Consider the following 55,535-nt stretch of genomic DNA (forward strand, 5'->3'; position numbering starts at 1 on the left):
GCCAGCCGCGTCGACCACAGTTCTGACCGTTGTTCCGTCAACCGCGCCGCGGTGCTGCGGCTCACCCTGCCGATTCCCATCGCGCAGGTGCTGGCCGTGAGCCTCTACGACTTCCTGAAGCAGCGCGGGCTCGCCCCGGCACCGAGCAACGGGCACTGACGCAAGAACCGCGACGGCCGTGGGGCCGGCGTCCCAGATTTCTCCGAGATCGATCGTGAAGATGAGAGCCATTCTTATCTACACAGTGAGTCACCGTTGAACCCGAGACGCCAGAACGCCGCCGACGCCAACCCTTCCGCCATTTCCTTCCGGCGCGCCGCCTTCGGCCCGCATGCCCGCGCCACCCTGCTGGTGCTGTGGGCCGCCACCCAGGGTGGCCGGGCCCTTGCACAGGACGCACAACAGGCCAACCCTGCCCGTGACAGCGCGGCGCTGCCCACGGTGACCGTCACCGCCGACGCGCAGCAGGACGACACGCCCCAGCACCTGAACGCCAAGGCCGGCGCCGGCGCTCTGGGCACCCGCTCGCAGCTGGAGACGCCCTTCTCGACCACCGTGGTGCGCAGCGAGGACATTGCCGAGCGCCAGGTGTCCAAGCTCGGCGACGTTTTCGCGCTCGACGCTTCGGTCTCCGACAACAGCGGCGCGTACAGCAGCTGGGCCACCTACATCTCGGTGCGCGGCCTGCCGCTGGACTGGCAGAACGGCTACCGCATCAACGGCCAGCCTTTCCTGAGCTACGCCATCACCCTGCCCTACGAGCAGTTCGAGCAGATCGATCTGCTCAAGGGCTCGTCGGGCTTCATGTACGGCTTCGGCTCGCCGGGCGGCATCGTCAACTACGTGACCAAGAAGCCCACGGACCAGCCGGTGCGCAGCATCGACGTCGGCTACAAGACCGCGGGCGTGTGGAGCGAGCATGTCGACCTGGGCGGGCGCTTCGGCGCCGACGACCGCTTCGGCTACCGGCTCAACGCCACGCACGAAGAAGGCAAGACTTACAACGACGGCAACGTGCGCCGCAATTCGGTGTCGCTGGGCCTCGATGCGAAGCTCACCGACAAGCTCACCTGGACCTTCGACTCGCTCTACCAGAAACGCCAGACCACGGGCCAGACGCCGTCGATCTACCTGGGCAGCTACACCGGCACGCAACTGCCCTCCACCATCGGCGCGAACAACCAGAACCTGGTGGGCGCGGGCCAGCACCTGTCCACCGACTTCAACCTCTATTCGACCGGCCTGCAGTACCAGCTCTCGCCCGACTGGACCCTGAGCACCAGCTACAGCCACAGCAGCGCCACGCGCAGCCGCAACGAGGGCATCGCCTACCTGCTGGACAGCACCGGCAACTACGACGACTACCGCTCCGACAGCGCCGAAGGCCATCGCTTCAACCAATGGCAGGCCATGGCCACCGGCAAGCTGCGCACCGGCGACTACGAGCACCAGCTGACGCTGGGCGCCTCCTGGCAGAAGCAGGTCAACGACTACAGCAGCAACGCGGTCTACCAGCTGATCGGCACCGGCAGCATCTTCAGCCAGAACACCAACGGCTACACCAGCGTGACCGGCTTCACGCCTTACCGCAACAGCGACATCACGCAACGCGCGCTGTTCGCGAGCGACACGCTGAAGCTGTCGGACAGGTGGTCGGTGCTGGCCGGCCTGCGCAGCACCACCTACGAGCAGAACGGCTACGACACCACGGGCACGCAAACTTCTACATACCGCAAGAGCGGCGTCGTCACGCCCACGCTGGCGCTGATGTTCAAGCCCGCGCCGGACACCACGCTCTACGGCAGTTATGTCGAGTCGCTGGAGCCGGGCAGCACGGTGAGCAACCTCTACGCCAACGACGGCCAGCTGCTGAACCCCCTGAAGAGCCGCCAGTACGAGCTGGGCCTGAAGACCGAGCGTGAACGCTGGAGCGCCACGGCCGCGCTGTTTCGCATAGAGCGCGGCGCGGAGTACGCCAACAGCGCCAACGTTCTGGTGCAGGACGGCCTGTCGATCTACCAGGGCGTGGAGTTCGGCGCCTCCACGCGGCTGGGTTCGCAGTGGCAGGTCGGCGGCAACCTGATGCTGCTCGACGCCTCCTACCAGCGCGGCAGCAGCTACAACGGCAACCGCGTGGCAGGCGCGCCGAAGATGATCGCCACCGCGCAGGTGGGCTACGACGTGGCGCAGGTGCCGGGCCTGAAGCTGTCGGCCGACATGAAGTACACGGGCGGCACCATGCTCGATGCGTCGAACCAGATCAGCCTGCCGGGCTACACCATCGCCAACATCGGCGCCAGCTACACCACGCGCATCGGCGGGCGCAACACCACCTTCCGCGCGGCGATCAACAACGTCACGAACCGGCGCTACTGGGAGTTCCAGTACGACAACTACATCAAGCCCGGCGACCCGCGCACCTTCAGCCTGAGCGCCAAGCTCGATTTCTAGGACCATCGCATGACCACCCTCCTCCAAAGAATGGCTCTGGTAGCCGCTGCGCTGTGGATCGCCGCGGCATGCGGCGGCGCGCACGCGGCAGCGCAGGCGCGCGTGGTGTCGAGCACCTGGCTTCCCGGCGGCAAGTACGCGCTGGTCTACGAGTTCGAGGGGGCCGAGTACATGACGGTCACGGCCGACCCGCCGGGTGCGTGGATCACGGTGGCGCAGTCGGAGCCCGCGCCAACGCCAGAGCCCGTCGCACTTGCACCCGCGCCTTCGTTGCCCGCGCCGCAGGTCGCGCATGCCGAGGTGTTTCCGGAGTCGTCGAGCTACGTCGGCGGCTTCTTCATCGACCCGCTCTCCGCGGCGTTGCGCGCCACCGGCCTGGGCCTGCTGCTCAGCGGCGACTGGCCGCACGCGCCGCGCCGCTTCAACCGCTGAAGCGAGATGCGAACGATGCGCCCGTCGTCCAATTTTTCTCCCGTTTTGAAGTTCAACATGCCAGTCATGAACAGCCCATGGCATCGCGATACACACGGCGCTTCGCAAGCGCTCCGGTTCAGCGGCGCGCTGCCCACGGCGGCCGCCAGCGGCCAGCCGCCAGGGCGTCCGATGCAGGCGCGATGGAGCCAGGCCCAGCCCGCGCACACCGTTCGCCGCGGCTGGCGCAAGAGCGCATGGATGCCGCGCGTGGCGGGCCTGCTGGCGTTCGGCGCGCTCGTGGTCGGCATGCTGGTGGCCGGCAGCGAAACCTGCACCGCGCAAGAGACCGACGACGCGGGAAGCTATGCCCAGTCGACCCTCGCGCCCATCATGGACCGAAGCACCGGCGCGGCGTCTTCGCACAGGCATGGCGGTGCCTGCAGGCATGCGCGCAAGGCGGCTCGTCTCGCGCATCCGAAGCCGGCGCTCTGAACAACTCACTCATGCTCCGGCCGGTGCCTTTCTTCAGCGCCTTGGTCGTGGAAGCCGACCCCGCGGTCGCGCGCCGCATGCTGCGCATCCTCGGTGCGCTCGCGCCCGGCCGGCACGCGCCGTGTGTGTCCACGCCAGAGGAAGCCCATCATCTGCTGGCGGCCTTCTCGTTCGACCTGGTGTTCGTCGACATGCAGCTTCAACCGACCGGCGAAGGCGCACGGCTGATCACGCGCATACGCGTGGCGCAGCCTCGCAGCCAGGTCGTCGCGATCTCGCACATGGACAACCGGGACCTGGTGCGCTCCGCCTTCGCTGCTGGCGCGACGGGCTATCTGCTCAGCGATGCGGAAGACGCAGAGATTGCCTATGCGCTGCGCGCGCTGGAGAGCGGTGGCGTGGCGCTCGATCCGCGCGTGGGGCGCCGTGTGCTGGACATGCTGGCGGTGTCGATGCGGCGCGGCACTGTTACTGCCCCTCTCGATGCGGCGGAAGCGCCGCGCCAGCTAAGGCCGCGCGAGCTGCAGTTCCTGCGCCTGATCGCCGACGGGCTGAGCAACCGGCAGATCGCCGACGCGCTGGAGGTGTCGATCCACACCGTGGAGTTCCACGCGCGCAACGCCTACCGCAAGCTCGAGGTCAAGTCCCGGACCCAGGCCATCCTCGAGGCGACGCGCCACGGTCTTCTGGGCTGAGGCGCTGCCGCTGCAGCGCCAGGAAGGTCAGAGACGCCAGATGCCTGGCATCCCACACGAGGAACATCGCCATCAGCACGGCGTCGCCCACGGCCAGCGCGATCAGGGTGCGCCAGTCCCACAGCCAGTCGAGGAAGGTCATGAGTCGATAGGGATGATGAATGCGAGGCCTCGAGCTTGCGGCCCGCGCATTGCCCACGGATTTCAGCGTGTTGCGGCTTCGTTGCCGCGCCGGCGTGAAGGCGAAGGCTCAGGCCTCGGGCGTGCGCGTGACGGCGGGCACGAACATGTAGCCCTCGTTGCGCACCGTGCGGATCAGGTCGGCGCGCGCCTCGCCGGAGGCGAGCTTGCGGCGCAGGCGGCTTATCTGCACGTCGATCGCCCGGTCGTACGAATCGCTTTCCGCGCCCAGCGCGTACTGCACCAGCTGGTCGCGCGTGAGCACGCGGCGTGGATGTTCCACCAGCGCGCGCAGCAGGCGGAACTCGCCGTCGGACAGGTCCACGGGCTGGCCGACCGGGTCGTGCAGCAGGCGGGTTTCGAGGTCGATGCGCCAGCCCGCGAAGTAGAGCAGCGTGGCGGGTGCGTCGCCCGACGCGGGCTGCGCGGCGGCCGCCTGCCCGGCGGAAGGCTTGGCCGCGCGCCGCAGCACGGTGCGGATGCGCGCCAGCAGCTCGCGCGGGTTGCAGGGCTTGGCCAGGTAGTCCTCCGCGCCGATCTCCAGGCCCACGATGCGGTCGATGTCGGTGCCCACGGCCGACAGCATGATGACCGGAGGCCCGCCGATGCGCTGCAGTTCGCGCAGCGCGCTCAGGCCGTCTTCGCCGGGCATCATCACGTCGAGCACGATGAGCGCGTAGTCGGCCTGCGCAAGGCGTTCGCGCATTTCCGCCGGATGGCCGGCCCCGTCGACCTGGAAGCCGTGCTTTTCCAGGAAGGACGCGACCAGGCTGCGGATGCCGGCGTCGTCGTCGACGATGAGGATGCGGGTGGACAGGTTCACGTTACGGCGGATCGGGTAGCGGATCATAGGCCGGGCGCCACCCGGCCCCGAAGCCCTCGTGCGTTGAAATGAATTGAAATACGCTGAAATCCGGCCGCAACAAGCGCTCTCCAGACTCGCCCACTGAAAGCCGGGAGCAGAAGATGAACACGCAAATACCGAGCCTTGCCGGCGTGACATCGATTGCCGTCCGTGCCAGCATCGCCCCATGAACTCCCAAGGTACCGCGCGCCGCTGGCCCGGCCCGCCGCTGGCGCTTCAGATCACCGGCCTGCTGCTCGCGTGCCTGGTGGTGGCACAGGTCGTGACGCTGGCGCTGACCGTGCTGCTGCCGCCGGAGCCGCAGCGCCAGTGGGAGCTTGGCGACATCGCCCGCGTGCTCTCGGGCCGCGCCGCCGAAGGTCGCAACGCGAGCCTGCTGCAGCGCTCGCTGCAGGCACGCGCGCCCGAGCCCAAGGGCCAGGGCTGGCTGACATCCGAACGCTCGCGCCACGACCTGGCCCAGCTGATGGAGCGCGACGAGACCGAGGTGCGGCTCTACTTCTTCACGCCGCTGCCCTTTGCCGGCACCACCGGACAGGTGGCCGACGCGGGAACGGCGCCGCGAGCGGGCATCCGCCAGGCATCGTTCGTGCCCACCGGCGGTGGCTTCATCCGGGTACAGATGGGCGGCCCCGGGGGCGGCATGTCCAGGATGCCTTCAGGCCCGGCGGGAGGAACGGCCTTCCCCGGAGGCCTGAGCAGCCCGGGCGGCCTTGGAGGCATGGGCGGCTGGAACGGAAGCCTCGGCACCAGCCGCGACCCGGGCACCAACCAGGGCGGATTCCCGCAACAACAACAGCAGCAGCAATCGCAGCCGCAGCAGGCACAGGTGCCGGGCAACACGAGCGGCACCACCAACGCAGTTGTCCCCGACAACGGGACGACGAGCCAGCGCCTGCTGGCTCCCACGCCCAGTACATCGTCGGGCGACCTCACCGTGGTGCCATCTCCCGGCGCCCTGGCTCCCTCCGTTTCGGCCGCGCCCAGTGCACAGGCCTCGCCGCGCATCACCACCGCCGCGCCCGACGCGGCGCCGCCCTCATCGGCAGCCTCACCGCCTGCCACGGCCAACGCCCCCGGCTTGACTGCCGCGCCCCGGCTATCGCCCTTCACGGCACCGCTTCAGGCCGCCCCGCCCGTCATTCATTCGGCGCCTTTGGTACCTACCTTTCCGCTCGCCATCGAAAGCGCACCGACTCGCAAGGCTGCGTCGACGACCACGACCGAAGCCCCCTCCACGCCTGCCGCCCGCACACCCGCCAAGCCGGCGCAGCCCGCCGCGCGCGCGCCGGCATCCGAGCCGCCCGCCACCGCCGTGGCAACACCATCGCGTGCCACCCCGGAAGCGCCGCGCCCGTCGCCCAGTGCGCCGCAAGCGCAGCCTTCCACCGAGCCCACCGCCGACGTCGAACGGCCCGCCACGCGCGGCCTCTTCGGCCTCGCGCCCGCGCCTTTCGTCGAAGGCGACTTCATCGCCGCCGTCTACACGCGCGAAGGCAGCTGGGTGGTGGTGCAGCCGGTGCCTGAATCGTTTCCGAACGCATGGCAGCGCCGCGTGCTGCTGTGGTTCCTGATTGCCGCGGCCATCGTCGCGCCCGCGGGCTGGTGGTTCTCGCGCCGCCTGGTGCGGCCGATCACCGGCTTCGCACGCGCCGCCGACCAGCTGGGCCGCGACCCGGCCGCGCCCGTGCTGGCACTCGAAGGCCCGGCAGAAATCGGCCGCGCCGCGCAGGCATTCAACCGCATGCAGGCGCGGCTGCGCAGCTTCGTCGACGACCGCACGGTGATGATCGGCGCCATCAGCCACGACCTGCGCACGCCGCTCACGCGGCTGCGCTTTCGCATCGAGGACGTGCCCGACGATGTGCGCGCCGGCATGCTGGAAGACGTGGAAGAGATGGAGTCGATGATCGGCTCGGTGCTCGGCTTCATCCGCGATGCGTCGGTGGTCAGCGCGCGCGAGCGCATGGACTTCGCAAGCCTGGTCGAGGACGTGGTCGAGCAGGCGGTGTTCGTCGGCAAGGACGTGCTGCTTTTGCAGCGCACGGAGCATGCGCAAGTGGAGGTCGACGTGATCGGCATGCGCCGCGTGCTCGACAACCTCATCGAGAACGCCGTGAAGTACGGCAACCAGGCGCGCGTGCGCCTGTTCACCGACGGACCCGACGTGGTGGTCGAGATCAGCGATCGCGGCCCGGGCCTGCCGCCCGATGAACTGGAGCGCGTGTTCAAGCCCTTCTATCGCACGCCGCAGGCCCGCTCCTCGCGCGCGGCAGGCAGCGGCCTGGGCCTGGCCGTGTGCCGCTCGATCGCGCGTGCGCATGGCGGCGACGTGGTGCTGAAGTCGGGCTCGCACGGGCTGCTGGCGCAGGTGCGTGTGCCGTTGGCGCTGGATGCACCGCGCCGCGAAGGGCCGCTACTGGAACACAGCGCCTCATCCTGATACAGCACGAAAAAAAGGGAGCAGCGCTCCCTTCTTTTTCTTCGCGTGGATCGGTCCTCAGAATGCGTGGCGAATGCCGAAGTCGTAGCCGGTCGACGAGCGCGGCAGGCCCGTGTAAGTCACGCCGGTGCTGCCGTAGCCCGTGGTGCTGGCCGAGACCAGGCTGCCGGTGTAGTTCACGTCGTTGCGGTTGTTCACGCGCGCGATCGTCGCGTACAGCGCGGTGCGCTTGGACAGGTTGTGCACGTAGCCCACTGCCAGCTTGCGTGCCAGCGGGTCCTCGCCCGTGACACCGGCCGCGCCTTCGTTGTAGCGCACCTGCGAGTACGACGCGCGGATCAGGCCCGCGCCCACCGGCACCGTCGCGCCGATCAGGTAGCCGTTGTAGCTGTCGTGCGTGTTCGTGAGCGCCGTGTCGAACTTGTTCTTCACGCTCGACAGTTCGCCGAACAGCTTGACCGGGCCGAAGTCGTACGAAGCGCCCAGGTTGATGGTCTGCACTTTGCGCTCCAGCGTGGTGGTGTCCACAGCGATGCTCTGGCCCACGCCCAGCGCCACGTCCAGCGGGCCGTTGGCATAGCCGAAGCGCCCGCCCACGTAGCGGCCCGCGTTGCTGCTGGTCGCGGCCGTGGTGCTGGTGGCGCTGGTGCTGGTGTTCTCGTCGAAGGCGTACTGCAGCTGGCCGTAGAAGCCGCCCAGGTTTGGCGGCAGGAAGTAGCCCACCGAGTTGCTGGCGCGCACGTAGTTGGCGTTGTTGATGGTGGTGTTGCCGCTGACGGTGCTGATCACGTTGGTGCCGGAGCCGTTGGTGCCGAACGGGTCGAACACGGTGTCGTTCCAGAAGGTGGGCGTGTAGTCGCGGCCCAGGCGCAGTTCGCCGAAGCCACCCGACAGGCTCACGGTGGAGCGGCGGCTGAAGGTGGAGATGCCGGTGGCGCCGTCGTCGTTGGTGATGGGCGCTTCGAGCCAGAAGCTCGCGGCCAGGCCGCCGCCGAGGTCTTCGGTGCCGCGGAAGCCGATGCGGCTGGAGTTGTAGCCGGAGTTACCCAGGCTGGTCTTGCTCGACTTGATCGTGGCGCCGGTGACCGGGTCGCGCGAAGTCGCCGACTGGTAGGTGACGGCGGCGTCGACCACGCCGAACAGCGTGACGGACGATTGGGCAGAGGCCAGGCCACAGACGGCCAGGGCAGCGAATGCCGTGAGGGATTTCTTCATTCAGTTTCTCCAGTTTCAGGTCTGATGCGGCCGCTCGGTATCGACCGGCTGTACGCATGGTTTCGTTCAATTCCGGAGGAAATTGGTAGATCGGTTCTCCTTCGCTTCGAGTGTTGTGCGCGCACGTCAAACATGCGCGAACGCAATGAGCAAAGGCTTTTGCGCGGCCCTTCAAATTTCTCCCAATTCGTTTGAAAAGATGTGCGCATGACGAAGACGGAACTCGCAGGAGTTGCGCAATCCTTGAAGTTCGAAGGAGCCTTACATGACCACTGCCTTGCATAAAGCCCCCGCCCGTCCCCTGCTCACGCTGGCCGGCCACGGGCACACCCAGACGGAAGCCGATGCGCATGCGCGCCGCTCGTTCTCCATCGACGACGCGCAGGCGAACAACACGGCGACCATGCTCGCCATGCAGCAGCTCACCAGCGCGTTCGGCCCCGCGTTCAGCCGCATGCACGTGCGGCAGGACTTCGTCATTCCCATGTACGAAGGCAGCGCCGTGCCCACGGCCCGCTTCGACGTGACCCTGGTGTGCGAGGCCGGCGTGTACCTGTTCGAGGTGAAGGGCTGGCGCAATGCGGTGGTCTACCGCAAGACCTCGGCGCGCGCGCTGCCGCGCTGGTTCCTGCGCCAGCACGACCACTCGCTGGCCCGCGAGGTGAAAGACCCCGCCTGGCAGTGCGGCCGCAAGACCACGCACCTGCGCAACCTGCTGCCGCCCGACCTGCGCGTGCAGTACTTCGTGCTGCTGCCCTGCGAGGGCGTCGAGCTCGAAGGCGTAATGCCCACCGCGGTGATCACGCCTCAAGACTTGCCGTACATCGCCCGCGTGGCGCGCAACAACGGGCGCAACGACCAGGGCTATCCGCTGCTGGACGACGCCGCGATCGACCGCACGCTGCGGCTGCTGGACGATCTGCAGGGCGACCTGACGCTGGCCGACCACATGCGCAACAGCCGCGAAAACGGCCGCGAAAAAAGCGCGCGCGTGCACGTGCGCCCCGCGCACCCCGGCGTGCTGAATCTTCAATGACGCGATGAGTCGCATCCTGTTGGTGGAGGAAGGCCGCGAGGCCGCGTCGGTGCTGCGCGAAGAACTGCACCATGCGGGCCATGAGATCGAGCATGTCGAGGACGGCGCGATTGCGCTGCACCGCATCCTGACCGAGCCGCCCGCGCTCACGCTTCTGGACGTGGCGCTGCCGCACGTGAGCGGGCTGCAGATCCTGGAGAAGGTCCGCGCGCGCAGCGACCATCCCATCATCATGCTGACGGCGCGCAGCGACGAGGCCGACCGGCTGCGCGGCTTCGAGCTGGGCGCGGACGACTACGTGTGCAAACCCTTCTCGCCGCGCGAGGTGGCGGTGCGCGTGCACGTGGTGCTGCGCCGCTATGCGCAGCGCCAGCGCGTGACGCGGCCGCAGGTGCCGATCACCTTCGGCGCGGTGCGCGGCTGCGCGATCCTCGACGGGCACTACCTGCCGCTCACGCGCCGAGAGTCGCTGCTGCTGCGCGCGCTGTCGCAAGAGCCCGGGCGCGTGCTCACCCGCTCGAAGCTGCTGGAGGCCGCCTTTCCCGAGGCGCTGGACGTGAACGAGCGTGTGGTCGACACGCACATCAAGAACCTGCGCAAGAAGCTCGCTACCGTCTCGGCGGCGCACGACTGGATCCGCTCGGTGTACGGCGTCGGCTTCTCATGGGAATCGCGGGCCCGGCAGGACGCCTGAAGCACGCCGGCTTCCTGGAACGCTCCTTTGCTCATGAAATCACGCTGGCGCGGCTGGCCGCTGCCGTCGATGGCGCTTTCGCTCATGCTCCTGCTGCACGCCCGCAGCGCCATCGCGCAGGAAACGCAGGAAAGCTGGATCGAAGCCCCCATGACGCTGCGGCGCACGCCGCAGCTGACCGAAACCATTCCGCAGGCCGAGCGCGGCATGCGCCCCAGCTTGGTGGACGGCGACCGCATTTCCGGCCGGCCCGATCTCGAGGTGGTGGTGGAAGGCGATGCGTCGCTGCGGCGCGGCGACACCCACGTCACCGCCGACCGCCTCACCTACCAGCCGCCCGGCGACCTCGCCACGGCCACCGGCAACGTGCACCTGAACCAGGGCGGCAACGTGTACGAAGGGCCCGAGCTGCACCTGAAGGTCGAGAGCTTCGAGGGCTTCTTCAACCACGTGCGCTACACGCTGCTGGAGACCGGCGCGCACGGCGAGGCCGAGCGCATCGACTTCGTCGACCCGAACGTTTCGGTGGCGCGGCATGCCACCTACACCACCTGCCTGCGCGAGAACTACGCCGGCTGGGTGCCCGCGTGGATGCTGAGCGCGGTGACGCTGACCACCGACAACGAGACCAACCTGGCCACCGCCACCGACGCGCGGATCAGCTTCCTGGGCCTGACCACGCCTTCGCTGCCGTCGGTGAGCTTTCCGCTGAACAACGCGCGCCAGAGCGGCCTGCTGCCGCCGGTGATCGGCTTCGACACCACCAACGGCTTCGAGTACCTGCAGCCCTACTACTGGAACATCGCGCCCAACCGCGACCTCACGCTGTACCCCGAGATCATGAGCAACCGCGGCGTGAACCTGGGCACCGAGTTCCGCTACCTCGAGAAGGACTACAGCGGCCAGATCCGCGTCGACGAGATGCCCAGCGATAGCCTGCGCGATCGCAACCGCTGGGGCCTGTGGGCCAAGCACGACCAGAAGCTGGACCCCAAGCCCTTCGGGCTCGATTCGCTGACCACCTCGTTCAACATCAACCGCGTGAGCGACGACGACTACTGGCGCGACTTCTCGCACACGCCCACGCTGACCTCGCGCCAGCTCACCAACGAGGCCGACCTGAACTGGACCAAGGGCGACTGGAGCGGGCAGGCGCGCACGCTCTCTTACCAGACGCTGCAATACGCGGCCTCGCCGATCACGCCCTCGTACAACCGCGTGCCGCAGGTCACTGCCAACTACAACAAGTACGACTGGCATGGCCTGGACGTGTCGGGCACGCTGGACTACACGCGCTTCCAGGTCGACTCGGCCTATGCGCCCACGCTCAACGGCATCAAGCAGCCCGATGGCGAGCGCGTGGTGGGCAACCTTCAGATCAGCCGGCCGTGGGTCGCGCCGGGTGGCTTCTTCATTCCGAAGCTGCTGCTGCATACCGCCTCCTACCAGCTCGCGTCGCCACTGGCGGACGGCCGCACCAGCATCACCAGCGTGGTGCCGACGGTGAGCCTGGACAGCGGGCTGGTGTTCGAGCGCGACACCAGCCTCTTCGGCAGCGCCTGGCGCCAGACGCTGGAGCCGCGCGCCTTCTACGTGCACACGCCCTACCGCGACCAGAGCCAGTTGCCGGTGTACGACACCGCCGCCAACGACGTGAGCTTTGCCACGCTCTATACCGAGAACGCGTTCTCGGGCAACGACCGTGTATCGGACACCAACACGCTCACCACCGGCGTGACGACGCGGCTGATCGACCCTGTGACCGGCGCGGAGTCGGCGCGCTTCGGCATCGCGCAGCGTTTTCGCTTCAGCGACCAGAACGTGACGCTGCCCGGCGGCACGGCCGTGACGGACCGTTCGGGCGACTTCATCCTGGGCGGGCAGGTGCACTGGAATCCGAAGTGGAGCATCGACGGCCTGGCGCAGTACAACATGGACACGGGCAAGTCGACACGCGACGCGCTCACGCTGCGCTACACGCCGGCGCAGTACCACACGCTCACCGCGGCCTTCCGCTACCAGGCGGACAGCACGACGACGGCGAACGACGGCACGAAGACGGTCGACTTCAACTGGCAGTGGCCGTTGAGCGACCTGACGGGCGGGCTGATGGGTGGCAAGTCGGCGGCGGACCCGGGGCGCTGGTATGCGGTGGGCCGGCTGAGCTACAGCCTGCACGATCGCGCGCTGTCGGACAGCCTGGTGGGCGCGGAGTACAACGCCTGCTGCTGGGTGGGCCGCATCGTGCTCGAGCGGCTGGTGACAGGCCGCGCCACGCCCGACACGCGGTTGATGTTCCAGATCCAGTTCAATGGCTTCGGCAACATCGGCTCGAATCCGACGAGCACGCTGCTGCAGAACATCCAGGGGTATCAGCCGCTGAACCAGTCTACGCAGCAGCCTAGCCGGTTTACGAACTACGACTGAGGGCTCTTGTCCAGGGCGCGTGCACAGGCCACCGGGTACTCCCCTCCGCGAATGTCCCCCGGCCTGCGGCCTCCTCCTTTATTTCGCTGCGGGGAGCACCCGGCGCCCTGCGCACAACGAGCGCCGTCGCTGCTTTGCTCGATTTGTTGGCGGTCGGCAGGACTTCATGCCGCGCGGATCGGCTATTTCGCGGAGTTCTTCTCTAGAGTGAATGCCCCTGTCACTCGGCACCCCACCAAGGGGAGAAGAAAGGCGCAACACACCCACTACACAGATGTTTGAAGGCTGCTTGCCTCGCGGCAGGTCGTCGGTGCGAAAGCAGCGATGCAAATGCGAGGTATCAAAAGGCGACGGCCGGGGTGTTACTAGCACCCCGACCGTCTAACCAAGTTCGTGCACTTACCTTGGAAGGAACCGCACAAAAATGGCTACCAAGACTATAGCCCGGCCTCGCACGCCGGTAGCTTCCGCAGAAACCGCCCAAGACCCGGCGGATCTTCTCGAAAACACACTCTCTCAGCTTGAAGCACTCCTGTGGGTCTGCCACGGGGAAGACATCGACTGGTGCAACGGGGATGGGCCTGGGCGATTGGACAACCTGCTCTGGCTTGCGGCTGAACTTGCTCGCAAGGCTGCAGAGCAGTTTCAGCTTAGCGAGAAAGCGCGGCGCGGGGCGGCGGCTTAAACCCAAACCCCACAGCCGCTGTCATCGTGCACAGGGCGCCGGGTGCTCCCCGCAGCGAAATAAAGGAGGAGGCCGAAGGCCGGGGGACATTCGCGGAGGGGAGTACCCGGTGGCCTGTGCACACCGGGCGCCGCTCTCATGCTCGCCGATCAAAAGGCGCGCTCAAAGATCGCGCCCTGAACAGCAGCCCCTCGAAAGATCAAGGCAGCAGTTCGAACTTCAGGTCCGCCAGCGGCGTGACCTTTTCTTCGCGCACCATCTTGTATTCGGTGTTCGGGCCCAGCCACTTGGCCCAGATGCGGTCGAGCTCGCCCGACTTCTCCAGCGCGTAGAGCGCGCCGTTCACCTTGGCCAGCAGCGCGGGCTCGTCCTTCTTCATGCCGATGCCCACGGGCTGCAGCACCATCGGGTCGGCGATCATCTTCAGCGCCACGCCGCCGGTCTTCGACTGGTTGACCAGCTTGGTGATGGTCATGGTGTTGGCCACCATGCCGACCGACTTGTTCTGCTGCACCGCCATGAAGGCCGAGCCCGTGTCCTGGAAGGTGACGGGCTCGGAGCCGTTCATCTTGATCGACATTTCCGAGGTGGAGCCCTTGGTCGAGCTCAGGCGCTTGCCCTTGAAGTCGGCCTTGGTCGTGCCGGGATCGGAGGCCTTCACGGCCAGCATTTCCTTGGCCACGTAGTACGGGTCGCTGAACTGGATCTGCTCGCCGCGGCTCTTGGTGTAGGCCAGGTTGGCGATGGTCACGTCGACGCGGCCGAGCTTGACTTCGGGCACACGCGCCTCCACAGACAGCGGCGTGATCTTGGCGACCAAGCCCAGCTCCTTGGCCACGGCATTGCACAGGTCCACGTCGTGGCCCACCATCTCGCGCGTCTTCGGGTCGGGCGCGGCGAACGGAGGCACGTCGGCGAAGGTGCCGCAGCGCAGCTCCTTGCGCTGGCTGATGTCGCTCCACTGGTCGGCGTGCGCCAGCAGGGACGCTGCGCCCAGACAAGCGCCGATGGTGGCGAGGCGGAAGACGGTCTTGTTCGACATGAAGAACTCCTGGAGGGATTGCGAAGAGCGAAGAAGTGAACGAACGAACGAACGGCGGCTGGAATCAGTGCGCGCGAAGGTCCGACAGGAAGCGCTGCGCGCGCGGATGCTGCGGACTGCGAAAGAAGGTCTCGGGGTCGGCCTTCTCCAGGATGCGGCCCGCGTCCATGAACCAGATGCGGTCGGCCACCTCGCGGGCGAAGTTCATCTCGTGGGTGACGCACATCATGGTCATGCCGTCGTGGGCCAGACCGCGCATGACCGACAGCACCTCGCCGACCATCTCGGGGTCGAGCGCGCTGGTGGGTTCGTCGAACAGCATGGCCGGCGGCTCCATGGCCAGCGCGCGGGCGATGGCCACGCGCTGCTGCTGGCCGCCCGACAGCTGTGCCGGATAGGCGCCCGCCTTGCTCGAAAGCCCCACGCGCTCGAGCAGCTGCCCGGCCTTGGTCTTCGCGTCGGCGCGCTTCACGCCGAGCACGCGCATCGGCGACAGCATGATGTTCTCCAGCACCGACAGGTGCGGGAACAGGTTGAAGCTCTGGAACACGAAGCCGATGCGGCTGCGCAGCCTGTTCAGCGCCGCGCTGCCCATGGGCGCGTGGATGTCGTGGCCGTCGAACAGCAGCTGGCCCGACTTCACTTCTTCCAGCCGGTTCACGGTGCGGATCAGCGTGGACTTGCCGGAGCCCGAAGGCCCGCAGACCACCACGACTTCGCCCTTTTTCACTTCGGCATTGATGTCGGCCAGCGCCTGGTAGTCGCCGTACCACTTGTTGATGTCGGAAAACAGGATCATGGTGTCGTCCTTGGGCGGCAGGGGGCGCCCCGCGGTAGGTGAAACGGGCGTGGTCATGGCAGGGTCGCCACCGTGGGTGCCGGGGTGGCGGGAGAGGTGGGCAGCGACGCGCCCTCCTCGGCCGGCTTCACCGGCGTGGCGCCGAGCCGCTTGTGGGCGATGCGCCGCTCCAGCCACTGCGCCAGCTGCGTGAGGCTGAAGCACACGACGTAGTACGTCAGCGCCAGGATGAAGAACACCTGGAACGGCTTGGTCAGCAGCTGGTTGTTGATCTGGTTGGCCGCGAAGGTGAGTTCCTGCACGTTGATCACGTAGCCCAGCGTGGTCTCCTTGATGGTGGAGATGAACTGGCTCAGCATGCTGGGCAGCATGTTGTAGAGCGCCTGCGGCAGGATCACGAACCACATGGTGCCCAGGTGGCTGTGGCCGAGCGCGCGCGCCGCCTCGCTCTGCCCCTTGGGCAGCGAGAGGATGCCGGCGCGCACCACCTCCGACAGGTAGGCGCCTTCGTAGATCACCAGCGTGCACAGCATGGTGGTGAAGCCCGACACCTCGCGCCCGATGAGGATCGGCACGAGAAAGTAGACCCACAGAATCACCATGAGCAGCGGCACGCCGCGCACCACGTACACCAGCACGGTGGCGGGCCAGCGCAGCAGCCGCCAGGGCGACAACCGTGCCAGCGCCAGCAGCACCGACAGCGGAAAGGCCAGCACGATGCCCAGCACCGACAGGATCAGGGTGGCGACGATGCCGCCGAGCGGGCCGCTCGGGTACTGGCCGACCAGCAGCAGCAACCAGTTGTCGCGAAGAATTTCGTAGACGCTGTACATCGTGATGTCTCGGCTATTTTTTTATCTTGCACCGACGATGCGGTAGCGCCGCGACAACCATCCGCCCACGGCCATGATGAGCAGCGAGCACACCAGGTACAGCACCGTGGCCACGCTGTAGGCCTCGAAGGTGCGAAAGCTCTGGCTCTCGATTTCCTTCACCGCGTGCGTGAGCTCGGCCACGCCGATGGCCATGGCCAAACTGCTGTTCTTGAAGAGCGACACGCTGTGGTTCACCAGCGCCGGCACCGCGTTGCGGATGGCCTGCGGCAGCATCACGAAGCGCATGGAGCCGATGTAGCCGTGGCCCAGCGCGCGCGCGGCCTCGGCCTGCCCGGCGGGAATGGCGCGCAGGCCGGAGCGCATGTCTTCGCTGAAGTAGGCGGCCTGGCACAGGCCCAGCGCGACGATCGACAGCAGCGTCTCCGCGTTGTGCGCCGACAGCCAGCGCTGCAGCGCGTCGGGCAGCACGCTGAAGATGCCGAAGTACCAGAACATGAGCTGCACCAGCGTGGGCACATTGCGGTGGTAGGAGACATAGCCGGCCACCACGCGCTCGGCGATGCGGTTCGGCGTGAGCCGCACCACCAGCAGCAGCACGGCCATGGCCATGGCCAGCAGCCACGAGCCCGCCGCGATCTTCAGCGTCTCCTGCAGACCGTGCAGCAGCATGTCGCCGAACTCCGGTTTCAGCAGGATCGCCAGCAGGTCGAAGTCCTTCATGCGCTGTTCCTTTGTTGCGTGACGTGCATCGGCCCGGGGCTCAGTCGCGCGGCGTTTCCGGCCGCGTGGTCGACAGGCCGCCCGGCACTTGCAGCGTGGGCGTGATTTCCATGTGGCCCACGTTCACCGCGATGGGCGCGGCAATGGCGAAGGCGATGGCGTTGGCGATGTCTTCGGCCTGCGGCAGTTCGTAGCCTTCGACGAAGCGCTTGTAGGTTTCCTCGGAGTCGCCGTGCACGTGCGCGAAGATGTCGGTGGCCACGCGCCCCGGGCAGATCTCGGTGACGCGCACGCGCTTGCCGAAGCAGTCGATGCGCAGCTGGCGCGACAGCATGCTCACCGCCGCCTTGGTCGCGTGGTAGGTGCTGTTGCCGCCGAAGTTGTAGGCGGCCGCAATGGAGCTGATGTTGACCACGTGGCCGCGGTCGCGCGCCGCCATGCCGGGCACCACGAGCCGGCACAGGTGCAGCACCGCGCGCAGGTTGACGTCCACCAGCAGGTCGATGCCTTCGGCGTCGGCCTTGAGGATGGAGCCGGGGCGGTCCACGCCGGCGTTGTTGACCAGCACGTCGAACTCCACTTCCTGCGCGAGGCGGGTGATGCCCGCGAGGTCGCTCACGTCGATGGCGTGCGCGATGCAGCCGGTGCGCGCGGCCAGGTCGGCCAGCTTGTCGGCGCTGCGCGCCAGTGCGTGGACCTTCAGGCCTTCCTTGCTGAGGCGTTCGACGACGGCGGCGCCGATGCCCGATGAGGCTCCAGTCACCAGCGCGGTCTTGTAGTCGGAAAAAGGCATCTCGAGTTCTTTCGTAAAGGGGCAGATGACTGCCTTGGAATTCACTGTAGCCAGCGCCTGTTCGCTGCGCCAAGACGGATTGACTGTGGAGCGATAAGCCCCCCTTATGTCGCCCGCGATCTGTGCATATGGGTAAGGGTTAGCACCATGTTCGTGCCCCGATGCATCAGTTCGATTGCCTGGAGATGGGCACGATGCGCCCCGCCTGCTCGACCACGCCACGCACGGCGCGGGCCAGCTCGACGGCGCCGGGCGTGTCGCCGTGCAGCAGGATCGAATGCACGCGCATCGGGATCTTCTTGCCGGTGCTGCTGGTGACGGTGCCGTCCTCCAGAAGCTGGCGCACGCGCGCCAGCACCGCCTCGCGCTCGTGGATCACGGCGCCGGGCAGCTTGCGAGGCACGAGCAGGCCGTCGTCGCCGCAGGCGCGGTCGGCCAGGAAGGTGGTGCGCACGCGCAGGCCGCAGCGCTCGGCGGCGCCTTCGATGGCGCGGCTGGCGGAGGTGCTGACGGTGAGCGAGGGGTCGAAGTCGGCCACGGCGCGCACCAGCGGCTCGGCCAGCGCGGCGTCGGCCGCGGCCATGTTGCCGAGCGCGCCGTGGAAGCTCATGTGCGTCATGCGGTGGCCTGCCGTGCGCGCCATGCCGGCGAGCGCGCTGAGCTGGTAGAGCACGTAAGAGACCAGTTCTTTTGTCTCGATCTGCATCTGCCGGCGGCCGAAGCCCATCAGGTCGGGAAAGCCCACGTGCGCGCCGACATCGACGCCGCGCTGGCGCGCCATGCGAACGGTGCGGTCCATGATGACCGGATCGCCGGCGTGGAAGCCGCAGGCGACATTGGCGGAAGAGACGATGTCGAGCAGGGCTTCGTCCTCGCCCATGCGCCAGGGGCCGAAGCCTTCACCGAGGTCTGCGTTCAGGTCGATGTCCATGGGAGGTCCTTCTCTTTCTCTCTTCGGGTCAGAGGGGGTGCAGGTCGATGAGTACCGTGCCGTAACCGACGGCAGCACCGTTTGCCACGTGGATGGCATCGACGATGCCTGTCTGGGGTGCGGTCACAGGCAGCAGGAGCGGGCCGATGTTCAGGAGCCCGATGACCTGGCCGGGGTTCACGCGCTGGCCCACGCTCGCAAGGGCGGCTGGGGCGGACGGGTGGCTGTGCAGGTAGGTGCCGACAGAAGGAGCCTTGACTTGCACGCTCTCTGTTTCTTCTGTTTCTTCTTCGGGCAGTTCGACGATGTTGTCGCCTTGCCTGCCCAGGCGCAGGGTGCCGGTTGGTGTGCGCAGCTCGAGCAGGCCGATGTCGGTGTTCGCCAACCAGGCGGCTAGTTCTGGTGCACGCAGTGCTGTGTCCTGCATTTTTCAGGCCTTCGCTTTTTCTTTGTGGTCTTGTTCGGGGCGGTGCACAGGCCGCGCGACTGGCTTGCGACGGATCAACGAGCGCTCCGATCGAAGGTCACGCTTCGAACAAGAGAACTCAAACACGAGGCGCCCCCCGATGAAGGGCCACCACACGCGCCACCTTGTCGAGCCACGCACGCACTTCGTCGAGCGCGTCCAGGGCTTCGTCCCATGTGGTCTCGATGAAGCGCATGCGGCTGCCGATGGGGGCCTGGCCGAGGCGCCACATGTCGGCCTCGATCACGGTGCCGAATTTGGGGTAACCACCGGAGGGCTGGGCGTCGCGCATCTGGATGATGGGCTGGCCGCTGTGAGGCACCTGGATGACGCCGGGCACGATGCCGTGGGAGCGCAGTTCCATCGGTGCGATGGGCCGCAGCGCCTCGCCGTCGAGCCTGTAGCCGTAGCGGTCGCTTTGCGGCGTGATCTTCCATTCGCCGGACCAGAAGGCATCGCGCGACGCCGGTTCGAAGGCCATGTATTCAGCCGCGGGCAGCACGCGCACGGCCGCCACGCCGTCGCGCGCCAGCGGCAGCGCGAGCGCGGGCGGCACCAGGCCGAAACCGGTGCGGCTGGCAGTACCGGCGCCGGCGGCGCGCAGCACGTCGCCGCGCTGCAATGCGCGCCCTTCATGGCCGCCGAATGCACCGCGCAGCTGGGTGCTGCGCGAGCCCAGCACCTCGGGCACGTCGATGCCGCCGGCCACGCAGAGCATGGCGCGGCTGCCGCGCTGCGCGCCGCCTTGCGGCAGGCCGAGCGTGAGCACCTGGCCGGCGCGCGCCTGGTGCACCCACCAGGGCATGAGCGGCTGCTCGTCGAGCCTGGCGGCGCAGTCGGCGCCGGTGAGCGCGAAGGCGCAGTCTTCGCCGAAGCGCACCTTGAACGGGAACACCGGCACCTCGATGGCGGCTGCGCCCAGCGCATTGCCCAGCAGCAGGTTGCCGGCGGCCAGCGCCAGGTTGTCCATGGCGCCCGAGGTGCCCACGCCCCAGCGCAGGCTGCCGGTGCGGCCCAGGTCCTGCACGGTGGCCAGGGCGGCGGACGAAAGGATTTCGATCATCGGACGATGCCCTCCACGCGGAAGCGGATCATGTCGCCCGGCTGCAGCATCGCAGGCGGGTCTTGCGCGGGGTCGAAGAACACCATCGACGTGCTGCCGATGGTGTTCCAGCCGCTGGGGCCGGCCGACGCCGACACGCCGGTCTGCGCGCCACCGATCGACACCGCGCCGCCGGGAATGCGCAGCACCGGCACCTTGCGGCGCGGCGTGGCGATGCGCGCGTCCATCCCGCCCAGGTAGCAGTAGCCGGGATGGCTGCCCAGCGCGTACACAGGATAGAGCGGCGCGGAGTGCAGCTCGACGATGGCGTCGATGCTCAGGCCGGTGTGCGCCACCACGTCGGCCATGTGCGGGCCGCCCTCGCCGCCGTACACCACCGGCAGCTCGACCACGCGGCCTTCGCGCTTCAGGGCAGTGGCAGCGCTCCAGGCCTCGCACAGGCGGGTGCGCAGCGCGTCGAGCTGGCGCGGCGCGCGCGTGAAGGTGAGCATGAGGTTGTTCATGCCGGGCACGGCCTCGCGCACTTCGGGCCAGGTTTCGGCCTCGTGCGCGAGCGCCCAGATGCGCTGCTGCGACGGCAGGCTCATGTCGCCGGGCGCCTCGAAGAGCAGCGCGGTGGTGCCCAGGAGGCTGGTGGATGGTGCCTGCGTGCTCATGCCGCGCTCCTTTGCTGCAGCCAGCGTTCGAGATGGTGGATGTCGACGCCGCCGGCTGCGAAACCTTCGTCCTGCAGCAGCGCGCGGTGCAGCGGCACGTTGGTGGCGATGCCGTCCACGCGCGTCTCGGCCAGTGCCAGGCGCATGCGTTCCAGCGCGTCGGCACGCGTGCTTCCATGAACGATGAGCTTGGCGATCATCGAGTCGTAGTAAGGCGGCACGCGGTAGCCGGCGCCGGCATGCGAATCGACGCGCACGCCGAAGCCGCCGGGCACCTGCCAGCCGGTGATGCGCCCCGGCGCGGGCGCGAAGGTGTCGGGGTTCTCGGCGTTGATGCGGCACTCGACGGCATGCCCCTGGCAGCGCACGTCGGCCTGCGCGATCGTCAGGCGCTCGCCGCGCGCCATGCGCAACTGCTGCTGCACGATGTCGATGCCGGTGGTCATCTCGGTCACCGGGTGCTCCACCTGCAGGCGCGTGTTCATCTCGATGAAGTAGAAGGCGCCCTTCTCGTACAGGAACTCGAAGGTGCCCACGCCGCAGTAGCCGATCTGCCGGCACGCGGCGGCGCAGCGCTCGCCTACCTCGGCCATCAGCGCGTCGTCGATGCCGGGCGCGGGCGCTTCTTCGATCACCTTCTGGTGGCGGCGCTGCAATGAGCAGTCGCGGCTGCCCAGCCACACGGCGTTGCCGTGGCTGTCGGCCAGCACCTGGATCTCTACATGGCGCGGATGCAGCAGGAACTTCTCGATGTAGACCTCGGGGTTGCCGAAGGCCTGGCGCGCTTCCTCGCGCGTGAGGGCCATGGCGTCGAGCAGCGCGGCTTCTTCGTGCACCACGCGCATGCCGCGCCCGCCGCCGCCGCCCGCAGCCTTCACGATGACCGGGTAGCCGATGTCGCGCGCCAGCGCCAGCACGGCGGCGGGGTCGTCGGGCAGCGGCTCGTCGGGGCCGGGCACGCAGGGCACGCCGGCCTTGCGCATTGCGCGCTTGGCCGAGACCTTGTCGCCCATGGTGCCGATGCAGGCGGCGCTGGGGCCCACGAACGCCAGGCCGGCCTCTTCGCAGCGGGCGGCGAAGCCCGCGTTCTCGGAAAGGAAGCCGTAGCCGGGATGGATCGCCTGCGCGCCGCTCACTTCGGCGGCGAACAGGATGGCGGACTGGTTCAGGTAGCTCAGGCCTGGCGCGGCCGGCCCGATGCACAGCGCCTGGTCGGCCTGCGCCACGTACACGGCGTCGCGGTCGGCCTCGGAGTGCACGGCCACGGTGCGCAGGCCCAGGCCACGGCAGGCGCGCTGGATGCGCAGTGCGATTTCGCCGCGGTTGGCGATGAGCACGGTGTCGAACATCGCGTGTGCCTCCTCAATCGAAGCGGAACAGGGGCTGGCCCGCTTCCACTTCCTGGCCCGATTGCACGAGCACCTGCCGCAGCGTGCCGGCACGCTCCGCGCGGACCTCGTTGAACATCTTCATGGCCTCGATCACGCACAGCAGCTGGCCGGCTTCCACGGCCTGGCCCGGCTGCACGAAGGGCGGCTCGCCCGGTGCCGACTGAAGATGCGCCACGCCGTGCAGCGGCGCGAGGCATTCGCCGCTGTCGGCGGGCACGGCCGACGCCTGCGCTTCGTGTGCCCTTGATGGCGCCTTGCGCGCGGCGGACGGCTTTCGCGCGGCGGCTGTGGGCACACCGGCCAGCGCCGACAGCTTCACCAGCCGCAGCGTGCTGCCGTTCTCGCTGAACTCCAGCTCCGCCAGGTCCGATGCGGCCAGGGCGTCGATGAGTGTCTTGATCTGTTCCTGCTTCATGCCGAAGGCTGTGGTGGCCGACGCGCTCCGCGAGCACGTGACGGCATGCATGAAAGGTAACGGGCCGCGGGCACAAAGCCCAAGACGGATTGGCTGTGCCGGGATAAGGCCGGCTTATGACAGTGCGGAGAGCTCCGGCTCGGGCGTCGACGCCACGGTGCCCGCGAGGTCCACCACCAGCTCGAGCAGGATGTCCTTCACCGCCTGCGCGGGCTCCGAGAGCGGCAGGTGGTCGGACTGGCACAGCGCCAGCGGCGCCTCGATGACCGGGTCGACGATGGGGAATTGCCAGGCGCCGCAGGTCGCGACCACTTCGCGCGCCATCGACGCCGGCAGGATGGTGGCGCCCAGCCCGTCGGCAATGGCCGCCGTGAGGGTGAAGGCCGATTCGATCTCCGCCACCACGCGCGGCACCATGCCCGCGCGCACGAAGGCGGCGTCGACCAGCTTGCGCACCACGTTGTAGGGGCGCGGCAGGAAGAGTTCGATGTCGCGCAGGTCGGCCAGCTTCACCGGCTGCGAAGGCGCCGGCATCGACGCCGGGCCGACCAGGAACAGCGGCTCCTTGAGCAGCGGCAGGAACGTGAGTCCGTGGATGGCCTTGTCGCCGTACAGCACGGCCAGGTCCATGCGGCCGTTCATGATGAGCTCGCTGAGCGTGGTGCCGTAGTTCTCGTTCAGGTAGAGCAGGATGCCCGGATGCCGCGCGCGCACGGTGCGCAGCAGCGGCAGCGACAGCGCCGAGGCGGCCGTGCCGGGCGCAAGCCCCACCGACACCTGGCCAGAGAGGCCTTCGCCGGCGGCTTCCATGTCGACGCGGGCCTGCTCGCACTGGCGCAGGATGATCTGCGCATGGCGGTAGAGCACCTTGCCGGCCTCGGTGGGCGTCACGCCGCGCTTGGTGCGCACGAGCAATTGCTGGCGCACCTCGCCCTCGAGCGTGGCCAGTTGCTGGCTCAGCGCAGGTTGGGCAATGAAAAGAACCTCGGCCGCCTGCGTCAGGCTGCCGATGTCCACGATCTTCACGAAATATTTGAGGCGTCGCAGGTTCACGCCTTGTCCCCAAGCAAAAGCCAAGCCTAGCATCGCGTTTGCGTGGCGGATATGAGGGCTCACCATGAGTCATAAGCTGCGCCTATACGACCAGTGCAATCTCGTCTTGGCCTCGCGGGAGCGATGTGCGTACCGTTCGGTCCATGCAAGCCACTACCTCCCGCATTGCCGCCCGCGTGCGGCGCATCAAGCCCTCGCCCAGCACCTCGGCCGCCGACCGCGCCAACGAACTGCGCAGGCAGGGCAAGTCGATCGTGAACCTCGTGGTCGGCGAGCCCGACTTCGACACGCCCGCGCACATCCGCCAGGCCGCGGCCGCGGCCATCGAGCGCGGCGCCACCCGCTACACGCTGATGGCGGGCACCGTGGAGCTGCGCGAAGCCATCGTCGCCAAGCTGGAGCGCGAGAACGGCCTGCGCTACGCGATGAACGAGATCATCGCCACCAGCGGCGCCAAGAGCGCGATCTACAACGCCTTCGCGATCACGCTGGAGCCGGGCGACGAGGTGATCATTCCCGCGCCCTACTGGGTGTCGTACCCCGACATGGTGCTGGCCTGCGAAGGCACGCCCGTCACCGTGGCCTGCCCCGAGTCGCAGGGCTTCAAGCTGGCGCCCGCGCAACTGGAGGCCGCCATCACGCCGCGCACGCGCTGGCTGCTGCTCAATTCGCCAAGCAACCCGACCGGCGCGAGCTACACGGCGCAGGAATACCGCGCGCTGGCCGAAGTGCTGGAACGCCATCCGCACGTGATGGTGATGACCGACGAGATCTACGAGCACATCCGCTTCGACGGCGAGACCACGCCGCACATCCTGGTGCAGGCGCCTTCGCTGCGCGACCGCACGCTGATCGTGAACGGCGTCTCCAAGACCTATGCGATGACCGGCTGGCGCATCGGCTACGCGGCCGGGCCCGTGGACCTGATCAAGGCGCTGGACACTTTGCTGTCGCAGTCCACCGGCAACTGCTGCTCGGTGAGCCAGGCCGCCGCCGCCGCCGCGCTGAACGGCGACCAGAGCTTCGTGGCCGAGAGCGTGGCCGTCTACCGGCAGCGCCGCGACCGCACGCTGGCGCTGGTCAACGAGATTCCCGGCCTGAGCTGCGCCACGCCGCCCGGTGCCTTCTACCTCTACATCAACTGCGGCGGCCTCATCGGCAAGACCACGCCCGAGGGCAAGCGCCTGGACGAAGACGGCGACGTAGTGATGTACCTGCTCGAAAGCGAAGGCGTGGCCGTGGTCGCGGGCACCGCGTACGGGCTGTCGCCCTACTTCCGCCTTTCGATTGCCACGTCGATCGAGACGCTGGAAGAAGGCTGCAAGCGCATGGCGCGCGCCGTGGCCGCGCTGCGCTGAAGATTTCAAGACGAGGACGATTCCCCATGCCCTACAAAGCCATCCGCAAGAACCCGTCGGCACCGCAAGTGGCGCCGGCCATACTCGCCGCGCTGCAAGACATTCCGGTGGCCGCGCTCAGCGACAACCTGCACCGCAACATCGGCAGCGTCGGCCTGCAGCCCTATCACCGCCCCGGCCGCAAGACGATGGCGGGCACGGCCGTCACCGTGAAGACGCGCGGCGGCGACAACCTCACACCCATGCGCGCCTTCGAGTTCTGCCGGCCCGGCGACGTGCTGGTGATCGACGCGGGCGGCGACGTGACCAACGCGGTCATCGGCGGCATCCTGTCGTTCTACACCGCGACCATCGGCACCGCGGGCCTGGTGCTCGACGGCGCGATCCGCGACGTGGCCGAGATCCGCGAGCGCGACTACCCGGTGTATGCGCGCGGCGTGAACCACCGCGGCCCCTACAAGGACGGCCCCGGCGAGATCAACGTGCCGGTATCGGTCGGCGGCATGGTCGTGAACCCGGGCGACATCGTGGTGGGCGACCAGGACGGTTTGCTGGCCTTCTCGCCCGACGAGGCCGAGTTGCTGATCGAGAAGGCGCGCGCGCACCTGGAAACCGAAGCGCGCACGATTCAAGCGATGAAGGAAGGCCGCTGGGACCGCTCCTTCCTCGACGCGCTCGAGGCACGCTGCGCGAATTGAATCCGGGCGTCAGGCGCCTTCGCTGACCAGCGCCCACAGCGCCTCGGCCACCGGCGCCATCTGCGCCTGCTGGCGGTACAGGCGTATGTCCACCGGCACGCGCCAGCCGCCCGCGCCGGCATCGACCAGCGCGCCGCCGCGCAGGTCGTCGGCCACCAGGCTCATCGGCAGCCACGCGAGGCCGCGGCCTTCGAGCGCCATGGTGCGCAGCAGCGCCGCATGGTGGGCGGTGAAGACGATCGAAAGCGACGCGGCGAAGTCCTTGCCGAACTCGCTGTCCTGCAGCGACCGCATGATCCGCCCCAGCCCCGAGGCCTCGCTGTATGCGAGCACTGAAGGCGACTGGCCGGCACCCAACACGTGCAGCGGCGCGGCGCCCGCATCAGGCGCGCTCACGGGCACCAACACGTCTTCGCTCAACCGCTGCACGGGGTATTGCCCCTCGTCGAGCCGGCCCGGCGCGCCCGCATGGCCGTGGCACAGCACGAACTGCACGCGTCGCTGCAGCATCAGGTCTTCGCAGGCGTAGGAGCTGTCCGAAACGGTCTGGATCGGGCCCATGCTCAGGCGCGACTCCACGCTGCCCAGCCAGCGCGGAAAGAAGGTCAGCGACAGCACGTGCGTGGCGGCGAAGCTCAGGCTGGCGGCGTCGAGGTCGTGCGCGGCGCGGGCCTTGATGCGCGCGGCTTCCAGGCCGGCCAGCACCTCCTGCAGCAGCGGCTGGAAGCGCTTGCCCGCCGCCGTGAGCGCCGTGGGGTGCGCGCTGCGGTCGAACAGGTCGACCCCCACCCACTCTTCCAGCGAGCGGATGTGCCGGCTGAACGCCGGCTGCGCGATGGAGCGCGCCTGCGCGGCACGCGAGAAATTGCCGGTCTCGGCCAGGGCCAGGAAGTCTTCCAGCCATTCCAGGTCGAGCGGTCGGTTGCCAGGGCCCATGCGCAGCGCGATTGAATAGTTGTATGCGATTCGAGTATTGGACGGCGCCCGCCCCGCCGGCAAAAGATGCACCCATTCCTGCACCTTGAACCACAACGGAGACACAGCATGCCTTCCATCGCGAATTATCGCGGGATCATTCCCGCCATTTCCTGCCCCTTCACGGCCGACCACCGCATCGACGAACCGGCGCTGCGCAAGCTGGCCTCCTGGCTGGCCGGCCATGACGGCGTGGTGGCGATCATGACCAACGGCCACACCGGTGAAGTGTTCTCGCTCACGCCGTCGGAGCGCGCAGAGGTGACGCGCATCGTGGCCGACGAGCTGCGCGGCCGCATGCCGGTGATCTCGTCGATCGTGTGCGAGGGCCTGGCAGAGACCGCCGAACACGCCCGCGCCGCCCAGGTCGCCGGCGCGGTGGCGCTGGACGTGATGCCGCCGCACCACTGGCTGCGCTTCGGCTTCACGCCCGGCCATGCGCTGCAGTACTTCGAGGCCATCCACCGCGCCGCGCCGGAGCTGGACCTGGTCTGCCACGTGTACCCGGCATGGACGCGCGCCTCGTACTCGTCGCAACTGCTGGCCGAGCTGGCCCGCCTGCCCTACCTGCAGGCCTTCAAGGTGGGCCAGCGCGACATGAACAAGTACGCCCGCGACATCCAGGCGATCCGCGAGGCCGATGCATCCAAGGCCATCCTGACCTGCCACGACGAGTACCTGCTGGCCTCGATGGTTCAGGGCGTGGACGGCGCGCTGGTCGGCTTCGCGACCTTCATTCCGCAACTGATCATCGACCTGTGGAACGCGGTGAAGGCTGGCGACCTGAAGAAGGCGATGGCGGTGCAGGCGCTCATCACGCCGCTGAAGGACGCGGTGTACGGCGGCGGCGAACCCACCGGCGAGGCGCATGCGCGCATGAAGGGCGGCATGTACCTGGCCGGCGTGCTGGAGAACGCCACGGTGCGCCCGCCGACGGAAGCGCCGAACGCGCGCGAGATGGATGCGCTGCGCGCCGCCGTCGAACAGGCCGGGCTGTCGAAGCGCTGAGCCCGAGGGGCCGCCACGCGCGAGCCCCGGTCGAAAAGAACACAAGGAGACAAGAGACATGCAACGCAAGCACTTCCTGCGCGCCACGCTGGCCGCCCTCGCGTTGGCCGCGGCATCGACCGCCGGCTTCGCGCAGACCTGGCCCAGCCGCCCGGTGCGCATGGTGATCCCGTTCCCGCCGGGCGGCACGCTCGACACCATCGGCCGCCTGCTGGCGCAGAAGCTCGGCGAGCAGACGGGCCAGACCTTCATCGTGGAGAACCGCGCCGGCGGCAACGGCATCATCGGCGCCGACGTGGTGTCGAAGGCGCCGGCCGACGGCTACACGCTGCTGTTCAACGCCTCGACCTTCACCACCGCGCCGATGACGATGAAGTCGGTGCCCTACGACGTGGTGAAGGACTTCACTCCGGTGGCGCTGGTGGCCAAGGCGCCGCTGTCGGTGGCCGTCAACAAGAACCTGCCGGTGACCGACGTGAAGTCGCTCATCGCATATGCCAAGGCGCACCCCGGCAAGATGACTTTCGCGGTGGGCTCCATCGGCTCGGCGGGCCATCTGTCGACCGAGCTGCTCAAGCGCGCGGGCGGCGGGCTCGACTACCTGATCGTGCCGTACAAGGGCACGGCACCTGCGTTCCAGGACCTGATCGGCGGGCAGATCGATGGCTTCATCGACCCCATCCTCGGCTCCCTCCAGTATCACAAGAGCGGCATGGTGAAGGTGATTGCCGTGACCTCGGCCACGCGCGCCTCGAGCCTGCCGAACGTGCCCACAGTGGGCGAGAGCATTCCGGGCTACGAGTTCTACAGCTGGTACGGCCTGTGGGGCCCGGCGAAGCTGCCGCCCGCCATCACGCAGCGGCTGAATGCCGAAGTCAACAAGGCGCTGGGCACCGACATGCGCGAGACGCTGGGCGCGCAGGGCCTGCTGCTCACGCCGGGCAGCGTCGACGAGTTCGCGAAGTTCCAGTCGGAAGACATGGCGCGGTCGAAGAAGATCATCGTCGAGGGCAACATCCATGTCGAATGAAGCCGCGACAGCGCCGCATGCGGTGGTGACGGGCAGCAGCGGCGGCATCGGCCGGGCCATTGCGTCGCAGCTGCTCGAAGCGGGCTGGCGCGTGAGCGGCATCGACCTCGCGGCGCCGACGCTGTCTTCCCACGCCGGCTTCACCCACACGGCGGTGGACCTTTGCAACGCCGATGCCATCGCGCGCGCCGCGGCCACCCTGCAGGATGCCGATGCGCTGGTGCATGCGGCCGGCGTGCTGCGCGTCGGCCCGCTGGGCGCGCTCGACCACGCGGGCGGCGAACTCATGTGGCGGCTGCACGTGGATGCGGCCGCGCGGCTGGCCGATGCGCTCGTGCCCGCGATGGCCGCGCGCGGCCAGGGCCGCGTGGTGTTCGTCGGCAGCCGCGTCGCGCAGGGCCTGCCAGGCCGCGGCCAATACGCCGCGACCAAGGCCGCGCTCATCGCGCTCGCGCGAAGCTGGGCGGCGGAGGTGGCGCCGCAGGGCGTGACCGTCAACGTGGTGTCGCCCGGCGCGACGCAGACCTCGATGCTGCAAGACCCCGCACGCGCGGGCAGCGCGCCGCGCATGCCGCCCATCGGCCGGCTGATACGGCCGGAGGAGATCGCGGCGCTCGTGGGTTTTCTTCTTTCGCCGCAGGCGGCGGCCATCACGGGGCAGGACCTTGCCATCTGCGGCGGCTCGTCGCTGCACCGCTGAATCTTTTTCTCTTTCTTTCTCACCCCGGAACCCGACCATGAAAATCGTCAACATCCTCGAATCCACCCGCCCCATCAAGTCGGACATCCGCAACGCCTACATCGACTTCTCGAAGATGACCCTGAGCCTGGTGGCCGTGGTCACCGACGTGATCCGCGACGGCAAGCCGGTCATCGGCTATGGCTTCAATTCGAACGGCCGCTACGGCCAGGGCGGGCTGATCCGCGAACGCTTCCTGCCGCGCCTGCTGGAGGCCGAGCCCGCGTCGCTGCTCGACGAGACCGGCGAGAACCTCGACCCGCACAAGATCTGGGCGCGCATGATGATCAACGAGAAGCCCGGCGGCCACGGCGAGCGCTCGGTGGCGGTGGGCACCATCGACATGGCCGTGTGGGACGCCACCGCCAAGATCGCGGGCAAGCCCCTCTACCAGCTGCTGGCCGAACGCTACGGCACCGGCACGCCGAACCCGCGCGTGTTCGTCTACGCGGCGGGCGGCTACTACTACCCCGGCAAGGGCGTCGAAGGCCTGCAGCGCGAGATGACCAGCTACCTGGAGCGCGGCTATTCGGTGGTGAAGATGAAGATCGGCGGCGCCTCGCTGGCCGAAGACTGCGAACGCATCGAGTCGGTGCTGAAGATCCTCGGCCCCGGTCAGCAACTGGCGGTGGACGCCAACGGCCGCTTCGACCTGAAGACCGCCGTCGACTACGGCCGCGCCCTCTCGCAATACCCGCTCTTCTGGTACGAGGAAGCCGGCGACCCGCTGGACTACGAACTCCAGGCCAAGCTCGGCGAGGTGTACGCCGGCCCCATGGCCACGGGCGAGAACCTGTTCTCGATGCAGGACGCGCGCAACCTCATCCGCCACGGCGGCATGCGGCCCGACCGCGACTGGCTGCAGTTCGACTGCGCGCTGAGCTACGGCCTTGTGGAGTACCTGCGCACGCTCGACATGCTGAAGGAAAACGGCTGGTCGCCCTCGCGCTGCATTCCGCACGGCGGCCACCAGATGTCGCTGGCCATCGCGGCGGGCCTGGGCCTGGGCGGCAACGAGAGCTATCCCGACCTGTTCCAGCCCTATGGCGGTTTCCCCGATGGCGTGAAGGTCGACAACGGCTATGTCACGCTGCCGCCGCTGCCGGGCATCGGCTTCGAAGGCAAGGCCGATCTGATCGCGGAAATGCGGGCGCTGGCCGCATAGGCCCCGCAGGCGCAAGGGCGCCGGATTTGCGCGATATGCTGTGAGGCCCTGCCGCCCGCTCGTTCGGTCGGCCAGCCATCGAGATACATCGCAAAAATCCAAGGACTTGTTTCGAAAGCAACAAGTTGCAAGCCCCTATGAAGATAGCTACGTGGAACGTCAACTCCCTCACCGCGCGCCTGCAGCACGTGCTCGACTGGCTCATCGCCAACCCGGTCGACGTGCTGTGCCTGCAGGAACTGAAGATGACCGACGACAAGTTCCCGCTCGAGGTGCTCAAGTCGGCCGGCTATGAAGCGGCGGTGTTCGGCCAGAAAACCTACAACGGCGTCGCCATCCTGAGCCTCTCGCCAATGCGCGACGTGGTGAAGAACATCGGCGGCTTCACCGACGACCAGTCGCGCGTGATCGCGGCCACGGTGGACACGCCCTCGGGTCCGCTGCGCGTGGTCAACGGCTACTTCGTGAACGGCCAGGCGCCGGGCAGCGACAAGTTCGAATACAAGATGAAGTGGCTCGATGCGCTGCGCGACTGGCTGCGCCAGGAGATGGCGGCCAACCCGAACCTCGTGCTCTTGGGCGACTTCAACATCACGCCGGAAGACCGCGACAGCTTCGACCCGGTGGGCCTGAAGGAAACCATCCACCACACGACCGAGGAGCGCAACCATTTCAAGGCGCTGCTCGACCTGGGCCTGACGGACAGCTTCCGCATGTTCGAGCAGCCCGAGAAGAGCTTCTCGTGGTGGGACTACCGCATGCTGGGCTACCAGAAAAACCGCGGCCTGCGCATCGACCACATCCTGGTAAGCGAACCGCTGGTGCCGCGCGTCAAAGGCTGCGTGGTCGACCGCGTGCCGCGCAAATGGGAAAAGCCGAGCGACCATGCGCCCGTGGTGCTGGACCTCGACCAGGGCGCCTGATCCGATGAACGCACGCGCGGGAATCGAAGCAGGCGTGGCGGGCCGCGCCTGCCGCTTTTTGGCCATCGCTGCGGCGGCCTTCGCGCTGGCGTCGTGCTCGCTGTTCAAGCCGGCCGACAAGGCCGAGGAAGGTGACAAGGGCACCGCGACGGCGCCCGCCGAAGAGCCCGCGCCCGGCAGCCGCGACGTGCCCACGGTGCGGCTCATCACCGCGCAGACGCCCGCCGTGCGGGCCTACCGCAAGATCGGCGCGCAGCACATCTACAAGGCTTACGCCAATCGCATCTACAAGGGAAAGATCCCGCCGCTGGTCTATGCCGTGGTGGTGGTCGAGACCGACATCGATGCGAGCGGCAAGGTGGTCAACGTGACCTTCAGCCGCACGCCGAGCCATGCGCCGGAAGTGGCGCCGATGATCGCGGAGCTGATCAAGGCGACGTCGCCGCTGCCCAACCCGGGCAAGCTGGGCGGCCACACCTATGTCGACACCTGGCTCTGGGACAAGAGCGGCAAGTTCCAGATCGATTCGCTGACGCTCGGCCAGCGCAGCAGATAAGCAGCCAGCGAACCGCGGGCCAAGAAAAAGGCCCGTGAGGGCCTTTTCATTCGATGCCGAGTTCCTGGATCTTCCGGGTGATGGTGTTGCGCCCGATGCCCAGCTTCTGAGCGGCCTCGATGCGCCGTCCGCGCGTGTTGGCCAGCGCGGTGAGGATGAGCCTGGACTCGAAGCGGCGCGAGAGCACGTCCCACACGTCGGTGCGGCCGGCGGCCAGCAGGGCCTGTGCCTCGACCTCGAGGCCGCTTTCCCAACTGCTGACCAGCGCCGAGCTTTCGGCGGCTTCGGAGTGAACGGGGGCGACGGCGGGAGCGTCGCCAGTGGTCACCGACAGCGGCGGCGCGAGCGGGCTTGCGGTCGCCACGGCGTTGGGCGCTGCTTCCGCTGAGTGAACCTCGGCGGCTGCCGTGCCCACAGCCATCACTTCCGGCGGCAGGTCCTTCGCCTCGATCAACTGGGCCGGCGCCATCACCGTCAGCCAGTGGCAGATGTTCTCGAGCTGACGCACGTTGCCAGGGAAGCTGAACGCGGCGAGCTTGGTCAGCGCCGCGTCGGAAATGCGCTTGGGCTCCACGCCGAGCTGGCGCGCGCTCATCTGCAGGAAGTGACGCGTGAGCGCGGGCACGTCTTCGCCGCGTTCGCGCAGCGCCGGCAGGCGCAGGCGGATCACGTTGAGGCGGTGGAACAAGTCTTCGCGGAAGCCGCCGAGCTTGACGCGCTGCTCCAGGTCCTGGTGGGTCGCCGCGATGACGCGCACGTTGGCCTTGACCGAGTTGTGGCCGCCCACGCGGTAGAAATGACCGTCGCTCAGCACGCGCAGCAGCCGCGTCTGCAGGTCGAAGGGCATGTCGCCGATTTCGTCGAGGAACAGCGTGCCGCCCTCGGCCTGCTCGAAGCGGCCGCGGCGCATGGTCTGCGCGCCGGTGAAGGCGCCGCGCTCATGGCCGAAGAGTTCGCTCTCGAGCAGGTCCTTGGGAATGGCGGCGGTGTTGATGGCCACGAAGGGACCGTTGGCGCGCGGCGAGTGCTTGTGCAGCGCGCGCGCCACCAGTTCCTTGCCCGAACCCGATTCGCCGGTGATGAGCACCGTGACGTTGCTCTGCGACAGCCGGCCGATGGCGCGGAACACGTCCTGCATGGCGGGTGCCTGGCCGAGCATCTCGGGCGCGGCGACCATGCGTTCCTCGGCCACTTCCTCGCGCTGGCTTTCGTCGACGGCGCGGCGGATGAGTTCGACCGCGCGAGGCAGGTCGAAGGGCTTGGGCAGGTATTCGAAGGCGCCGCCCTGGAAGGCCGAGACGGCGCTGTCGAGGTCGGAGAACGCCGTCATGATGATGACGGGCAGGCCCGGGTGCTTGGCCTTGATCTTGTCGAGCAGGTCGAGCCCGGAGCCGCCGGGCATGCGGATGTCGCTCACCAGGACCTGGGGGCCCTGCTGTTCGTCGTCGGCGGCCTGCTCGAGTGCCGCGAGCACCTCGCGCGTGTTGGTGAAACTGCGCGTGGGCAGGTCTTCGCGCAGCAGAGCCTTCTCGAGCACGAAGCGAATCGATTGGTCGTCATCAACTATCCAGATCGGCTTCATGCATCTCCTCTGTTGCCGGTGGCTGCGCTAGGGCAGCGGTATCAATATCTTGAAATCGGTTCGGCCCGGGACGCTGTCGCACTCGATCACGCCGTGATGCTGTTGCACAAAAGTTTGTGCGAGCGTCAATCCCAGCCCTGTCCCGCCTTCCCTGCCCGATACGAGCGGATAGAAGATGCGGTCCTTGATCGTGTCCGGCACACCCGGTCCATTGTCGATGACATGCAATTCCAGTGCCAGTCGATACCACTGCTTGTTGAAGATCACCTGGCGGGCCACGCGGGTCTTGAAAGTGATCTGCGCATCGCCCGCCGCGCGGCGCTCCGCCAGGGCCTGCGCGGCGTTGTGGACGATGTTGAGCGTGGCCTGGATGAGCTGCTCGCGGTCGCCGCGGAATTCGGGAATGGAGACGTCGAAGTCGCGCTCGATGTGCAGGTCGCGCGGGAACTCCGCGAGGATGACGGAGCGCACGCGCTCGCACACCTCGTGGATGTTGACGTCGCCCACCACGTGCGGGCGGCGGTGCGGCGCCAGCAGGCGGTCGACCAGCGTCTGCAGCCGGTCGGCCTCGTGGATGATGACTTGGGTGTATTCGATGAGGTCGCGCGACTCGACCTCCATCTGCAGCAGCTGCGCCGCGCCGCGGATGCCGCCCAGCGGGTTCTTGATCTCGTGCGCGAGGTTGCGGATGAGTTCCTTGTTGGCCTGCGCCTGGTCGATCAGGCGCTCTTCGCGGTCCTGCCGCACCTGCTGCTCGAGCGGCGACATCTCGATGATGAGTTCGCCCTTCTTCTCGCCCTGCGCCAGCGTGACCTGAACGGGCATGAGCTCGTGGTTGACGCGGCGCAAAAAGGCTTCGTAGCGCAGCGTGGCGAAGTCGTTGCTGCTCGCGCCGTCGATGGCGGTGCGCAGCACCTGCGGCTCATGAAAGCACGCGCCGAACTGCGAGCCTTCGAGCGTGCGGCGCGATGTGCCGAGTGCGTCTTCGAGGCCTGCGTTGGCGAACAGCACGGAGCCGTTGCTGTTGACCACCGCGATGAGGGTGGACAGCAGGTCGAAGGACTGGAAGCGCGGATTGGCGCCGGTCGCCTTCTTCCCGAATGCCATAGAGGTTCTTGCTTGCTCTTGCTACTGGTTATTGCTGCCGGGGCGGCAGCCGGTTGATTTCGCGGCGGATGCCTGCGATGTCGCTCTCGTTGCGCGCGATCTCGGCCTTCATGTCGGCCACGCGGTCGAGGTACTTCTGGTAGTTGCGGCCTTCGCTGCCCTGCTTCTCGGGCTCGCCGTTGTTGTAGTCCTTCAGCAGCTCGGCCTGGCGGGCCTCGGCCTTCTTGAGCTCCGATTCGAGCACCGAGCGGGCCTCGCCGTCGCGGGCGCGCTGGTCGACGCCTTCGACGCGCGGGCTGCCGGCCGGCGCGCGCGCCGCCGAGGAAGAGCCCGACGACGATGCCGACCCGCCGCCCGAAGCCTTGGTGCCCTGCACGACGGTGACGTTGCCGCCTTCGAGCACCTTGCAGCCCTTTTGCTGGGCGATGGTCGCGTTGTTGGTGTATTCGTTGCCGCAGCGCCAGACGCGTTCCTGCGCAACCGCCGGCAACGCGATCAGGAGTGAACCGGCCAGGAAAAAGAGGGAAGCTGTCTTCATGTGTATCGGTGGAGGCGCGACAAAGGCGCATTTTCATGCAATTCGACGCCCCCGGAGCCCTGATGTTCCGCCCCAAGGAAAAAGGACGGCCGAGGCCGTCCTTTTGACTTACATGCCTGTCAGGGCTGTTTTCTCGTCGATCAGAGCGAGTAGTACATGTCGAACTCGACGGGGTGCGTCGCCATGCGGAAGCGCGTGACTTCCTGCATCTTCAGTTCGATGTACGCATCGATGTACGCGTCGGTGAACACGCCGCCCTTGGTCAGGAACGCACGGTCCTTGTCCAGGTATTCCAGGGCCTGGTCGAGGCTGTGGCAGACGGTGGGGATCAGCGCGTCTTCTTCCGGCGGCAGGTGGTACAGGTCCTTGCTGGCGGCTTCGCCCGGATGGATCTTGTTTTCCACGCCGTCCAGGCCGGCCATCAGCAGCGCGGCGAAGCCCAGGTACGGGTTCATCAGCGGATCGGGGAAGCGCGCTTCGACGCGGCGGCCCTTCGGGTTGGCCACGAACGGGATGCGGATCGAGGCCGAGCGGTTCTTGGCCGAGTAGGCCAGCTTCACCGGGGCTTCGAAGCCGGGCACCAGGCGCTTGTAGCTGTTGGTGCCGGGGTTCGTGATGGCGTTCAGGGCACGGGCGTGCTTGATGATGCCGCCGATGTAGTGCAGCGCGAAGTCCGACAGGCCTGCATAGCCGTCGCCGGCGAACAGGTTCTTGCCGTCCTTCCAGACCGACTGGTGCACGTGCATGCCGGAGCCGTTGTCGCCGACGATGGGCTTGGGCATGAAGGTGGCGGTCTTGCCGTAGGCGTGGGCCACGTTGTGGATCACGTACTTCTGCAGTTGGACCCAGTCGGCGCGCTGGACCAGCGTGCTGAACTTGGTGCCGAGTTCCATCTGGCCGGCGTTGGCCACTTCATGGTGATGCACTTCGACCGGGATGCCGAGCGATTCGAGCACCAGGCACATTTCCGAGCGCATGTCCTGAAAGCTGTCGACCGGGGGAACCGGGAAGTAGCCGCCCTTGACCGCGGGACGGTGGCCGGTGTTGCCGTGCTCGTATTCCTTGTCGGTGTTCCACGAGGCTTCTTCGGATTCGATCTTCACGAAGCAGCCCGACATGTCGTTCTTCCAGCGAACGCCGTCGAACACGAAGAATTCGGGTTCCGGACCGAAGAAGGCGGTGTCGCCCAGGCCCGAGGCCTTCATGTAGGCTTCCGCGCGCTTGGCGAGCGAACGCGGGTCGCGCTCGTAGGCCTTGCCGTCTGCCGGGTCGATCACGTCGCAGGTCAGGATCAGCGTCGTTTCTTCGAAGAAGGGGTCGATGTTGGCGGTGTTCGGGTCGGGCATGAGCTGCATGTCCGAGGCTTCGATTCCCTTCCAACCAGCGATGGACGAGCCGTCGAACGCGTGGCCCGAGGTGAATTTGTCTTCATCGAAGTGCGACACAGGCACGGTCACGTGCTGCTCTTTGCCCCGGGTATCGGTGAAGCGGAAGTCGACGAACTTGACCTCGTTTTCCTTGACGAGCTTGAGTACATCGGCGACGGTCTTTGCCATCAGTTTCTCCTGAGTTGGATGGTGGTTAGGAATACAGGGACGAGGGATGCAGTTTCTGTGCCATTGTCACCTCACTGGATGAGGCCTTGTTCACCAAAGCGAACCACAAATGGCCCAAGAAATTCACCAAATTGGTGCCAATCGAATTAACGCACCAATTCGGGGCCAAGCTGGGCATCAAAGGTGTGCAGGCCCTCGATAAGCTGGGCATAGGCGGCGTCGAGCCGGCCGGGATCGCCCTTGACGCCAAGCTCGATGTGGCGCCCGTACTGGGGGTGATCGACGCTGGGCAGGCTGAACACCTTGATGCCGGCGTGCGTGTCTTCGATGGCCTGCATCAGCGGTGTCAGGGTGGCTTCCATGGCACCGAAAACGATCACCGACTTCTCGGCGACGGCATTGCGGGTGAACAGGTCGGCATAGCGGCCGTCGAGCACGGATTCGATCATCGGCCAGGCCATGACCGGGAAGCCGGGCACGAAATGCACGTCGCCGACGCTGAAGCCGGGGATCTTGTTGTACGGGTTGAGGATGAGCGCGGCGCCCTGCGGGAACACGCCCATGTTGAGCCGGTGCACGTTGTCGGCGCGGTCGGGCTCGTAGGGCAGGCCCTGCTCGCGCGCGGTGTCCTGCATGCGCTCGCGGATCAGCAGCTCGGCTTGGGGGTGCAGCGCCAGCGGCACGCGCAGGGCCTTGGCGGCGCACTGGCGGGTGTGGTCGTCCGGCGTGGCGCCGATGCCGCCGGTCGAGAAGACGATGTCGCCCGAAGCGAAGGCCCGCTCGAGCGCGGCGGTGATGCGCGCGGGCTCGTCGCCCACGTACTCGGCCCAGCTGAGCTGCAGGCCGCGCGCGGCAAGCAGCTCGATGACCTTGGCCATGTGCTTGTCGGCCCGCTTGCCGGAGAGGATCTCGTCGCCGACGACGATGAGACCGAATGCGCGTGTCATGGTGAACCCCATTGAGAAAGAGCGGCCTTGTTGGCTTCCGCGACCTCGAGGGCCGGGGTTCCGCCGACGCCCGATGCCGCCGCGGCCACCGCGCGCTGGGCGCGCAGCTGCGCGAGCGCGTCGAGGCAGTAGTGCGCGAACCAGAGCGCCGAAAAGGCAAAGACCAGTGTGTAGATCCAGATGGCGATCGGCACCAGCACGAAGAAAGCGGCGGCGAACAGCAGGCCCGAGGCCCAGACGATGCTCGGCGCCGCGCCCAGGTAGCCGCACAGCACGCCGACGCACAGCAAGGGCAGCCGGTGCGTGCGCAGCAGGGTGGCGCGCTCCTCGGGGCTGGCGTGCTCGGCCAGCGCGTCGAAGCTCATCACGCGGTAGGTGAGCCAGCCCCAGATGAGGGGCGGCAAGATCAGCACGAGCGGAGGAATGAGCCACAGCGGCATCGACACCACCAGCGCGACCAGCGCCAGGATGGTGACGCCGAGCGAGCGGGCCACGCTGCCGAAGAAAGAAGCGCCCTTCTTCTGCTCCAGCGAGGGAAAGCGGCGATCGCCCACCAGCCGGGTGAGCGCCGGGGCCATGAAGCCGGCCACGATGAGCAGCGAAAGCACCACGATCAGCGGCGTGGCGGCGAACACCACGACCAGCGGCGCCAGCATGGCAGTGACATCACCCGAGAAAAGCCGGCCGATCCAGGCCCAGAAGCTGGCCAGCAGCGGCCACGCATCGAGCGCGCCGCGCGTCCAGGCCACGGCCGCTTCCCAGTAGAAATACCCGAGCCCCGCGGCGAGCAGCACCATCAGCCCCAGGGGCAGCAGCGACAGCACGATCACGCGCGGCAGCAGGCAATACGCGACCGCGCGCCAGAAGGAGTCGAGGAGCAGGCGCATGAGGCAGCGAGGATAACGCCTCGGACGACGCCGTCAGGGGCCGGTGACCCTCAACCGCGCCCGACCATTCGCTTCAGGCCGAGCCACTGCTGCGCCCAGAAACCGCGGCCGTAGTCGCGCACGCGGCCGTCGGCGCCGGGCTCCACCTGGTCGCGGATGCCGGTGGGGTCGTAGCGGTTCTCGAAGTTGGCGGTGCCGAACATCATGTCCCACCACGGCAGCAGCACGCCGAAGTTGTGGCCGCCGAGCGTGCTCTTGCCGTTCGATTCGTGACCCAGCCCGATGCTGTGGTGCAGCCGGTGAAAGCGCGGGCTGATCCACAGCCGCTCGCCGATGGCGCCGAAGCTCAGCCGCAGGTTGGCGTGCTGCAGGCTCTCGCTGAGCTGGGTGAAGGCCACGAAGGCGATGAACTGGCCCGGCGCCACGCCGATCAGCTGCGCCACGATGACGATGAGCGTGTCGTGGACGATGTCGTCGAGCAGGTGGTTGCGGTCGTCGCTCCACATCGTCATCTGGCGCTGCGAGTGGTGCAGCGAATGCAGGCCCCACCACCAGTTCAGCTGGTGCTGGCCGCGGTGGATCCAGTAGCCGACGAAGTCGAGCACCACGAGGTAGATCGCAAAGGCGATCACCGGCACGTCGGTCACGCCCGGCCAGACCTCGTCGAGGTGGAAGGTGCCCCACCCCGCCGTGCGCAGGCTGCCCATGGCGTCGTCGAAGAAGGGCTGCAGCGTGAAGAAGATGGCCAGCCGGAACAGGCCGAGCCGGTGGATCAGCGTGTAGAGCACGTCGATGCGGATGGCATGGCGGTCGACCACGGGCTCCACCGAACGCCAGCGCTGCAGCGGCCCGATGATGGCGATCAGCACCAGCACCTGGATGACGCCGACCAGCAGCCAGCCGGTGGCGTCGAAGGCGTCCTCCGTCCAGCCGCCGAGGCCGACGGCGAACACCAGCGGCTGCACCACGGCCTCGAAGAACCAGCCTTGGAGGGAGGAAAAAGCGTCAGTCAGCCAATCGATCACGGCACGAACTCAGGGGTGGGATGCGATCCAGGCGCGGTAGTCCGGGTGCTGGCGCAGCGTTTGGAAACAGAAGCCCTTGGCCTTGAGGCCGACGATCAGCGGCTCGAGGTTGGCCGGCGCCCACGGGTCCTTGCGCGACCAGATGCCCAGGTGCGCGAGCAGGATGTCGCCGGCGCGGATGGTGTCGAGCGCCTGCGTGAGCAGCTTCGCGTTGCTGAATTTCTCGCTCGGCAGTTCGTCGCCGAGGAAGCCGGCGGGCGCCCAGCCGACGTACTTGTAGCCGCAGCTCTCGGCGGCCGCCAGCAGCGCGGGCGAGGTCTTGCCGCCCGGCGCGCGGTACAGCGGCAGCGGCTTCTTGCCGGTGATGGCCGCCAGCCGGTCGGACGACTTGCGGATGTTGGCGCAGTACTGGGCCGCGCTCCAGGTCGATTCCTTGCCGTCCTGCGGGCCGGCCGAGGGCCGGATGCGAAAGCTCGGCGGCGTGGTGCCCTTGACGTCGGCGCGCCAGTAGGCGTGGTCGTAGGTGTGGGAGCCGAATTCGTTGCCTTCGGCCGCCCTTGCCTTCCACCAGGGCGCCCAGTGGTCGTCGAGGCTGTCGCCGTCGGTCTGGGTACGCTCGGCGGCGGCGAAGAAGGTGACGCGCACGTTCTGCCGCTTGAGCACGTCGGCCACCAGCGGGGCGATGCCCATGTGGCCGGTGTCGAAGGTCAGGTAGACGGGCTTTTCGCAGGTGGCCGCCTGCTGCTGGGCCCAGGCGCCCGGCACCACCGTGCCGCAGGCCAGCGCCAGCAGCACGGCCGCGCTGGCGCGCCTACGTGCGTTTGCCATGGTCCAGCGTCCAGACGCCATGCGGGGAACGGCCCACATTGACCTGCCGCACGACCTTCTGGGCCACGAGGTCGACCACGGTGAGCTTCTTGGCCCAGCGCGAGGTCACGTACAGCGTCTTGCCGTCGGCCGACACGTCCATGCAGTCGGGCCCGCCGGGCACGGCATAGCTGGCGACGACCTTGAGCGTCGTCAGGTCGATGCGGCTGATGGTGTTGGCCACGCGGTTGCTCACGAACACGGTCTTGCCGTCGCCGGCCGAGCGGAAGGCGTGGGCGCCCTTGCCGGTGGGGATCTTGCCGACCAGCTTGGGCTGCGCGCCCTCCACGTCGAACACCTGCACGCCGTCGCCACCGGTCAGGCCCACGAGCAGCGTCTTGTCGTTGTGGGTGCCGAAGATGTCGGCGGGCATCGGGCCGGTGGCGGTGCGCCACTTGACGGTCTGCGAAGGCAGGTCGACCGCGATCATCTCGTCGCTGTCCTGCATCGTCACGTAGGCGATGGTGCTGGTGTTGTCGATCCAGATGTGGCTGGGCGTCTTGCCGGTGGCGATGCGCTTGGCCAGCTTCAGGTCCTTGCCGTCCCAGCGGTAGACGTCGACGTGGTTCAGGCGGTTGCCCGCCGTGACGAACCACTTCATGTCGCGCGAGAACTGCAGCTGGTACGGATCGATGATGCCGTAGACCACGCGCTGCACCTCGGCCGTGCGGGGGTTCAGGAAGGTCAGCGAATCGCCCGCCGAATTGGCCACGATGACCGACTTCTCGTCGGGCGTCATGTAGATGTGGTGCGGCTCCTTGCCGGTGGTGATGCGCTGCTTTTCGCTCCAGTCGACCGGATTGATCACGCTGACGCTGGCGTCCAGCGAGTTGAGCACGAAGATCGGAGGGGGCTCTGCCGCAGCGGCGGCGGTGTTTACCGCCAGGGCCGTCATGCAGGAAAACAGGAAGGCCGCGATGCGGCCGTTCGGGCGGGCTGGAAGTCGCAAGGGAAGGTTCCGAGAGAGAGCTGGCGATCTTAACGGCCGAGCATTAAGACTGGCTGACCGGAACGCCCGTCTTTCTCCCTGCCAGCTTGGCCCGTTACTTCGAAAGTTTGCCGGGCTTGGCCGGCGCGCGCAGCGCCGCGACCTCTTCGGCCGTGAGCCAGCGCCACTGCCCCGGTGCCAGGTCTTCGGGCAGCGCGAGATCGCCGATGCGCGAGCGGTGCAGCCCCTCGACCCGGTTGCCGACCGCGGCCAGCATGCGCTTGACTTGGTGGTACTTGCCCTCGGTGAGCGTGAGCCGCAGGTGCAGCGGGCTGTCGGACTCGCAGGCGGCCGCGCGCACGGGCTTCGGATCGTCGTCGAGCACCACGCCGGCAAGCAGTTTGGCGATCTGCGCCTCGTCCACCGGGTGCTTGGCCGTCACCTCGTAGACCTTGGGCACGTGGTGCTTGGGCGAGCCCATCTTGTGGATGAACTGGCCGTCGTCGGTCAAAAGCAGCAGGCCAGTGGTGTCCTGGTCGAGCCGGCCGATGGCCTGCACGCCCTGCACCGCCCCCTTGTTGGGCCGCAGGCGCAGCGGCGACGGCAGCAGCGTGTAGATGCTCGGGTAGGTCGAGGGCTTCTGCGAGCACTCTGTGCCGGCCGGCTTGTGCAGCATCAGGTAGGCCTTCTCGTGGTACGCCCACGGCGTGCCCTGGACCGTGTAGAGCAGGCCGTCGGGGTCGAGGTCGGCGAAGGGGTCGGTCACGGCCTGGCCCGCGATGGTCACGTGGCCTTGCTGGACCAGGCCCGCGCACACGCGGCGCGTGCCGAAGCCCTGGGTGTAGAGGATGTCTTGCAGGTGCATGAAAAATGAAAAAAGCGGCCGTGCCGACAAGGGCACGACCGCCTTCTAGTTTGCCGCAGTCTCAGTAGCCCGCTGCCAGGCCGGTGTTGCGGCGCGGATCGTTGGCGCCGTAGAAGCGGTTGTTGCCGACCGGCTTGCCGCCCAGCGACGGCGCGCCGACGATGATGGCCGCGAGGTGGTTGGCCGGCTGCGGCACGCCCAGGTTGTGGCCCATGTCGGTCAGGATCTTGCGCGTGTCGGGGCTCAGCGCGTAGGTTTCGACGTTGGTGACGTCAGGCAGCCACTGCTGGTGGAAGCGCGGCGCATCCACTGCTTCCTGCACGTTCATGCCGTAGTCGATGGCGTTGATCATGGTCAGCATCACCGCGGTGATGATGCGGCTGCCGCCCGGCGTGCCGACCACCATCACGGGCTTGCCGTCCTTGGACACGATGGTCGGGCTCATCGAGCTCAGCGGGCGCTTGCCCGGCTCGATCTTGTTGGCCTCGCCCTGCACCAGGCCGTAAAGGTTTGGCACGCCCACCTTCGAGGTGAAGTCGTCCATCTCGTCGTTCAGCAGCACGCCGGTCTTGGCCGCGGTGATCTTGGCGCCGAACCAGTCGTTCAGCGTGTAGGTCACCGAGACCGCATTGCCCCACTTGTCGGCGATCGAGTAGTGGGTGGTGTTGCTGCCTTCGTGCGGCGCGACGCCGGGCTTGATGTCCTTCGAGACGCCGGCCTTCTTCGGGTCGATGACCGCGCGGATCTTCTCGGCGTAGCCCTTGTCGAGCAGGCGGTCGAGCGGGTTCTTCACGAAGTCCGGGTCGCCCAGGTAGCTGTTGCGGTCCACGTAGGCGTGGCGCATGGCTTCGATCTGGTAGTGCACGGCCTGCGCCGAGTGGTAGCCCAGGTCCTTGAGCGGATAGCCCTCGAGGATGTTGAGCATTTCGCAGATGATCACGCCGCCAGAACTGGGCGGGGGCGCCGACACGACGCGGTAGCCGCGGTAGTCGCACTCCACCGGCGCGAGCTCGCGCGTCTTGTACTGGTCGAGGTCGGCCTGCGTGATCAGGCCCTTGCCGCCCTGGCTGGACGCCACGATGGCATTGCCGACCCAGCCCTTGTAGAAGCCGTCGGTGCCCTTGGCGCTGATCTCGCGCAGGGTCTTGGCCAGGTCCTTCTGCACCAGCTTGTCGCCCACCTTGTAGGGCTCGCCCTTGTTCAGGAAGATGGCGGCCGAGGCCGGGTCTTCCTTGAAGTCGGCCGTGGCGGTGCCGAGCAGGTCGATGTCGCCCTGCTCCAGCGCGAAGCCCCTGTCGGCCAGCTGGATCGACGGGGCGAGCAGCTCGCCACGCTTCATGGTGCCGTACTTCTCGCGTGCGTACTCCATGCCCGAGACGCTGCCCGGCACGCCCACGGCGAGGTGGCCCTTGGTGCTCAGGCCCTTGATGACGTTGCCGTCCTTGTCGAGGTACATGTTGGCCGTGGCGGCCAGCGGCGCCTTCTCGCGGAAGTCGAGGAAAGTCTTGCGGCCGTCGGCCAGCTGGATGGTCATGAAACCGCCGCCGCCGAGGTTTCCCGCTGCGGGGTACACCACCGCCAGTGCGTAGCCCACGGCCACCGCCGCGTCGACGGCATTGCCGCCGCGCTTGAGCACATCGACGCCGACCTTGCTGGCCAGGTGCTGCGCACTCACGACCATGCCGTTCTCGGCCGCGACGGGCGCCACCGATGCGGCATTCGATGCGCCGGCAGCCGCCAGTGCGAGCACCGCCGTGACGGCGGCGCGCAGCCTTGGGGTCCAGTGGATCTGTTGCATGTGAGAGTCTCCTTTGTAGGCGTGGTGTTGAAGGAAAACGGAGGTGTCCGGGTCAGCTCGTGAGCAGCGCCTTGCGCCGCAACGTGTCGAGCGCGAGCGCGACCTGCTGGCGCGCGAACGCCCTGACCGCGGACGGATCGGTCAGCGGCTTGTCGTTCTGGACGAAGCGAAGGCGGTCGCTGCGCACCTCGGCCTCGAGATGCTCGGCGAGCGCGTCGTGCGAGTTCGTGCCGTCGAGCAGCGGCAGCAGGCTGCGTTCGAGCAGCGTGAGCACCACGGGCTCATGCCACTGGTTGCAGGCATTGGCGTTCGCGCCTGCCGCCGGCGCCAGGCCGGGCGCGCTTCGCACGGCGGGCAATGCCCTCGGCAGGCCGGACACCGACGCCGCGGCGGGCACCGGCGTGCGGCGAAAGCGCAGCGCACCGAGGATCAGCAGTTCCTCGAGCATCGACATGACCGCATGGTCGACCGCGGCGGGCGGCTGGCCGACGAGCCGGGCTACGCCCGCAATCAAGGCATCCACGGGCATCGATGCCGGATAGGCCGCCTCGAGCAGCCGTGCCACTGCCTTGTGAACGGGCAGCCGCAGCGTGACGGTCAGGCCGCGGATCGCGTTGCAAGGCTGCTCGCGGGCATCGAGCGTGAATTCGCCGCCGCCTTGGGCGGCGAACAGGCCGGCGACCTCGAGGGCACGGATGCGCGCGGGGTCCAGCCGGTAGCGGATGTCCCCGGCACGCGCCTGCCCCACCAGCAGGGTCTGCCTGAACGTGCGGTTGACCAGGAAATCGAGGTACTGCTCCATCAGCACCTGGCTGCCGCCGCATTCGCGCAGCAGCGGCTCGCGCACCTTCTCGCCGTAGTTCTGCACGAACATGGTCGAGGGCTCGGCGTCGCACAGGTAGGCCAGCCCGCGGGCCTCGGCCCGTGCGACGAATTCCTTGAAGTAGCACGGTGCGTTGCAGGGCTCCAGGAACTCGTGCAGCAGGTAGGAGCTGTTGGCGCTGCGCACGATCGGCATCGTTTCTTCGAGCGTCTTCTTGAGCACGCTGTCGGCTCGGGCCGATTCTTCGAGGAATTCGAGCATGCCGCGTGCATAGGCGAGCTTTTCGTCGGGCGTGTCGCGCGGGCCGCCGCGCAGGATCATGGCATCGCGCACGATCTCGCGGGCCTTCCAGCCGGGGTACACGTTGTAGCTGACGTAGGCCACGCCATTGGGCGCCAGGTTCTCGGCGCAGATGCGCAGGATCGCGTCCTGCACCGGGCCCGGCACCCAGCTGTAGACGCCGTGGCAGACGATGTAGTCGAACTGGCCGAACGAGGCGTCGATTTCCGCGATGTCGAAGGCCTTGAGCTCGATGTTCGACAGCCCCGCCTGCGCGATGGCCGCCGCGCCCTGCGCCACCTGCACGGAAGACAGGTCGAGGCCGACCGCACGCGCGCCCGGATGGCGCGCAGCAAAAGGAATCAGGTTGCCGCCGGCGGCGCAGCCGAGTTCGAGCACGCGGGCTTCAGCGGGCGCAGGGGTGTCGAGCCCGAACAGGAACGCCAGCGCTTCCAGGTGCTCCATGGCCGACTGGGGGAACGGGTGCGATTCGTAGGGCACCGCGTCGTAATAGCGGGTCAGCGTGGAGGTCAGGGAATCCGGCACGAGCATTCTTGTGATGTAGCAGCGGCCGACGACTATAGCCCCGGGCACAGGCAAAAAAAACCCAGCCGGAGGGCTGGGCGTGAAAAAGCCTATCTGCTGGCAATGCATCAAGGCCCCCGCGCAGGTTGACCGGCGGGGGACGGTTTACCCGTCAAGGAGAAAGTGGGGACCGGCGCATGCAGGCGGCGATCTGGAGAGTGGTGGGCACGTTTTGCACGCTCGCAGTTTACTGTATATTTGTACAGCACTTCAACAAGGATGCCGACCATGCCAGAGCCCGAAGCAAGCACCGCCCCTTCCAACCACGCCCTCACCGAGGCACTGGCATGGATCTCCAAGTTCGCGCATGCGTGGAAAGCCATCGAGCCGGCACCGGGAAGCCTCAGCATCGACGGCTTCATCATCTGGGGACCGGTGCTCTATGAAAAGCACAAGGGCGAAGACCCGGTGCAACTGGCGCGGCAGTTGTTCGGCCGCTCCGGGGACTATTCCAGATACCTCTATCCCGGTCGCAACATGGGCTCAGGCGTCGCCGGGTCTTAGAATGACCCGATGAATTGGCGCACACTGCTTCCGCTTGCCTTGGTCCTCGCCGGCTGCTCGACACCCCCCAACGAGGTCATGCAGGTGCGCCCCGGCGTGCTGCGTGCCATGACCTATGTCCAGGCATCGGACTACTGCGACGTCAAGGGACAGTCGCCACGCTGGCTGGGCAAGGCCCCTGCTGAACAGGGCGTTCTGTTCGAGTGCAACTGAGGGCTTTCGCCGATCGGTTCCGCGCCATCTGGTTCATTCGCCGAACCAGAACATCAGCCAGCCCCCGATCGCGGCAAGCATCGCGGTAAGGGCTGCAATATCGAACTGGCGAGCGAACGCCAGCGAACGCAAACGACGAGTGCTGTTCGACATTCATCAAGGTCCTCGTTTCACGGACACTCCCCTCGCAAGAGATTGCGCCATGGGGAGCCGTCCGTCAATCCGAAGATAGTTTGCGCTCGTGCGAAGAATGGCCCGGGTATTCCCAGGGGTCGGCGCTTCAGTCGGCCTGCAGGCGCTCCGCTACCTCATGCCTGCCGAACTCGCGCACGGAGGCCAGGCGCTCCAACTGAGCCGCCCGCGGCCGTGCCTTGCCTTGCTCCCAGTGGTAGATCGTCTGGCCCGACACCCCGACGAGCTTGCCGTATGAGGCAGCAGACAGCCCCAGCTTGCTGCGATGCGACGCCAGGCGGCTTGGGCTGAAGCGCCGCTTGGGGCCCGCTTCGGCAGTCTCTTCTGCATCGCGAACCGCGGCGCGCCGGCCGGAACCATTGGCAACGTTGCGCAGTTCCTTTTCCAAGGCACTCACCTGGCGACGCAAGGCAGCGATCGATGCCCTGTGGTGGAGGGAGGCCTTCTTCAGCGTCTCGATCTCCGCTCGAACCTCTTTGCGGGCCACGCGCGAGATTTCGGCTTTAAGGATGGATGCAATGTTTGGCATAGCGCGATTGTGCCTAGCTCGAGTACATGATGAAGAACAGACGCTAACCCAGGTCCGAACGCTTGCAATCGAAGACCACGTTCGACTCGACACCCCGCAGTGCAGGCACCTTGCCAGCAAAGCTCACGTTGGCGGCAATCAAACGCCACTCACCGGCCTTGAACAGCTTGAAGAGATGCGTGACTTCGGCCCCGACAGCCGGACTGGCGTTGAAGACATAGACAGGCTCGCCGGATTGGGTCTCGTCCATGTTCAGGAGCTCGGCCCTCATCTTGCCCATGGTCTCCGTGTCTTTTGTCCTTGAGCGCACGATGTCCATGTTGACGGTGCGAGAGTGCTCGTCGATGGCGATCCTGCGGATCCAGTGGGCAGGCGCGGAAGCCGAGGAAGGGGTTGGAACGCATGTGATGGTTCCCGCTGCGCATGCGCCTGCGGCGGTGAGCAAAAGCGCCTGAAAGGCGAGCCGGCCAGGTTTGAGGGTCATCATCCTTGTTCGGCCTGCATCAAGAGACCGCGAGTTGGCATCGGGCCGACTCTACCTCTGCCGCGGCACGCACGAGGCACTTCAGGCATCGCTTCTGCCGTTGCCACCCCGCTTCGCGGCCCATTCGATGGCCATGGCTTTCGCACGCTCGAGCGCTTCGGGCACGCTGCTCCCTGCGGTCGGGTCGATCTTGAGCATGCGGATGTCATTGCTCGGCGGAGCCCTGTAGCGGAGCACGGCCTGGAAAGACCCGGAAGGAAGTTTTTCCGCACTGCACAGGAAGCTCCACCCCGCATGCGGAAATTCAACCATTTCATCCATGGCAACCACCGCGAGCGAAGGCTTGCCGGCCATGGGGCGCGTTGTCGAAGTTCTTGGCGCGTTGCATTCTGATCCCCTTGTCTTTGGTCAAGCCAAGCTACAGCGCGCACCATACCGTGCGATGTAGGAGACAGCCGCCGCAAGCGCAGGCATGTGGCTCGCTCTCGCCACAATGAAAAATGCCCCGCTGGGCGGGGCATCTCGGTTCAGGCACCCGGCAGACCGTCTGCACAGACTGCCGGAGCCTTGTTCTGCAAAGCGACGGGAAACCGCCGCAGTGCGTCACTTACTTCTTCTTGGCGGCCACGGCCTTCTTGGCGGGAGCGGCAGCCTTCTTGGCGACTGGCTTTGCAGCAGGCTTGGCGGCCTTTGCAGCCGGCTTGGCAGCCACGGCCTTGTTGTCGGCCTTGCGCTTGGCGGCCTTCGGGTCCACGGCGGCCTTGAAGGCGGCGCCCGGCACGAACTTCGGCACCTTCTGTGCGGCGATCTTGATCTTGGTGCCGGCGCTGGGGTTGAAGCCCGAACGTGCGGCGCGCGCCACTTGCTTGAAAGTGCCGAAGCCGACGATCTGCACGGCGTCATCCTTCTTCACGGCAGCAACGATCGTGCTGGTGATGGTCTCGAGGACGCGCGCGGCTTCCGCCTTGCTGAGGTTGTGGGCGGTAGCGATTTTTTCGACGAGTTCGATGCGGTTCAACTGAGTTCCTAGTAAGTTAATTTCGCCATGTTGCCTATGGCGGCGCAGCAACGAATACAAGCTGCAAGCGGGGCGGAGTTTATTCGACTGCGAGAGGGCCTATGTAAAGCAGCCACATAAAGTGGTGTCCAAGGGTCTGCCTCAGAGGGAACGAGCCCTCGGTTTCGAGGGTTTTTTCCTCGACAGCGCGCTATCGATGCCGCCATGGGACCTGCGAGATCGATGCCCAGTTAAGACTCGCGTCAAAGTTTGGATGAAGGCCAACATGCGTCGCATGCTGATGCGATCGAATCGTGCTGCTAGAGCACCGATTGCTTGCCGGGAAATTAAGGGAAGACCGAGCTGCTGATCACGGAGACCAACCGAGTGCGGGTTCCGAAAAGACAAAAGGGTTAGCAGACTCTCATCTGCTAACCCTCGTCGGAACTGGCGGAGTGGACGGGACTCGAACCCGCGACCCCCGGCGTGACAGGCCGGTATTCTAACCAACTGAACTACCACTCCTGGTAGACAACGTTCACTCGTTTTACCGAGCCAAGTGTTGCCACTTGTGCCTGCTTCACTTGCGTGAAACTGGCGACCCTACGGGGATTCGAACCCCGGTAGCCACCGTGAAAGGGTGGTGTCCTAGGCCTCTAGACGATAGGGTCAAAACCTTAGGAACCGTGCTGCGATCAGCACTTATCTTCAACTCTCTCGACACTTAATGGTGGAGGTAAACGGGATCGAACCGATGACCTCTTGCATGCCATGCAAGCGCTCTCCCAGCTGAGCTATACCCCCGTGTGGGTGTCGAGCCTCGAATTATAGCCCGTTTTTCAGGCCTTTCTCAATCTTTCGATAACTTTTTCTTTGGAAAAAATCTCTAGGACTGAATCGAGGGACGGTGTCTGCGATGTTCCCATCACAAGCACACGTACTGGCATCGCTAACACTGGCATTTTCATGCTGTGTGCTGCGAGCACTTCCTTGATCATAGCTGAGATTGAGGCCTTATCCCAGGTCGCAGTTATCAATTTTTCTGCGAGTGTTGCGATTGCGGGTTTAACGGCCTCCGTGATGTGCTGTGCACGGTCCTCTTCCGTCACCGAAATGTCGGCGTAGAACGCAGCAGCCCAGTTGGCAAGCGCTACCGTGGTGTCGCAACGATCCTTGAAGAGCGCGCAGATCGCGGGCAGGCGTTCGTCTGCAACGATGCCCTTCTTCTGCAGCTGCGCGGCGACGAGCGGAGCAAGCTCTTCACCGCTCCTGGCCTTGATGTATTGAGCATTCACCCAGGCGAGCTTGGCGGCATCCCACTGCGCGGGACTCTTCGACAGATGCGAACCGTCGAACCAACTCACCATCTGCTCGCGCGTGAAGAGCTCGTCGTCGCCATGGCTCCAGCCGAGGCGCGCGAGGTAGTTGAGCATCGCTTCGGGCAGGTAGCCGTTCTCTTCGTAGGCAGTGACGCTCACCGCGCCGCGGCGCTTGGAAAGCTTCTGTCCATCGTCGCCAAGAATCACCGGCACATGGCCGAACTGGGGCAACGGTGCTCCGAGCGCACGGAAGATGTTGATCTGCCACGGCGTGTTGTTGATGTGCTCGTCACCGCGGAACACGTGCGTGATGTTCATGTCCCAGTCGTCGACCACCACCGCGAAGTTGTAGGTGGGTACGCCATCGGGCCGCAGGATGATGAGGTCGTCGATCTCGCGGTTGTTGATGGTGATCTCGCCCTTGACGAGGTCGTTCCACGTCACGTCGCCTTCGGGCGGGTTGCAGAAGCGCACCACGGGCGGCACGCCTTCGGGCACGGGCGGCAGCACCTTGCCCGGCTCAGGACGCCAGCGACGGTCGTACAGCGTCTTCTCGCCGCGCGCGCGCTGTGCCTCGCGCATTTCATCGAGCTCGGCGGGCGTGCAGTAGCAGTGGTAGGCCGTACCGGCCGCAAGCATCTGCGCGATCACTTCGCGATACCGCTCCAGGCGCTGCATCTGGTAGATCGGGCCTTCGTCGTATTCGAGGCCGAGCCAGTGCATCGACGCGAGGATCTGGTCGGTCGAGTCCTGCGTGGAACGGGCCACGTCGGTGTCCTCGATGCGCAGCACGAATTCGCCGCCGTAGTGGCGTGCGTAAGCCCAGGAATAGAGCGCGGTGCGGGCCGTTCCCAGGTGAAGAAAACCCGTGGGGGACGGTGCGATGCGGGTGCGTACTTTGCCGGTCATTTCGTTATCGTGGATTCAGGGTGCTCAGGCCGCGCAAAAGATCGGCCTTGATGTCTTCGGCGTGCTCCAGGCCGACCGCAAGGCGGATCAGCCCCTGGCCGATGCCCGCTGCCTGGCGCTGCGCCTCGGTCAGGCGTCCGTGCGAGGTGGTACCGGGATGGGTGATGATGGTCTTCACGTCGCCGAGGTTGGTGGCAACGCTCACCACGCGCGTGCTGTTGATGACGTGGAACGCGTTGGCGCGCGCGGTCTCGGGCGTGTCGCCGACCACGTCGAACGACACCACCGCCCCGCCCTGCCCCGACTGCTGCTGCATGGCCAGTTCGTGCTGCGCATGCGAGGCCAGTCCCGGGTAATACACGCGCGCGATGCCCGGCTGCTTCTCGAGCCACTGCGCGATGTCCAGCGCGTTGGCGCAATGCGCCTTCATGCGCACGCCCAGCGTTTCGATGCCCTTGAGCACGACCCACGCATTGAACGGCGCCAGAGCCATGCCGGCGGTGCGCACGATGGGCCCGAACACGTCGACGATGAGCTTCGAAGGACCGCAGATCGCGCCCGCCATCACCCGGCCCTGGCCGTCGAGGTGCTTGGTGCCCGAGTGGATGACGAGGTCGGCGCCCAGCGCAGCCGGACGCTGCAGGATCGGCGTGCAGAAGCAGTTGTCGACCGCCAGAAGCGCGCCCGCGGCATGCGCCACGTCGGCCAGCGCGCGGATGTCGCAGACCTCGGTCAGCGGATTGGTCGGCGTTTCGGCGAACAGCAGCTTGGTGTTGGACTTGACTGCCGCACGCCATTCGGCCACATCGGTCTGCGAAACGAAGGTGGTCTCGACGCCGAACTTGGCGAACTCCTTGCCGAACAGGTTCAGTGTGGAGCCGAACACCGAGCGCGAGCAGATCACGTGGTCGCCGGCCTTCAGCAGGCCCATGCACATCATGAGGATCGCCCCCATGCCGGTCGATGCGCCGATTGCGGCCTCGGTGCCTTCGAGCGCCGCGATGCGCTGCTCGAAACTGGTCACGGTCGGGTTCGAGGTGCGCGAATAGGTGAAGCCCGGCTCGGTGCCCGCGAAGCGGCGCATCGAGGTTTCGGCGTCGGGCTGCACGAAGCCGCTGGTCAGGAACAGCGCGTCGGAATGCTCGCCGTACTGGCTCGGCGCAAGGCCTGTGCGCAGCGCGAGCGTTTCGGGATGCAGGCCGGGCGGCAGGGGTCTTTCGTCAGTCACTTCGTCGACTCTTATTCGCTGTGGTTGGGAAGCGCGAGGCGCGAAGAGTCTTCTTCGGTCTCTTCGATGCGGGGCCGGTTGCCGTTCATGCGCGAGATGGCTTCGGTGTCGATGTCGCCGGTGACGTACACGCCGTCGAAGCAGGAGGCATCGAAGCCGTCGAGCTTGCCGTTGAGCGAGCCGATGGCGCGCTTCATGGCGTCGACGTCCTGGTAGATCAGCGCGTCGCAGCCGATGAGTTCGCGGATTTCCTCGATGGTGCGGTCGTGCGCCACCAGCTCGCCCTTGGTCGGCATGTCGATGCCGTAGACGTTGGGGTAGCGCACCGGCGGCGCGGCGCTGGCCAGATAGACCTTGCGGGCGCCGGCGTCGCGAGCCATCTGCACGATTTCACGGCTGGTGGTGCCGCGCACGATGGAGTCGTCGACCAGCAGCACATTGCGGCCCTTGAACTCGCTGGCGATCACGTTGAGCTTTTGGCGAACCGACTTCTTGCGCACGCCCTGCCCCGGCATGATGAAGGTGCGGCCCACGTAGCGGTTCTTCACGAAGCCTTCGCGGTACGGCACGCCCAGCAGGTGCGCGAGCTGCGTGGCGCTCGGGCGGCTGGACTCGGGAATGGGGATGATCACGTCGATCTGGTTCGGCGGCACGGTCGAGACCACGCGCTTGGCCAGCGTCTCGCCCAGATTCAGGCGCGCCTGGTAGACCGAGATGCCATCAAGCACCGAATCAGGACGCGCGAGATACACGAATTCGAAGATGCAGGGGTTCAGCGTGGGCGCCTCGGCGCACTGCATCGAATGCACGTTGCCTTCGAGGTCGATGAACACGGCCTCGCCCGGAGCGATATCGCGCTCGAACACGTGGCCGGAGCCTTCCAGCGCGACCGATTCGCTGGCCACCATCACCGCGCCGTCGGCGCTGCGGCCCATGCACAGCGGGCGGATGCCGTACGGGTCGCGGAAGGCAAGCAGGCCGTGGCCGGCAATGAGCGACACCACGGCGTACGAGCCGCGCAGGCGCTTGTGCATGTTCTTGACCGCGGCGAACACCTCGGCCGGGTGCAGCGGCACGCCGCGCGACGAACGCTCGATCTCGTGGGCCAGCACGTTGAGCAGGACTTCGGAGTCGCTCTCGGTGTTGGTGTGGCGGTGGTCGGTGGAGAACAGCTCCGAACGCAGCGCGTGCGCGTTGGTCAGGTTGCCGTTGTGCACGAGCACGATACCGAACGGCGCGTTCACGTAGAAGGGCTGGGCCTCTTCCTCGCTGTATGCGTTGCCGGCGGTCGGGTAGCGCACCTGGCCCAGGCCGACGTTGCCCGGCAGCGCGCGCATGTTGCGCGTGCGGAACACGTCGCGCACCATGCCCTTGGCCTTGTGCATGAAGAACTTGCGCTCGAGCAAGGTCACGATGCCTGCCGCGTCCTGGCCACGATGCTGCAGGAGCAGCAGCGCGTCATAGAGCAGCTGGTTGACGGGTGCGTTGCTGACAACGCCGACGATTCCACACATGAACGATTCCTCTCAGGGCAGGTAGCTTGCCAACTTTTCAGGCAGCGAGGGTTTGAGGCCCTGCAATGCCGCATCGAGAACAATGGCGCTGCGCGATTCGTGCCACCAGGCACTGTCGCTCAACACCAGCAAATGAACAACGACCGCCAGCACGAGCAGGGCCACCGCCCCCCGTGCCGCACCGAACGCTGCTCCCAAAATACGGTCCACCGGCCGCAGGCCCACGACCGTGATCAGCTTGCGCGTGAGCGAGGCCACCAGGCCCACGCCGAACGCCACCGCCACGAACACCAGCACGAAGGCCAGCGGATAGCGCCAGGCGGCCTGCGGGTCTCCGAACGGCAGCCATGCCGCCACGCCTGAAGCCAGCCACTGGGCGGCGATGAATGCGGCCACCCAGCCGATCAGCGATATCACCTCGAACACCAGCCCGCGCATCAGGCCGAGCAGCATCGACACACCGATGAGCGCAACGGCGATCCAGTCGAGCAAGGCCACGGCAGCTGGCGAAGGTTCTTACAACGTGAGGATCGCGGCCGACAAAGACAAGCCCTTGACCTTCTCGGCGGCGCGGTCGGCCTCGGCACGCGAGCTGAAGGGACCGACACGCACACGCGTGCGTTCGCCGTCGGCCGTCTTCGCGACGTGCACATAGGTCTTGAGACCGGCCCGCTCGAGCTTCTGGCGCACTTCGCGCGCCTTGTCGGCATCGGCGAACGCACCGACCTGCACCACGAAGCGGCCAGCGGCCTCGTCGGCCGCGGCGGGCTTGGGCGTGGCGGCAGCGGCGGCCGTGATGGGCTTGCCTTCGAGCAGCGCGCGGGCACGGGCGCCGTCGTCGACGGCCGCGGCGGGCTTGGGCTTGACCTCGGGCTTGGGTTCCGGCTTCGGCTTGGGCTCGGGTTTGGGTTCCGGCTTGTGCTCTGGCTTCGGTTCGGGTTTGGGCTCCGGCTTGGGTTCGGGCTTGCGTTCCGGAACCACGGCGGGCGGCGGTGTGCTGGCGGCCGGCTTGCCGGGATCGATCTCGGTGCCGTCGGCGGTCTCGGTGATCATGCCGCCGGCCGACGAAGCCGAGGCGACGCGCGACGAGCCCGAGCCGCTGTCGGGTGCTGCCGGAGCGGTGCTCACGGCCGGCGCCGGCGTGGCGGGCACGGGCAGCGGCTTGACCTTGTTGCGATCGGGAATCTCGATGGGAATGTCGACCGACACCGGGCGGGGCTGCGTGTCGAACAGCAGCGGAAAGCCGATGACGCCAAGCAGCACCAGCACGGCCGCGCCGAGCAACCGGTGGCGCGCGCGCCGACGCATGGTTTCGACACTTTCCGCCGGCGCGGCGGCGGGGGCGCTGCGTCCTTCGTTGCCTTGCGGGCCGCGCGTGCGGAACTTGAAAAACGCCATGAAGTTCGATCCCTGAAGGAGTGCAGCGAGGTGGTGCCCGGTGGTGCCGAGGGTGTGTGGACAGCCCGGCGATCAGCCGCCTGGCAGCAGGTGTTTGGCTTGCAGCCGGGGGGTGCCGTTTTCGAGCACGCCACCCACGGTGAAGAACGATCCGAAGACGACGATTCTATCAGCGGGCCCTGCCTGCTCGATGGCTGCGCGCAACGCCTCCATCGGGCCTGCGTGCACGCTGCCCGAGGCGTCGGTA

57 protein-coding genes and 3 tRNA genes (2 of these 60 cut by a window edge) are annotated in these 55,535 nt (G+C 67.1%); 19 read left to right on the forward strand and 41 right to left on the reverse strand.

What is annotated here, in order from left to right:
- From L3V85_RS25080 to L3V85_RS25100, 5 genes are all read left to right on the forward strand, one after another.
- Nucleotides 1-159: the 3' portion of a hypothetical protein gene (locus L3V85_RS25080; protein ID WP_237675387.1), read on the forward strand. 114 nt of this gene lie to the left of the window's left edge; 159 of the gene's 273 nt are visible here — the last part of the coding sequence; its start codon lies off the left edge, out of view; the stop codon is at nt 157-159.
- A 186-nt stretch (nt 160-345) separates the two neighbouring features.
- Nucleotides 346-2,451 carry a TonB-dependent siderophore receptor gene (locus tag L3V85_RS25085; protein ID WP_414080244.1) on the forward strand — a complete coding sequence of 702 codons (2,106 nt, stop codon included), beginning with the start codon at nt 346-348 and terminating at the stop codon, nt 2,449-2,451.
- A 9-nt stretch (nt 2,452-2,460) separates the two neighbouring features.
- Nucleotides 2,461-2,883 carry a hypothetical protein gene (locus L3V85_RS25090; protein WP_237675389.1) on the forward strand — a complete coding sequence of 141 codons (423 nt, stop codon included), beginning with the start codon at nt 2,461-2,463 and terminating at the stop codon, nt 2,881-2,883.
- A 66-nt stretch (nt 2,884-2,949) separates the two neighbouring features.
- The gene (locus L3V85_RS25095) at nt 2,950-3,357 is read left to right on the forward strand and encodes a hypothetical protein (RefSeq protein ID WP_237675390.1); all 408 of its coding nucleotides are present in this window, start codon (nt 2,950-2,952) and stop codon (nt 3,355-3,357) included.
- 11 nt (nt 3,358-3,368) lie between these two features.
- On the forward strand, nt 3,369-4,052 hold the full coding sequence (locus L3V85_RS25100) for a response regulator transcription factor (protein WP_237675391.1): 684 nt from the start codon (nt 3,369-3,371) through the stop codon (nt 4,050-4,052).
- Here L3V85_RS25100 and L3V85_RS25105 read toward each other — a convergent pair.
- A complete protein-coding gene (locus tag L3V85_RS25105) occupies nt 3,997-4,194 on the reverse strand; it encodes a hypothetical protein (RefSeq protein ID WP_237675392.1) in 198 nt (65 codons plus the stop codon). The genes L3V85_RS25100 and L3V85_RS25105 overlap by 56 nt on opposite strands.
- Nucleotides 4,195-4,302: 108 nt before the next feature.
- Complete coding sequence (locus L3V85_RS25110; RefSeq protein WP_237675393.1) at nt 4,303-5,082, reverse strand: response regulator; 780 nt, start codon at nt 5,080-5,082, stop codon at nt 4,303-4,305.
- A 181-nt stretch (nt 5,083-5,263) separates the two neighbouring features.
- Between L3V85_RS25110 and L3V85_RS25115 the strand changes: the two genes are divergently transcribed.
- Complete coding sequence (locus tag L3V85_RS25115) at nt 5,264-7,540, forward strand: ATP-binding protein (RefSeq protein ID WP_237675394.1); 2,277 nt, start codon at nt 5,264-5,266, stop codon at nt 7,538-7,540.
- A gap of 57 nt (nt 7,541-7,597) precedes the next feature.
- Here L3V85_RS25115 and L3V85_RS25120 read toward each other — a convergent pair whose 3' ends face one another.
- A complete protein-coding gene (locus L3V85_RS25120) occupies nt 7,598-8,755 on the reverse strand; it encodes a porin (protein WP_237675395.1) in 1,158 nt (385 codons plus the stop codon).
- A 265-nt stretch (nt 8,756-9,020) separates the two neighbouring features.
- Here L3V85_RS25120 and L3V85_RS25125 point away from each other — a divergent pair, with 265 nt between their 5' ends.
- The 3 genes from L3V85_RS25125 to L3V85_RS25135 are packed head-to-tail and all read left to right on the forward strand — an operon-like array spanning nt 9,021 to nt 12,912.
- Nucleotides 9,021-9,791: a nuclease-related domain-containing protein gene (locus tag L3V85_RS25125; protein ID WP_237675396.1), complete on the forward strand. Its 771-nt coding sequence runs from the start codon at nt 9,021-9,023 to the stop codon at nt 9,789-9,791.
- Between the two features lie 4 nt (nt 9,792-9,795).
- Entirely contained in the window at nt 9,796-10,485 is a 690-nt protein-coding gene (locus tag L3V85_RS25130) for a response regulator transcription factor (protein ID WP_237675397.1), read from the forward strand.
- Nucleotides 10,486-10,518: 33 nt separating this feature from the next.
- Complete coding sequence (locus L3V85_RS25135) at nt 10,519-12,912, forward strand: LPS-assembly protein LptD (RefSeq protein ID WP_237675398.1); 2,394 nt, start codon at nt 10,519-10,521, stop codon at nt 12,910-12,912.
- An 884-nt stretch (nt 12,913-13,796) separates the two neighbouring features.
- Here the strand turns inward: L3V85_RS25135 and L3V85_RS25140 are convergent.
- The 12 genes from L3V85_RS25140 to nac form a co-directional block, all read right to left on the reverse strand.
- The gene (locus tag L3V85_RS25140) at nt 13,797-14,639 is read right to left on the reverse strand and encodes an ABC transporter substrate-binding protein (RefSeq protein ID WP_237675399.1); all 843 of its coding nucleotides are present in this window, start codon (nt 14,637-14,639) and stop codon (nt 13,797-13,799) included.
- A 64-nt stretch (nt 14,640-14,703) separates the two neighbouring features.
- Entirely contained in the window at nt 14,704-15,438 is a 735-nt protein-coding gene (locus L3V85_RS25145) for an amino acid ABC transporter ATP-binding protein (protein ID WP_237680645.1), read from the reverse strand.
- A gap of 53 nt (nt 15,439-15,491) precedes the next feature.
- Nucleotides 15,492-16,271, reverse strand: a complete 780-nt coding sequence (locus L3V85_RS25150; protein WP_237675400.1) for an amino acid ABC transporter permease — start codon at nt 16,269-16,271, stop codon at nt 15,492-15,494.
- A gap of 21 nt (nt 16,272-16,292) precedes the next feature.
- Nucleotides 16,293-16,994 carry an amino acid ABC transporter permease gene (locus tag L3V85_RS25155; RefSeq protein ID WP_237675401.1) on the reverse strand — a complete coding sequence of 234 codons (702 nt, stop codon included), beginning with the start codon at nt 16,992-16,994 and terminating at the stop codon, nt 16,293-16,295.
- Nucleotides 16,995-17,034: 40 nt separating this feature from the next.
- Nucleotides 17,035-17,787, reverse strand: a complete 753-nt coding sequence (locus L3V85_RS25160; protein WP_237675402.1) for an SDR family oxidoreductase — start codon at nt 17,785-17,787, stop codon at nt 17,035-17,037.
- A gap of 166 nt (nt 17,788-17,953) precedes the next feature.
- On the reverse strand, nt 17,954-18,718 hold the full coding sequence (locus tag L3V85_RS25165) for a LamB/YcsF family protein (RefSeq protein WP_237675403.1): 765 nt from the start codon (nt 18,716-18,718) through the stop codon (nt 17,954-17,956).
- A 28-nt stretch (nt 18,719-18,746) separates the two neighbouring features.
- Nucleotides 18,747-19,145, reverse strand: a complete 399-nt coding sequence (locus tag L3V85_RS25170; protein WP_237675404.1) for an acetyl-CoA carboxylase biotin carboxyl carrier protein — start codon at nt 19,143-19,145, stop codon at nt 18,747-18,749.
- 118 nt (nt 19,146-19,263) lie between these two features.
- A complete protein-coding gene (locus L3V85_RS25175; RefSeq protein WP_237675405.1) occupies nt 19,264-20,247 on the reverse strand; it encodes a biotin-dependent carboxyltransferase family protein in 984 nt (327 codons plus the stop codon).
- Nucleotides 20,244-20,903 carry a 5-oxoprolinase subunit PxpB gene (pxpB, locus tag L3V85_RS25180; protein ID WP_237675406.1) on the reverse strand — a complete coding sequence of 220 codons (660 nt, stop codon included), beginning with the start codon at nt 20,901-20,903 and terminating at the stop codon, nt 20,244-20,246. The genes L3V85_RS25175 and pxpB overlap by 4 nt, the downstream gene beginning before the upstream one ends.
- A complete protein-coding gene (gene accC / locus L3V85_RS25185) occupies nt 20,900-22,252 on the reverse strand; it encodes an acetyl-CoA carboxylase biotin carboxylase subunit (RefSeq protein WP_237675407.1) in 1,353 nt (450 codons plus the stop codon). Before accC ends, pxpB begins: the two co-directional genes overlap by 4 nt.
- A 13-nt stretch (nt 22,253-22,265) precedes the next feature.
- Nucleotides 22,266-22,709 carry an acetyl-CoA carboxylase biotin carboxyl carrier protein gene (locus tag L3V85_RS25190; protein WP_237675408.1) on the reverse strand — a complete coding sequence of 148 codons (444 nt, stop codon included), beginning with the start codon at nt 22,707-22,709 and terminating at the stop codon, nt 22,266-22,268.
- A gap of 114 nt (nt 22,710-22,823) precedes the next feature.
- Nucleotides 22,824-23,762 carry a nitrogen assimilation transcriptional regulator NAC gene (gene nac, locus L3V85_RS25195; RefSeq protein WP_237675409.1) on the reverse strand — a complete coding sequence of 313 codons (939 nt, stop codon included), beginning with the start codon at nt 23,760-23,762 and terminating at the stop codon, nt 22,824-22,826.
- 143 nt (nt 23,763-23,905) lie between these two features.
- On the opposite strand from nac, the gene L3V85_RS25200 reads away from it, so the two are divergent.
- Both L3V85_RS25200 and L3V85_RS25205 read left to right on the forward strand, forming a co-directional pair.
- Nucleotides 23,906-25,120, forward strand: a complete 1,215-nt coding sequence (locus tag L3V85_RS25200) for an aspartate transaminase (protein ID WP_237675410.1) — start codon at nt 23,906-23,908, stop codon at nt 25,118-25,120.
- A gap of 26 nt (nt 25,121-25,146) precedes the next feature.
- On the forward strand, nt 25,147-25,818 hold the full coding sequence (locus L3V85_RS25205) for an RraA family protein (protein ID WP_237675411.1): 672 nt from the start codon (nt 25,147-25,149) through the stop codon (nt 25,816-25,818).
- A 9-nt stretch (nt 25,819-25,827) separates the two neighbouring features.
- Here the strand turns inward: L3V85_RS25205 and L3V85_RS25210 are convergent, their stop codons facing one another.
- On the reverse strand, nt 25,828-26,754 hold the full coding sequence (locus L3V85_RS25210; RefSeq protein WP_237675412.1) for a LysR family transcriptional regulator: 927 nt from the start codon (nt 26,752-26,754) through the stop codon (nt 25,828-25,830).
- A gap of 108 nt (nt 26,755-26,862) precedes the next feature.
- Between L3V85_RS25210 and L3V85_RS25215 the strand changes: the two genes are divergently transcribed.
- From L3V85_RS25215 to L3V85_RS25240, 6 genes are all read left to right on the forward strand, one after another.
- Nucleotides 26,863-27,801: a dihydrodipicolinate synthase family protein gene (locus L3V85_RS25215; RefSeq protein WP_237675413.1), complete on the forward strand. Its 939-nt coding sequence runs from the start codon at nt 26,863-26,865 to the stop codon at nt 27,799-27,801.
- A gap of 58 nt (nt 27,802-27,859) precedes the next feature.
- Nucleotides 27,860-28,831: a Bug family tripartite tricarboxylate transporter substrate binding protein gene (locus L3V85_RS25220; protein WP_237675414.1), complete on the forward strand. Its 972-nt coding sequence runs from the start codon at nt 27,860-27,862 to the stop codon at nt 28,829-28,831.
- Nucleotides 28,821-29,531: an SDR family NAD(P)-dependent oxidoreductase gene (locus L3V85_RS25225; RefSeq protein ID WP_237675415.1), complete on the forward strand. Its 711-nt coding sequence runs from the start codon at nt 28,821-28,823 to the stop codon at nt 29,529-29,531. Before L3V85_RS25220 ends, L3V85_RS25225 begins: the two co-directional genes overlap by 11 nt.
- Before the next feature lie 37 nt (nt 29,532-29,568).
- On the forward strand, nt 29,569-30,735 hold the full coding sequence (locus L3V85_RS25230; protein WP_237675416.1) for a mandelate racemase/muconate lactonizing enzyme family protein: 1,167 nt from the start codon (nt 29,569-29,571) through the stop codon (nt 30,733-30,735).
- 137 nt (nt 30,736-30,872) lie between these two features.
- Nucleotides 30,873-31,658: an exodeoxyribonuclease III gene (gene xth / locus L3V85_RS25235; protein WP_237675417.1), complete on the forward strand. Its 786-nt coding sequence runs from the start codon at nt 30,873-30,875 to the stop codon at nt 31,656-31,658.
- Nucleotides 31,659-31,662: 4 nt separating this feature from the next.
- A complete protein-coding gene (locus L3V85_RS25240; protein WP_237675418.1) occupies nt 31,663-32,214 on the forward strand; it encodes a hypothetical protein in 552 nt (183 codons plus the stop codon).
- A gap of 46 nt (nt 32,215-32,260) precedes the next feature.
- Here the strand turns inward: L3V85_RS25240 and ntrC are convergent, their stop codons facing one another.
- From ntrC to L3V85_RS25300, 12 genes are all read right to left on the reverse strand, one after another.
- Complete coding sequence (ntrC, locus tag L3V85_RS25245; RefSeq protein ID WP_237675419.1) at nt 32,261-33,796, reverse strand: nitrogen regulation protein NR(I); 1,536 nt, start codon at nt 33,794-33,796, stop codon at nt 32,261-32,263.
- A gap of 27 nt (nt 33,797-33,823) precedes the next feature.
- Entirely contained in the window at nt 33,824-34,903 is a 1,080-nt protein-coding gene (glnL, locus tag L3V85_RS25250; RefSeq protein WP_081271314.1) for a nitrogen regulation protein NR(II), read from the reverse strand.
- Nucleotides 34,904-34,931: 28 nt separating this feature from the next.
- Entirely contained in the window at nt 34,932-35,441 is a 510-nt protein-coding gene (locus L3V85_RS25255; RefSeq protein WP_237675420.1) for a hypothetical protein, read from the reverse strand.
- A 140-nt stretch (nt 35,442-35,581) separates the two neighbouring features.
- The gene (gene glnA, locus L3V85_RS25260; protein ID WP_116908082.1) at nt 35,582-36,997 is read right to left on the reverse strand and encodes a type I glutamate--ammonia ligase; all 1,416 of its coding nucleotides are present in this window, start codon (nt 36,995-36,997) and stop codon (nt 35,582-35,584) included.
- Nucleotides 36,998-37,143: 146 nt separating this feature from the next.
- Entirely contained in the window at nt 37,144-37,944 is an 801-nt protein-coding gene (locus L3V85_RS25265) for a competence/damage-inducible protein A (RefSeq protein ID WP_237675421.1), read from the reverse strand.
- Nucleotides 37,941-38,831, reverse strand: coding sequence for an EI24 domain-containing protein (locus L3V85_RS25270; protein WP_237675422.1), 891 nt, complete (start codon nt 38,829-38,831; stop codon nt 37,941-37,943). Before L3V85_RS25270 ends, L3V85_RS25265 begins: the two co-directional genes overlap by 4 nt.
- A gap of 50 nt (nt 38,832-38,881) precedes the next feature.
- Nucleotides 38,882-39,856 (reverse strand): sterol desaturase family protein, encoded by a 975-nt coding sequence (locus tag L3V85_RS25275; protein WP_237675423.1) that lies wholly within the window; start codon nt 39,854-39,856, stop codon nt 38,882-38,884.
- A 9-nt stretch (nt 39,857-39,865) separates the two neighbouring features.
- Nucleotides 39,866-40,684 (reverse strand): polysaccharide deacetylase family protein, encoded by an 819-nt coding sequence (locus tag L3V85_RS25280; protein ID WP_237675424.1) that lies wholly within the window; start codon nt 40,682-40,684, stop codon nt 39,866-39,868.
- Nucleotides 40,668-41,672, reverse strand: coding sequence for a YncE family protein (locus tag L3V85_RS25285; protein WP_237675425.1), 1,005 nt, complete (start codon nt 41,670-41,672; stop codon nt 40,668-40,670). Before L3V85_RS25285 ends, L3V85_RS25280 begins: the two co-directional genes overlap by 17 nt.
- Before the next feature lie 94 nt (nt 41,673-41,766).
- Entirely contained in the window at nt 41,767-42,516 is a 750-nt protein-coding gene (locus L3V85_RS25290) for a pseudouridine synthase (protein ID WP_237675426.1), read from the reverse strand.
- Nucleotides 42,517-42,577: 61 nt separating this feature from the next.
- Nucleotides 42,578-44,314: a gamma-glutamyltransferase gene (ggt, locus tag L3V85_RS25295; protein WP_237675427.1), complete on the reverse strand. Its 1,737-nt coding sequence runs from the start codon at nt 44,312-44,314 to the stop codon at nt 42,578-42,580.
- 52 nt (nt 44,315-44,366) lie between these two features.
- The gene (locus L3V85_RS25300) at nt 44,367-45,968 is read right to left on the reverse strand and encodes a methyltransferase regulatory domain-containing protein (protein WP_295173785.1); all 1,602 of its coding nucleotides are present in this window, start codon (nt 45,966-45,968) and stop codon (nt 44,367-44,369) included.
- Between the two features lie 261 nt (nt 45,969-46,229).
- On the opposite strand from L3V85_RS25300, the gene L3V85_RS25305 reads away from it, so the two are divergent.
- Nucleotides 46,230-46,505, forward strand: coding sequence for a hypothetical protein (locus L3V85_RS25305; protein ID WP_237675429.1), 276 nt, complete (start codon nt 46,230-46,232; stop codon nt 46,503-46,505).
- Between the two features lie 9 nt (nt 46,506-46,514).
- Nucleotides 46,515-46,718 (forward strand): hypothetical protein, encoded by a 204-nt coding sequence (locus tag L3V85_RS25310; RefSeq protein WP_237675430.1) that lies wholly within the window; start codon nt 46,515-46,517, stop codon nt 46,716-46,718.
- 280 nt (nt 46,719-46,998) lie between these two features.
- On the opposite strand, the gene L3V85_RS25315 is transcribed toward L3V85_RS25310, so the two are convergent.
- From L3V85_RS25315 to folC, 13 genes are all read right to left on the reverse strand, one after another.
- Nucleotides 46,999-47,439, reverse strand: a complete 441-nt coding sequence (locus L3V85_RS25315; RefSeq protein WP_237675431.1) for a helix-turn-helix domain-containing protein — start codon at nt 47,437-47,439, stop codon at nt 46,999-47,001.
- A gap of 43 nt (nt 47,440-47,482) precedes the next feature.
- A complete protein-coding gene (locus L3V85_RS25320; RefSeq protein WP_237675432.1) occupies nt 47,483-47,926 on the reverse strand; it encodes a hypothetical protein in 444 nt (147 codons plus the stop codon).
- Between the two features lie 78 nt (nt 47,927-48,004).
- Entirely contained in the window at nt 48,005-48,277 is a 273-nt protein-coding gene (locus L3V85_RS25325) for a hypothetical protein (protein ID WP_237675433.1), read from the reverse strand.
- Between the two features lie 253 nt (nt 48,278-48,530).
- Nucleotides 48,531-49,001 (reverse strand): HU family DNA-binding protein, encoded by a 471-nt coding sequence (locus L3V85_RS25330; protein ID WP_237675434.1) that lies wholly within the window; start codon nt 48,999-49,001, stop codon nt 48,531-48,533.
- A gap of 367 nt (nt 49,002-49,368) precedes the next feature.
- A tRNA-Asp gene (locus L3V85_RS25335) sits at nt 49,369-49,445 on the reverse strand.
- A gap of 70 nt (nt 49,446-49,515) precedes the next feature.
- Nucleotides 49,516-49,591, reverse strand: a tRNA-Glu gene (locus L3V85_RS25340).
- Nucleotides 49,592-49,648: 57 nt separating this feature from the next.
- Nucleotides 49,649-49,724, reverse strand: a tRNA-Ala gene (locus L3V85_RS25345).
- A gap of 35 nt (nt 49,725-49,759) precedes the next feature.
- The gene (gene gltX, locus L3V85_RS25350; protein WP_237675435.1) at nt 49,760-51,148 is read right to left on the reverse strand and encodes a glutamate--tRNA ligase; all 1,389 of its coding nucleotides are present in this window, start codon (nt 51,146-51,148) and stop codon (nt 49,760-49,762) included.
- 4 nt (nt 51,149-51,152) lie between these two features.
- Nucleotides 51,153-52,376 (reverse strand): O-succinylhomoserine sulfhydrylase, encoded by a 1,224-nt coding sequence (locus L3V85_RS25355; protein ID WP_237675436.1) that lies wholly within the window; start codon nt 52,374-52,376, stop codon nt 51,153-51,155.
- 11 nt (nt 52,377-52,387) lie between these two features.
- Nucleotides 52,388-53,890, reverse strand: coding sequence for an amidophosphoribosyltransferase (gene purF, locus L3V85_RS25360; protein ID WP_237675437.1), 1,503 nt, complete (start codon nt 53,888-53,890; stop codon nt 52,388-52,390).
- Between the two features lie 12 nt (nt 53,891-53,902).
- Nucleotides 53,903-54,388, reverse strand: a complete 486-nt coding sequence (locus L3V85_RS25365) for a CvpA family protein (protein ID WP_237675438.1) — start codon at nt 54,386-54,388, stop codon at nt 53,903-53,905.
- Between the two features lie 18 nt (nt 54,389-54,406).
- Nucleotides 54,407-55,288: an SPOR domain-containing protein gene (locus tag L3V85_RS25370; RefSeq protein ID WP_237675439.1), complete on the reverse strand. Its 882-nt coding sequence runs from the start codon at nt 55,286-55,288 to the stop codon at nt 54,407-54,409.
- Between the two features lie 72 nt (nt 55,289-55,360).
- Nucleotides 55,361-55,535, reverse strand: partial view of a bifunctional tetrahydrofolate synthase/dihydrofolate synthase gene (folC, locus tag L3V85_RS25375; protein WP_237680646.1) — the final stretch only. The gene runs 1,133 nt beyond the window's last position; the window shows 175 of its 1,308 coding nt (coding positions 1,134-1,308); its start codon lies off the right edge, out of view; it ends in the stop codon at nt 55,361-55,363.

Origin of the sequence: Variovorax paradoxus (assembly GCF_022009635.1) — a bacterium.
Taxonomy (GTDB): Bacteria; Pseudomonadota; Gammaproteobacteria; order Burkholderiales; family Burkholderiaceae_C; genus Variovorax.

Bases quoted from the DNA above. Each gene is read 5' to 3' on its own strand.
- L3V85_RS25120 (WP_237675395.1), bottom strand. From the start codon at position 8,755: ATGAAGAAATCCCTCACGGCATTCGCTGCCCTGGCCGTCTGTGGCCTG.
- ntrC (WP_237675419.1), bottom strand. From the start codon at position 33,796: ATGAAGCCGATCTGGATAGTTGATGACGACCAATCGATTCGCTTCGTG.
- L3V85_RS25095 (WP_237675390.1), top strand. From the start codon at position 2,950: ATGAACAGCCCATGGCATCGCGATACACACGGCGCTTCGCAAGCGCTC.
- pxpB (WP_237675406.1), bottom strand. From the start codon at position 20,903: ATGAGCACGCAGGCACCATCCACCAGCCTCCTGGGCACCACCGCGCTG.
- accC (WP_237675407.1), bottom strand. From the start codon at position 22,252: ATGTTCGACACCGTGCTCATCGCCAACCGCGGCGAAATCGCACTGCGC.
- L3V85_RS25240 (WP_237675418.1), top strand. From the start codon at position 31,663: ATGAACGCACGCGCGGGAATCGAAGCAGGCGTGGCGGGCCGCGCCTGC.
- L3V85_RS25105 (WP_237675392.1), bottom strand. From the start codon at position 4,194: ATGACCTTCCTCGACTGGCTGTGGGACTGGCGCACCCTGATCGCGCTG.
- L3V85_RS25325 (WP_237675433.1), bottom strand. From the start codon at position 48,277: ATGGCCGGCAAGCCTTCGCTCGCGGTGGTTGCCATGGATGAAATGGTT.
- L3V85_RS25090 (WP_237675389.1), top strand. From the start codon at position 2,461: ATGACCACCCTCCTCCAAAGAATGGCTCTGGTAGCCGCTGCGCTGTGG.
- L3V85_RS25130 (WP_237675397.1), top strand. From the start codon at position 9,796: ATGAGTCGCATCCTGTTGGTGGAGGAAGGCCGCGAGGCCGCGTCGGTG.
- L3V85_RS25155 (WP_237675401.1), bottom strand. From the start codon at position 16,994: ATGAAGGACTTCGACCTGCTGGCGATCCTGCTGAAACCGGAGTTCGGC.
- L3V85_RS25140 (WP_237675399.1), bottom strand. From the start codon at position 14,639: ATGTCGAACAAGACCGTCTTCCGCCTCGCCACCATCGGCGCTTGTCTG.
- L3V85_RS25175 (WP_237675405.1), bottom strand. From the start codon at position 20,247: ATGATCGAAATCCTTTCGTCCGCCGCCCTGGCCACCGTGCAGGACCTG.
- gltX (WP_237675435.1), bottom strand. From the start codon at position 51,148: ATGACCGGCAAAGTACGCACCCGCATCGCACCGTCCCCCACGGGTTTT.
- L3V85_RS25150 (WP_237675400.1), bottom strand. From the start codon at position 16,271: ATGTACAGCGTCTACGAAATTCTTCGCGACAACTGGTTGCTGCTGCTG.
- L3V85_RS25290 (WP_237675426.1), bottom strand. From the start codon at position 42,516: ATGCACCTGCAAGACATCCTCTACACCCAGGGCTTCGGCACGCGCCGC.
- L3V85_RS25145 (WP_237680645.1), bottom strand. From the start codon at position 15,438: ATGATCCTGTTTTCCGACATCAACAAGTGGTACGGCGACTACCAGGCG.
- xth (WP_237675417.1), top strand. From the start codon at position 30,873: ATGAAGATAGCTACGTGGAACGTCAACTCCCTCACCGCGCGCCTGCAG.
- L3V85_RS25170 (WP_237675404.1), bottom strand. From the start codon at position 19,145: ATGCAGGACACAGCACTGCGTGCACCAGAACTAGCCGCCTGGTTGGCG.
- L3V85_RS25190 (WP_237675408.1), bottom strand. From the start codon at position 22,709: ATGAAGCAGGAACAGATCAAGACACTCATCGACGCCCTGGCCGCATCG.
- L3V85_RS25110 (WP_237675393.1), bottom strand. From the start codon at position 5,082: ATGATCCGCTACCCGATCCGCCGTAACGTGAACCTGTCCACCCGCATC.
- L3V85_RS25125 (WP_237675396.1), top strand. From the start codon at position 9,021: ATGACCACTGCCTTGCATAAAGCCCCCGCCCGTCCCCTGCTCACGCTG.
- L3V85_RS25210 (WP_237675412.1), bottom strand. From the start codon at position 26,754: ATGGGCCCTGGCAACCGACCGCTCGACCTGGAATGGCTGGAAGACTTC.
- L3V85_RS25265 (WP_237675421.1), bottom strand. From the start codon at position 37,944: ATGACACGCGCATTCGGTCTCATCGTCGTCGGCGACGAGATCCTCTCC.
- L3V85_RS25165 (WP_237675403.1), bottom strand. From the start codon at position 18,718: ATGGACATCGACCTGAACGCAGACCTCGGTGAAGGCTTCGGCCCCTGG.
- L3V85_RS25205 (WP_237675411.1), top strand. From the start codon at position 25,147: ATGCCCTACAAAGCCATCCGCAAGAACCCGTCGGCACCGCAAGTGGCG.
- L3V85_RS25320 (WP_237675432.1), bottom strand. From the start codon at position 47,926: ATGATGACCCTCAAACCTGGCCGGCTCGCCTTTCAGGCGCTTTTGCTC.
- L3V85_RS25215 (WP_237675413.1), top strand. From the start codon at position 26,863: ATGCCTTCCATCGCGAATTATCGCGGGATCATTCCCGCCATTTCCTGC.
- L3V85_RS25225 (WP_237675415.1), top strand. From the start codon at position 28,821: ATGTCGAATGAAGCCGCGACAGCGCCGCATGCGGTGGTGACGGGCAGC.
- L3V85_RS25220 (WP_237675414.1), top strand. From the start codon at position 27,860: ATGCAACGCAAGCACTTCCTGCGCGCCACGCTGGCCGCCCTCGCGTTG.
- L3V85_RS25100 (WP_237675391.1), top strand. From the start codon at position 3,369: ATGCTCCGGCCGGTGCCTTTCTTCAGCGCCTTGGTCGTGGAAGCCGAC.
- L3V85_RS25135 (WP_237675398.1), top strand. From the start codon at position 10,519: ATGAAATCACGCTGGCGCGGCTGGCCGCTGCCGTCGATGGCGCTTTCG.
- L3V85_RS25280 (WP_237675424.1), bottom strand. From the start codon at position 40,684: ATGGCAAACGCACGTAGGCGCGCCAGCGCGGCCGTGCTGCTGGCGCTG.
- L3V85_RS25200 (WP_237675410.1), top strand. From the start codon at position 23,906: ATGCAAGCCACTACCTCCCGCATTGCCGCCCGCGTGCGGCGCATCAAG.
- L3V85_RS25310 (WP_237675430.1), top strand. From the start codon at position 46,515: ATGAATTGGCGCACACTGCTTCCGCTTGCCTTGGTCCTCGCCGGCTGC.
- purF (WP_237675437.1), bottom strand. From the start codon at position 53,890: ATGTGTGGAATCGTCGGCGTTGTCAGCAACGCACCCGTCAACCAGCTG.
- L3V85_RS25300 (WP_295173785.1), bottom strand. From the start codon at position 45,968: ATGCTCGTGCCGGATTCCCTGACCTCCACGCTGACCCGCTATTACGAC.
- glnA (WP_116908082.1), bottom strand. From the start codon at position 36,997: ATGGCAAAGACCGTCGCCGATGTACTCAAGCTCGTCAAGGAAAACGAG.
- L3V85_RS25305 (WP_237675429.1), top strand. From the start codon at position 46,230: ATGCCAGAGCCCGAAGCAAGCACCGCCCCTTCCAACCACGCCCTCACC.
- L3V85_RS25370 (WP_237675439.1), bottom strand. From the start codon at position 55,288: ATGGCGTTTTTCAAGTTCCGCACGCGCGGCCCGCAAGGCAACGAAGGA.
- ggt (WP_237675427.1), bottom strand. From the start codon at position 44,314: ATGCAACAGATCCACTGGACCCCAAGGCTGCGCGCCGCCGTCACGGCG.
- L3V85_RS25315 (WP_237675431.1), bottom strand. From the start codon at position 47,439: ATGCCAAACATTGCATCCATCCTTAAAGCCGAAATCTCGCGCGTGGCC.
- L3V85_RS25230 (WP_237675416.1), top strand. From the start codon at position 29,569: ATGAAAATCGTCAACATCCTCGAATCCACCCGCCCCATCAAGTCGGAC.
- L3V85_RS25270 (WP_237675422.1), bottom strand. From the start codon at position 38,831: ATGCGCCTGCTCCTCGACTCCTTCTGGCGCGCGGTCGCGTATTGCCTG.
- glnL (WP_081271314.1), bottom strand. From the start codon at position 34,903: ATGGCATTCGGGAAGAAGGCGACCGGCGCCAATCCGCGCTTCCAGTCC.
- L3V85_RS25160 (WP_237675402.1), bottom strand. From the start codon at position 17,787: ATGCCTTTTTCCGACTACAAGACCGCGCTGGTGACTGGAGCCTCATCG.
- L3V85_RS25255 (WP_237675420.1), bottom strand. From the start codon at position 35,441: ATGAAGACAGCTTCCCTCTTTTTCCTGGCCGGTTCACTCCTGATCGCG.
- L3V85_RS25115 (WP_237675394.1), top strand. From the start codon at position 5,264: ATGAACTCCCAAGGTACCGCGCGCCGCTGGCCCGGCCCGCCGCTGGCG.